Source organism: Nitratireductor luteus (genome assembly GCF_026162365.1).
GTDB lineage: Bacteria > Pseudomonadota > Alphaproteobacteria > Rhizobiales > Rhizobiaceae > Chelativorans > Chelativorans luteus.
The window spans coordinates 56424-113656 of record NZ_JAOANW010000004.1 but is presented as its reverse complement, the minus strand read 5'-3'; the positions used below and the strand labels follow the sequence as shown (position 1 = coordinate 113656).

The 57233-nt window shown below is 64.1% G+C and carries 49 protein-coding genes, 1 tRNA gene and 1 pseudogene; 25 read left to right on the top strand and 26 right to left on the bottom strand.

The window, feature by feature from the left end:
* Nucleotides 1-59 precede the first annotated feature (59 nt).
* Nucleotides 60-1889 carry an AsmA family protein gene (locus N1058_RS05740; protein ID WP_265516547.1) on the top strand — a complete coding sequence of 610 codons (1830 nt, stop codon included), beginning with the start codon at nt 60-62 and terminating at the stop codon, nt 1887-1889.
* Between the two features lie 43 nt (nt 1890-1932).
* Here N1058_RS05740 and N1058_RS05735 read toward each other — a convergent pair whose 3' ends face one another.
* The 5 genes from N1058_RS05735 to N1058_RS05715 form a co-directional block, all read right to left on the bottom strand.
* A complete protein-coding gene (locus tag N1058_RS05735; protein ID WP_265516546.1) occupies nt 1933-2751 on the bottom strand; it encodes an ABC transporter permease in 819 nt (272 codons plus the stop codon).
* A 2-nt stretch (nt 2752-2753) separates the two neighbouring features.
* Nucleotides 2754-3665 carry an ABC transporter permease subunit gene (locus N1058_RS05730; RefSeq protein ID WP_265516545.1) on the bottom strand — a complete coding sequence of 304 codons (912 nt, stop codon included), beginning with the start codon at nt 3663-3665 and terminating at the stop codon, nt 2754-2756.
* A gap of 6 nt (nt 3666-3671) precedes the next feature.
* Nucleotides 3672-4811, bottom strand: a complete 1140-nt coding sequence (locus tag N1058_RS05725) for an ABC transporter ATP-binding protein (protein ID WP_265516544.1) — start codon at nt 4809-4811, stop codon at nt 3672-3674.
* A gap of 90 nt (nt 4812-4901) precedes the next feature.
* Nucleotides 4902-5999, bottom strand: a complete 1098-nt coding sequence (locus tag N1058_RS05720) for a polyamine ABC transporter substrate-binding protein (RefSeq protein WP_265516543.1) — start codon at nt 5997-5999, stop codon at nt 4902-4904.
* Between the two features lie 117 nt (nt 6000-6116).
* Nucleotides 6117-7502, bottom strand: a complete 1386-nt coding sequence (locus N1058_RS05715; protein ID WP_265516542.1) for a glutamine synthetase family protein — start codon at nt 7500-7502, stop codon at nt 6117-6119.
* 195 nt (nt 7503-7697) lie between these two features.
* On the opposite strand from N1058_RS05715, the gene N1058_RS05710 reads away from it, so the two are divergent.
* Entirely contained in the window at nt 7698-8675 is a 978-nt protein-coding gene (locus N1058_RS05710) for an NADPH:quinone reductase (protein WP_265516541.1), read from the top strand.
* A gap of 228 nt (nt 8676-8903) precedes the next feature.
* Nucleotides 8904-9779: a LysR family transcriptional regulator gene (locus N1058_RS05705; RefSeq protein WP_265516540.1), complete on the top strand. Its 876-nt coding sequence runs from the start codon at nt 8904-8906 to the stop codon at nt 9777-9779.
* A 12-nt stretch (nt 9780-9791) separates the two neighbouring features.
* Here the strand turns inward: N1058_RS05705 and N1058_RS05700 are convergent, their stop codons facing one another.
* Nucleotides 9792-11213, bottom strand: a complete 1422-nt coding sequence (locus N1058_RS05700; protein ID WP_265516539.1) for a helix-turn-helix domain-containing protein — start codon at nt 11211-11213, stop codon at nt 9792-9794.
* 276 nt (nt 11214-11489) lie between these two features.
* On the opposite strand from N1058_RS05700, the gene aceA reads away from it, so the two are divergent.
* The 6 genes from aceA (at nt 11490) to bluB (ending at nt 17416) form a co-directional block, all read left to right on the top strand.
* Nucleotides 11490-12779, top strand: coding sequence for an isocitrate lyase (aceA, locus tag N1058_RS05695; RefSeq protein ID WP_265516538.1), 1290 nt, complete (start codon nt 11490-11492; stop codon nt 12777-12779).
* 31 nt (nt 12780-12810) lie between these two features.
* On the top strand, nt 12811-13056 hold the full coding sequence (locus N1058_RS05690; protein ID WP_265516537.1) for an SMc00767 family acetate metabolism repressor: 246 nt from the start codon (nt 12811-12813) through the stop codon (nt 13054-13056).
* Nucleotides 13057-13317: 261 nt separating this feature from the next.
* Nucleotides 13318-13704 carry a hypothetical protein gene (locus N1058_RS05685; RefSeq protein ID WP_265516536.1) on the top strand — a complete coding sequence of 129 codons (387 nt, stop codon included), beginning with the start codon at nt 13318-13320 and terminating at the stop codon, nt 13702-13704.
* 550 nt (nt 13705-14254) lie between these two features.
* A complete protein-coding gene (locus N1058_RS05680; protein WP_420847951.1) occupies nt 14255-15214 on the top strand; it encodes a glutamine synthetase family protein in 960 nt (319 codons plus the stop codon).
* Between the two features lie 99 nt (nt 15215-15313).
* A complete protein-coding gene (locus N1058_RS05675) occupies nt 15314-16600 on the top strand; it encodes an NAD(P)/FAD-dependent oxidoreductase (protein WP_265516769.1) in 1287 nt (428 codons plus the stop codon).
* Between the two features lie 66 nt (nt 16601-16666).
* The gene (bluB, locus tag N1058_RS05670; RefSeq protein ID WP_265516534.1) at nt 16667-17416 is read left to right on the top strand and encodes a 5,6-dimethylbenzimidazole synthase; all 750 of its coding nucleotides are present in this window, start codon (nt 16667-16669) and stop codon (nt 17414-17416) included.
* A gap of 113 nt (nt 17417-17529) precedes the next feature.
* Here bluB and N1058_RS05665 read toward each other — a convergent pair whose 3' ends face one another.
* From N1058_RS05665 to N1058_RS05655, 3 genes are read right to left on the bottom strand one after another with little or no spacing between them, the layout of a single operon-like run.
* Nucleotides 17530-19302, bottom strand: a complete 1773-nt coding sequence (locus N1058_RS05665) for an SLC13 family permease (protein ID WP_265516533.1) — start codon at nt 19300-19302, stop codon at nt 17530-17532.
* Nucleotides 19303-19346: 44 nt separating this feature from the next.
* The gene (locus tag N1058_RS05660; protein ID WP_265516532.1) at nt 19347-20096 is read right to left on the bottom strand and encodes an SDR family oxidoreductase; all 750 of its coding nucleotides are present in this window, start codon (nt 20094-20096) and stop codon (nt 19347-19349) included.
* A gap of 34 nt (nt 20097-20130) precedes the next feature.
* Complete coding sequence (locus N1058_RS05655; protein WP_265516531.1) at nt 20131-21606, bottom strand: aldehyde dehydrogenase family protein; 1476 nt, start codon at nt 21604-21606, stop codon at nt 20131-20133.
* A 193-nt stretch (nt 21607-21799) separates the two neighbouring features.
* Between N1058_RS05655 and zwf the strand changes: the two genes are divergently transcribed.
* From zwf to chrA, 5 genes are all read left to right on the top strand, one after another.
* Nucleotides 21800-23269 carry a glucose-6-phosphate dehydrogenase gene (gene zwf / locus N1058_RS05650; protein ID WP_265516530.1) on the top strand — a complete coding sequence of 490 codons (1470 nt, stop codon included), beginning with the start codon at nt 21800-21802 and terminating at the stop codon, nt 23267-23269.
* The gene (gene pgl, locus N1058_RS05645; protein ID WP_265516529.1) at nt 23269-23982 is read left to right on the top strand and encodes a 6-phosphogluconolactonase; all 714 of its coding nucleotides are present in this window, start codon (nt 23269-23271) and stop codon (nt 23980-23982) included. Before zwf ends, pgl begins: the two co-directional genes overlap by 1 nt.
* 46 nt (nt 23983-24028) lie before the next feature.
* Nucleotides 24029-25843 carry a phosphogluconate dehydratase gene (edd, locus tag N1058_RS05640; RefSeq protein WP_265516528.1) on the top strand — a complete coding sequence of 605 codons (1815 nt, stop codon included), beginning with the start codon at nt 24029-24031 and terminating at the stop codon, nt 25841-25843.
* Between the two features lie 122 nt (nt 25844-25965).
* On the top strand, nt 25966-26790 hold the full coding sequence (locus tag N1058_RS05635; protein WP_265516527.1) for a sulfurtransferase/chromate resistance protein: 825 nt from the start codon (nt 25966-25968) through the stop codon (nt 26788-26790).
* Nucleotides 26787-28190, top strand: a complete 1404-nt coding sequence (gene chrA, locus N1058_RS05630) for a chromate efflux transporter (RefSeq protein WP_265516526.1) — start codon at nt 26787-26789, stop codon at nt 28188-28190. The genes N1058_RS05635 and chrA overlap by 4 nt, the downstream gene beginning before the upstream one ends.
* A 10-nt stretch (nt 28191-28200) precedes the next feature.
* Here chrA and N1058_RS05625 read toward each other — a convergent pair whose 3' ends face one another.
* The 4 genes from N1058_RS05625 to N1058_RS05610 form a co-directional block, all read right to left on the bottom strand.
* A complete protein-coding gene (locus N1058_RS05625) occupies nt 28201-28587 on the bottom strand; it encodes a DUF488 domain-containing protein (protein WP_265516525.1) in 387 nt (128 codons plus the stop codon).
* 59 nt (nt 28588-28646) lie between these two features.
* Nucleotides 28647-29609 (bottom strand): GlxA family transcriptional regulator, encoded by a 963-nt coding sequence (locus N1058_RS05620; protein WP_265516524.1) that lies wholly within the window; start codon nt 29607-29609, stop codon nt 28647-28649.
* 51 nt (nt 29610-29660) lie between these two features.
* Nucleotides 29661-30557: a bifunctional methylenetetrahydrofolate dehydrogenase/methenyltetrahydrofolate cyclohydrolase FolD gene (folD, locus tag N1058_RS05615; RefSeq protein ID WP_265516523.1), complete on the bottom strand. Its 897-nt coding sequence runs from the start codon at nt 30555-30557 to the stop codon at nt 29661-29663.
* Between the two features lie 113 nt (nt 30558-30670).
* Nucleotides 30671-33013: a GumC family protein gene (locus tag N1058_RS05610; protein WP_265516522.1), complete on the bottom strand. Its 2343-nt coding sequence runs from the start codon at nt 33011-33013 to the stop codon at nt 30671-30673.
* A gap of 200 nt (nt 33014-33213) precedes the next feature.
* Between N1058_RS05610 and N1058_RS05605 the strand changes: the two genes are divergently transcribed.
* Nucleotides 33214-34452 (top strand): lipopolysaccharide biosynthesis protein, encoded by a 1239-nt coding sequence (locus N1058_RS05605; protein ID WP_265516768.1) that lies wholly within the window; start codon nt 33214-33216, stop codon nt 34450-34452.
* Here the strand turns inward: N1058_RS05605 and N1058_RS05600 are convergent.
* Genes N1058_RS05600 through N1058_RS05590 form a run of 3 tightly spaced genes read right to left on the bottom strand, consistent with a single transcriptional unit; the run spans nt 34449 to nt 37302 of the window.
* The gene (locus N1058_RS05600) at nt 34449-35351 is read right to left on the bottom strand and encodes a DUF6492 family protein (RefSeq protein WP_265516521.1); all 903 of its coding nucleotides are present in this window, start codon (nt 35349-35351) and stop codon (nt 34449-34451) included. The genes N1058_RS05605 and N1058_RS05600 overlap by 4 nt on opposite strands.
* Before the next feature lie 2 nt (nt 35352-35353).
* Nucleotides 35354-36130, bottom strand: coding sequence for a WecB/TagA/CpsF family glycosyltransferase (locus tag N1058_RS05595; RefSeq protein ID WP_265516520.1), 777 nt, complete (start codon nt 36128-36130; stop codon nt 35354-35356).
* A complete protein-coding gene (locus N1058_RS05590; RefSeq protein WP_265516519.1) occupies nt 36127-37302 on the bottom strand; it encodes a glycosyltransferase in 1176 nt (391 codons plus the stop codon). The genes N1058_RS05595 and N1058_RS05590 overlap by 4 nt, the downstream gene beginning before the upstream one ends.
* Before the next feature lie 173 nt (nt 37303-37475).
* Between N1058_RS05590 and N1058_RS05585 the strand changes: the two genes are divergently transcribed.
* The 3 genes from N1058_RS05585 to proC all read left to right on the top strand — a co-directional run bounded on the left by N1058_RS05585 (nt 37476) and on the right by proC (nt 40639).
* Nucleotides 37476-38468 (top strand): glycosyltransferase family 2 protein, encoded by a 993-nt coding sequence (locus N1058_RS05585; RefSeq protein WP_265516518.1) that lies wholly within the window; start codon nt 37476-37478, stop codon nt 38466-38468.
* Nucleotides 38437-39756, top strand: coding sequence for an O-antigen ligase family protein (locus tag N1058_RS05580; RefSeq protein WP_265516517.1), 1320 nt, complete (start codon nt 38437-38439; stop codon nt 39754-39756). The genes N1058_RS05585 and N1058_RS05580 overlap by 32 nt, the downstream gene beginning before the upstream one ends.
* A gap of 64 nt (nt 39757-39820) precedes the next feature.
* Nucleotides 39821-40639 carry a pyrroline-5-carboxylate reductase gene (proC, locus tag N1058_RS05575; protein ID WP_265516516.1) on the top strand — a complete coding sequence of 273 codons (819 nt, stop codon included), beginning with the start codon at nt 39821-39823 and terminating at the stop codon, nt 40637-40639.
* 200 nt (nt 40640-40839) lie between these two features.
* On the opposite strand, the gene N1058_RS05570 is transcribed toward proC, so the two are convergent.
* The gene (locus N1058_RS05570; protein WP_265516515.1) at nt 40840-41304 is read right to left on the bottom strand and encodes an Lrp/AsnC family transcriptional regulator; all 465 of its coding nucleotides are present in this window, start codon (nt 41302-41304) and stop codon (nt 40840-40842) included.
* A gap of 132 nt (nt 41305-41436) precedes the next feature.
* On the opposite strand from N1058_RS05570, the gene N1058_RS05565 reads away from it, so the two are divergent.
* Complete coding sequence (locus tag N1058_RS05565; RefSeq protein ID WP_265516514.1) at nt 41437-44868, top strand: indolepyruvate ferredoxin oxidoreductase family protein; 3432 nt, start codon at nt 41437-41439, stop codon at nt 44866-44868.
* A gap of 57 nt (nt 44869-44925) precedes the next feature.
* Here the strand turns inward: N1058_RS05565 and N1058_RS05560 are convergent, their stop codons facing one another.
* Complete coding sequence (locus N1058_RS05560; protein ID WP_265516513.1) at nt 44926-45306, bottom strand: tautomerase family protein; 381 nt, start codon at nt 45304-45306, stop codon at nt 44926-44928.
* A gap of 96 nt (nt 45307-45402) precedes the next feature.
* Here N1058_RS05560 and N1058_RS05555 point away from each other — a divergent pair, with 96 nt between their 5' ends.
* The 5 genes from N1058_RS05555 (at nt 45403) to N1058_RS05535 (ending at nt 49293) form a co-directional block, all read left to right on the top strand.
* Nucleotides 45403-46260, top strand: coding sequence for a LysR family transcriptional regulator (locus N1058_RS05555; protein WP_265516512.1), 858 nt, complete (start codon nt 45403-45405; stop codon nt 46258-46260).
* Nucleotides 46261-46394: 134 nt separating this feature from the next.
* Complete coding sequence (locus tag N1058_RS05550; RefSeq protein ID WP_265516511.1) at nt 46395-47411, top strand: ABC transporter substrate-binding protein; 1017 nt, start codon at nt 46395-46397, stop codon at nt 47409-47411.
* A 34-nt stretch (nt 47412-47445) separates the two neighbouring features.
* Nucleotides 47446-48216: an ABC transporter ATP-binding protein gene (locus N1058_RS05545; protein ID WP_265516510.1), complete on the top strand. Its 771-nt coding sequence runs from the start codon at nt 47446-47448 to the stop codon at nt 48214-48216.
* Complete coding sequence (locus tag N1058_RS05540; protein ID WP_265516509.1) at nt 48206-49051, top strand: ABC transporter permease; 846 nt, start codon at nt 48206-48208, stop codon at nt 49049-49051. The genes N1058_RS05545 and N1058_RS05540 overlap by 11 nt, the downstream gene beginning before the upstream one ends.
* A gap of 166 nt (nt 49052-49217) precedes the next feature.
* A tRNA-Phe gene (locus N1058_RS05535) sits at nt 49218-49293 on the top strand.
* Nucleotides 49294-49315: 22 nt separating this feature from the next.
* Here the strand turns inward: N1058_RS05535 and N1058_RS05530 are convergent.
* The 6 genes and pseudogenes from N1058_RS05530 to N1058_RS05505 all read right to left on the bottom strand — a co-directional run bounded on the left by N1058_RS05530 (nt 49316) and on the right by N1058_RS05505 (nt 54998).
* On the bottom strand, nt 49316-49498 hold the full coding sequence (locus N1058_RS05530; protein ID WP_265516508.1) for a hypothetical protein: 183 nt from the start codon (nt 49496-49498) through the stop codon (nt 49316-49318).
* A complete protein-coding gene (locus tag N1058_RS05525) occupies nt 49498-50238 on the bottom strand; it encodes a tyrosine-type recombinase/integrase (protein ID WP_265516507.1) in 741 nt (246 codons plus the stop codon). Before N1058_RS05525 ends, N1058_RS05530 begins: the two co-directional genes overlap by 1 nt.
* A 134-nt stretch (nt 50239-50372) precedes the next feature.
* Nucleotides 50373-50684 (bottom strand): annotated as a pseudogene (locus tag N1058_RS05520) (glycosyltransferase); the annotation flags it as partial.
* 2 nt (nt 50685-50686) lie between these two features.
* Nucleotides 50687-51862, bottom strand: coding sequence for a glycosyltransferase family 4 protein (locus tag N1058_RS05515; RefSeq protein ID WP_265516506.1), 1176 nt, complete (start codon nt 51860-51862; stop codon nt 50687-50689).
* The gene (locus N1058_RS05510) at nt 51859-53892 is read right to left on the bottom strand and encodes an NAD-dependent epimerase/dehydratase family protein (protein WP_265516505.1); all 2034 of its coding nucleotides are present in this window, start codon (nt 53890-53892) and stop codon (nt 51859-51861) included. The genes N1058_RS05515 and N1058_RS05510 overlap by 4 nt, the downstream gene beginning before the upstream one ends.
* Complete coding sequence (locus N1058_RS05505) at nt 53889-54998, bottom strand: NAD-dependent epimerase/dehydratase family protein (protein WP_265516504.1); 1110 nt, start codon at nt 54996-54998, stop codon at nt 53889-53891. The genes N1058_RS05510 and N1058_RS05505 overlap by 4 nt, the downstream gene beginning before the upstream one ends.
* 188 nt (nt 54999-55186) lie before the next feature.
* On the opposite strand from N1058_RS05505, the gene N1058_RS05500 reads away from it, so the two are divergent.
* The gene (locus tag N1058_RS05500; protein WP_265516503.1) at nt 55187-55450 is read left to right on the top strand and encodes a hypothetical protein; all 264 of its coding nucleotides are present in this window, start codon (nt 55187-55189) and stop codon (nt 55448-55450) included.
* Nucleotides 55451-55525: 75 nt separating this feature from the next.
* On the opposite strand, the gene N1058_RS05495 is transcribed toward N1058_RS05500, so the two are convergent.
* Together N1058_RS05495 and N1058_RS05490 are read right to left on the bottom strand one after the other, a co-directional pair.
* Nucleotides 55526-55771 (bottom strand): DUF2188 domain-containing protein, encoded by a 246-nt coding sequence (locus N1058_RS05495; RefSeq protein ID WP_265516502.1) that lies wholly within the window; start codon nt 55769-55771, stop codon nt 55526-55528.
* Nucleotides 55772-55799: 28 nt separating this feature from the next.
* Nucleotides 55800-57185 (bottom strand): UDP-glucose dehydrogenase family protein, encoded by a 1386-nt coding sequence (locus N1058_RS05490; RefSeq protein ID WP_265516501.1) that lies wholly within the window; start codon nt 57183-57185, stop codon nt 55800-55802.
* Nucleotides 57186-57233: the final 48 nt, after the last annotated feature.

The window sequence follows — 57233 nt, the reverse complement described above, 5'->3', positions numbered from 1 at the left end:
TGGTCTTGGCATAAACCGTTGAACAGGCATCGAAACGTCAAAGCGGCAAGGATGAATTCGTGACATTGGCCAGGAAGGGCGTGTGGGCAATCTCTGCCGCTGTGGTGCTGGCCCTGCTCGTCGTCTTCGGCTTGCCCGTGATCGCTTCGACGCAAATCGTTCGGGACAGCGTCGCCTCGCAGATGAGCGTATGGAGCGGGTACCGGGTGAGGCTGGACGATGCGCCCGATATACGGGTCTGGCCCGCTTTTCGCGCTGTCCTGCACGATGTGACGCTGGCGGACTGGGACCCCAACGATCCGAGGCCCGTCATCGAAGCAGAACGAATTGAGATCGATCTGTCGGCGCTGGCGGCACTGCGCGGCGATGTCGTCTTCACCAAGATGCGGCTCATAAGGCCGCTCGTACGGCTGCGCGCAGGCGAGGACGGGTATGAGCTGCCGGCACCGCAAGGCTGGGGCAAGCTCGCGCTCTCGGTGGAGACCGCACGCGCCCTGGTTTCCTCCGCGCCTGCAAGCCCCGATCTGCAAGCATTGCCCAGCGATGTTTTCGGGACCATCGAATTCGTCGAAGGCCGGTTGATAGTGCAGCACAGCGAGGATCACGACGACCTGATAACCAGCATTACCGGCCAATTGGACTGGCCGGCACTCAATCGGCAGGCCTCGCTGTCGGCCAATGGCATCTGGCATGGCGAGAACGTCAAGATCGCGGCCTCCAGCGCACAACCGCTGATATTGCTGGGCGGCGGCAGTGCCCCGGTCGAGGTTTCCCTTCAGTCGGCGCCGGCCAACGCGACATATAAGGGCATAGCCAGCTTTGCCGGTGACGACTTCGTCGATGGACAGATCGAGCTGACGGCACCTTCGCTCAACCGCCTGATCGAGTGGACGCATGCCTTGACGTTTGAGGGAAACCGCGTCGGACCAGTGAAGTTGTCGGGTCAGGTGACAGGCGACCGGCGGCGCTTGAAATTCGAGAACACCGCGATCGGCTTCAATGGCAGCGCCGGAAAGGGGCTGCTGGACGTAGGCCTGGATGGGGGCCAACCAACCGTTGCCGGCACGCTGGCCTTCGACAAGCTGGATCTGCGTGCGCTGCTCAACACGTTCAACCCATTTTCAAGAACCGTGATGGCCAATGGCCACACCGAGCCCCTGAGCATAAACGGTTTTGACTTCGATCTGCGGCTTTCCAGTACGGAAGCCACGCTCGGCTCCGTAAAGCTGTCCAGCGTGGCGGCCGCGGTGAAGGTGAAAGACGGGCTGGCGAGCTTCGACGTTTCGGACGCGGCCGCTTTTGGCGGCAATTTGCAGTTCGGCATGCGCGCCGACCGGACAGGCCCCGACGATGTCGTCGAATTGCGCATGACGGGAGAGCAGATCCAGACAGGCCAGCTCGGCGCGGCTCTCGGACTGGAGCGGCTCGTGCCCCACGCGCAGAGCTCCTTTTCGGCCATCCTCAAGGGCACGGGCAACGATCTCGAAACGGTCCTGCAATCTGCCGACGGCAGCTTTACCGCCACTTTCGGCAAAGGCACCGTTCCGGGGCTCGACATGACGCGCTTTCTGACCTTGAGTCAGGAGGGCGACTTTTTTCCGCTGGCCGCGCTGTCGGAAGGCAGCCTGGCTATCGACAGCGCCGAGCTGCGTGCCACGATCTCCAAAGGCATCGCCCAGATCGACCGGGCGGACGCCCAATCGGGCCCGTATGCAATCTCGCTCGACGGGCTCGTTCCCATCGCCGGGCGGGGCCTTGCGCTATACGGTACGCTGGCCCAACAGGCGGAGAATGAAACGGCCGCGCCATCCGTGCCGCTGATGTTTTTCGTCGGCGGCTCCTGGAGCGCGCCGTTCATCACATCGTTCCACGCGCCGGCGCCGCAATAGAGCGTCTCCCAAGGACGCTCCATCTTCTTGGCTTTTTCCTCGTTCAAATGCGCTCCGCCAGTTGCTCGTCCCGCCGGCGCTGGACATCGCGCGTCTTGGTGATCAGCGATGCGGCGATCACGCCCACGGTAACGACGCCAATCAGTATCGTGCAGATCGCGTTGATTTCCGGCGTCACGCCCAGGCGAACCTGGCTGTAGATCTTCATGGGCAGGGTGGTCGCGCCCGGGCCGGAGGTGAAGCTGGCGATCACCAGATCGTCCAGGGACAGGGTGAAGGCAAGCATCCAGCCCGAGACGACGGCCGGCAGGATGACCGGCAGGGTGACCTGGAAGAACGCTCCCACCGGCGTTGCCCCAAGATCGAGGGCGGCTTCCTCCAGCGCCTCGTCGAACGACATCAGCCGCGACTGCACGACGACCGCCACGAAGCACATGGAGAAGGTGATGTGGGCGATGGTGACGGTCGCGAAACCCCGGTCGAAATTGATCGCGACGAAGAGCAGAAGCAGCGAAAGCCCGGTGATGACTTCGGGCATGACAAGCGGTGCGAACACCATGCCGGAGAAAAGGACGCGCCCGCGAAACCGCGTATAGCGGGTCAATGACACCGCGGCCATGGTGCCGAGAACGGTGGCGACGGTCGCCGACAGGAAGGCAACCCGCGCCGTCACCCAGGCGGCATCCATCAATCCCTGGTTGGAGAGGAGCGCGACATACCATTTGGTCGAAAAGCCGGCCCATACGGTAACGAGGCGCGACTCGTTGAACGAATAGATCACCAGCAGCACGATCGGCAGGTAGAGGAACGCAAACCCCAATACCAGCGCAGCGATGTTGAGCCTGCCCCAGGTTCCGGCCATGGCTAGCGTCCCGCTTCCTGGGCACGTGCCTGCGCACGCTGGAAAAACACGATAGGCACGACCAGGATGATCAGCAGGATCACCGCGACGGCCGAAGCGACCGGCCAGTCCCTGTTATTGAAGAATTCGGTCCACAACGTCTTGCCGATCATCAGCGTGCGCGGGCCGCCAAGCAGGTCGGGAATGACGAACTCGCCCACGGCCGGGATGAAGACCAGCATGCAGCCGGCCAGAACGCCGGGGAGCGACAGCGGAAAGGTGATCTTCCAGAACGCGGTCAGCGGCGGGCAGCCGAGGTCGCCGGCGGCCTCTATCAACGAATAGTCCATCTTCTCGAGCGTCGCATAAAGCGGCAGGACCATGAACGGCAGATAGGAATAGACGATGCCGATATAGATGGCTGTCGTCGTGTTGAGGATGATCAGCGGCTGATCGATCACGCCGAGGAAGAACAGGAACTGGTTGAGCAGACCCTCGGGTTTGAGAATGCCGATCCAGGCGTAGACGCGGATGAGGAAGCTGGTCCAGAAGGGCAGGATCACCAGCATGAGCAGCAGCGGCCTGACGCTGGAGGGAGCGCGGGCCATGCCGTAGGCGATGGGATAGCCGACCGCGAGCGTGAGTGCCGTCGAGACACCGGCGATCCAGACGCTGGACAGGTAGGCGTTCACATAGAGCGGGTCGCCGAACAGCCAGACATAATTCTCGAACGAAAGCTCGCCAAGCCTGCCGAACAACGCGCTCCAGCCCTCCGCGAGCCCGAAGGTCGGCACGTAGGGCGGCATGGCAATCGCAGTCTGCGACAGCGAAATCTTGAAGACGATGAAGAAGGGAACGAGAAAGAAGACCAGTAGCCACGCATAGGGAACGACGATGACGAGGCGTCGGAAGATGGCTGAGAGCGCCCGGTTCATGGTCGCCTACCGCGCCAGGACGACGGCGGCGTCGGGCGCGAAGGAAACCCACGCCCGGTCGTGCCAGGTAAGCTCGTCGCCGATCTTGCGCAGGCTGTTGACCGTGCTCGCCTTGACGATCGTGCCGTCGTCCAGCTTCACGTAGTAGATGGTCATATCGCCCAGGTAAGCGATATCCCAGACCTCGCCTTCCATTGAGTTGACGGCATTGTCAGGGCGGGCGCCCGATACCTTCATCTTCTCGGGGCGCACCGCCATCCAGACCATATCGCCTACCACCGCATCGGCCGGGGCATCGGCGCTCAGCGCCAAGCCATCCGGGCGCACGATGCGGGAACCGCGTGAGCCCTTCTCCCGCAGCTTGCCCTCGAACATGTTGATCGAGCCCACGAAATCGGCCACGAAACGCGAATTCGGGGCCTCGTAGATCTCCGGCGGCGTCGCTACCTGCAGCACATTGCCCTTTTCCATGATGGCGATGCGGTCGGCCATCGTCATGGCTTCTTCCTGGTCGTGGGTCACGACAACGAAGGTGAGACCGAGCTCGTGCTGGAGGTCCATGAGCTCGAACTGCGTTTCCTCGCGCAGCTTCTTGTCGAGCGCGCCGAGCGGCTCGTCCAGAAGCAGGACCTTGGGGCGTTTGGCCAGCGAACGGGCGAGCGCCACCCGCTGACGCTGGCCGCCGGAAAGCTGGTGCGGCTTGCGCGCGGCGAACTGCTCCAGCTTCACCAGCTTGAGCATCTGGACCACGCGCTCGGCGATCTGTCCCCGGGGCATGCCCTCCTGCTTGAGGCCGAAGGCGATGTTGGCCTCCACGCTCATATGCGGGAACAGGGCGTAGGACTGGAACATCATGTTGACGGGGCGCTTGTAGGGCGGAATGCCCCGCAGATCCTGCCCGTCAAGGAGGATGCGGCCCGCACTTGGCGTCTCGAAGCCGCCCAGCATCCGCAGAAGTGTGGACTTGCCGCAGCCGGACGCACCCAAGAGCGCGAAGAATTCGCGCTCATATATGGTCAGCGTCAGATCGTCGACCGCAGTGAAATCGCCGAAGCGCTTGGTGACGTTTTCGATCTGGATATAGGGCTTTGCCTTCGGATCGGCCCATGGAGCAAAGCTTCGTCTCGTGCTGCCCAGCGATTCCATCAAAAGCGCCCTAAGCCCAAGCCTTAATCTCAACAGACCTTGATTGGCCCTGCGGGACCGGCCCGGAAAACCGGGCCGGCGCGGCCGCCATTACTGGCCGGTGACGACCCTTGTCCAGGTCCGGGTAATCAGGCGCTGCTCGCGGGGATCGGGCGGCGTGGTGGTGAAGAGATTGTCCAGCGTTTCCTGATCGGGATAGACCGCCGGATCGCCGATGACCTCTTCGTCCAGAAGCTCCTGGGAGGCCTTGTTGCCGTTTGCGTAGAACACGTAGTTGGAGGCCTTGGCGATGACTTCGGGGCGCATGATGTAGTTGAGGATTTCATGCGCCTCCTCGACGTGGGGCGCGTCGGCGGGGATGGCCATCTGGTCGAACCACATCTGCGCGCCTTCCTTGGGGATGGAATAGCTCACCGTCACGCCCTGATCAGCCTCGGCGGCGCGGTCGCGGGCCTGGAAGATGTCGCCGGACCAACCGACCGCCAGGCATATGTCGCCATTGGCGAGCGCGTTGATGTATTCGGACGAATGGAACTTGCGGATGTTGGGGCGGATGGAAAGCAGCAGTTCCTCCGCCATCGCGATCTGTTCCGCAGATCTTCCATCCGGGTCTTCGCCCAGATAGTTCAATGCGGCCGGGATCATCTCGGCCGGCGCGTCGAGCATGTGCACGCCGCAATCCTTGAGCTTCGACAGCTTCTCGGGGTCGAAGACGACATCCCAGGAATCGATCTTGTCGATGCCGAGGGCTTCCTTCACCTTGTCGACGTTGTAGCCGATGCCGGTGGTGCCCCACATGTAGTTGATCGAGTATTCGTTGCCGGGGTCGTATTTCTCGGTACGGTTCTCGATGACGTCCCACATGTTTTCGAGGTTCGGCAGTTTCGACTTGTCGAGCTTCTGGAACACGCCGGCCTGGATCTGGCGGGCGAGGAAAGTGCCGGTGGGAACCACGACATCATAGCCGGTGCCACCCGCCAACAGCTTGGTCTCCAGGATCTCGTTGGAATCGAATACATCGTAGACGACCTTTATGCCGGTCTCCGCGGTGAAGTCCTCCAGGATGGACTCGTCGATATAGTCCGACCAGTTGTAGACGTTGACGACGCGCTCCTGAGCATGGGCGCTCAGCGCCAGAACGGTCGCGGCGAGGGAAACTGCTGAAAGCAGGGCGGTCTTGCGTATCATGGAGTGGCTCCCATTTGCGGCATGCTTATCGTCCACCATTATCGGCAGACGGCTTCGTGTTTTGTTAAAACCTATTGCCGTTTCGTGAATGCGACAAGCGCGAATTTTCGTGTTCCGTCAAAGATATGTCGTGCGTTCGAGCGGCGTTATCTCTCCCCAGAAGGCGACGATTTCGGCACGCTTCAGATCGCGATAGACCTTGGCGAGCAAAGGGCCCAGCGCGCGGTCGACAAAATGGCTGCGCATGGTGAGCTGCAGCGCGTCGTCCATGTCGTCGGGCAAGGCCGGACCGTCCCCATCATAGGCGTTGCCCTCGACCGGCGGGGGCGGCCTGGCCCCGCTCTCGATGCCTTCCACCATGCCCTGGAGAATGGCGGTCATGACCAGATAGGGATTGGCGTCGGCGCCGGAGATGCGATGTTCCACACGCCTGTTTTCATCGTTCGAGACCGGAATGCGCAGGGCAACCGAGCGATTGTTCTCGGCCCAGACGGCGCGGGTGGGCGCGTAGGAGCCGGGCGTGATGCGGCGGAAACCGTTCCAGGTATTGATGAAGAGCAGCAGGGACTCCGGCATGGTGGTCAACAGGCCGGCCACCGCGGACTCCAGCCTTACCCTGCCCTCCTCGCCAGCGAAGATGTTGTTGCCTTCGCCATCGCAGATGGAGGCGTGCACATGCATGCCGTTGCCGGCATATTCCAGGAAGGGCTTGGCCATGAAGGTTGCCGTCAGCCCGTGGGCGCGGGCGCAGCCCATGACGATGCGGCGCAGGAGGATCACGTCGTCGGCGGCGCGCAGCGGATCGGCGCGATGCTTGAGATTGACCTCGAACTGGCCAGGCGCGGCTTCCTTGATGATCGTGTCGATGGGCAGGCTCTGGGCATCGGCCGCGTCGCGGATCATGTCGAACAGGTCCTGATGCTCGGCCAGGTCGTCGAGACCGTACATGCGCAGCCTGTCGGGCCCGGCCATGGCGCCGACCGGCGCGGGCATGCCGTCGTCCCAATCGGTTTCCGGATCGAGCAGGTAGAACTCCAGCTCGAAGGCGACGGTGGGGAAGAAGCCCTTGGCGTTGATCTCCTGCACCTTGCGCTTGAGCACCTGGCGGGAGCAGGCCATGTACGGTTCGCCTTCGGGCGTGAAGGTCTGCAACAGCACCTGGGCGGTCTTGCGCTTTGCCCATGGCACGATGGAAAGGGCGCCACGCGTGGCCCGGCAATAGCCATCCTTGTCGCCCGTCTCGATGTGGAGGCCCGTTTCTTCCACCTCGCGGCCCCAGACGTCCAGCCCATGCAGGGACATGGGGAAGTTCACGCCGTCCTGATACGCCTTCTTCAAACTATCGCCCGGCGCCCATTTGCCGCGAATGACGCCGTTGGGGTCGACCAGCAGAAACTCGACGGCCTCCAGATCGGGATGCTCTGCGACAAAGGCGTTGTACTCGGCCTCGTGCTCGGCGGACGTGAAACCGGTGGGCGTTCTTTCCGGCCTGGAAGGGGCCACGGCGAGATCTATCGACTTGCTGTCAGGTAGGGAATTCTTGGTGCCGCCTGTTCTGGCAGGACCGCCGGCTGTATGTCGCAATTTACGCCTGTCTTGCTGTTGACCGTCCGGAAAGGGTGCGCCGCTTCGCTCGGGCTTGTCAATGGCGGCTTCGTACTACAGCTTGTCGGTCAGGAATACCTGAGGAGGACATCGGTGAAAGCAGCCTGGTATGAACGCAATGGCACCGCGCGGAACGTGCTGGAAGTGGGCGAGATGCCAACGCCGCAGCCTGCCGCCGGCGAGGTGCGGGTTCGCGTCTACGCATCGGGCGTCAATCCCTCGGATGTAAAGGGGCGCGCGGGACGTCCGCTGATCGGGCCACGCATTATTCCCCATAGCGACGGGGCGGGTGACATCGATGCCGTCGGACCGGGTGTCAGTCGTTCGCGAATCGGCGAGCGTGTCTGGCTGTGGAACGGGCAGTGGCGCCGGACATCCGGCACCGCCGCCGAGTTCATCTGCGTGCCGGAGGCGCAGGCGGTCCGGTTGCCCGAACATGTCGACTACGCCACGGGCGCCTGTTTCGGAATACCGGCGCTGACGGCGCTGCACGCGGTCAACAGGCACGAAAAGCTGCCCGGCAAGACGCTTCTGATCATCGGCGCCGGCTCTTCGGTGGCGCATTACGCGCTGCAGGTGGCGAAGGCGCGCGGCGCGCGCGTGCTGGGAACCGCTTCCCCCGCCCGCGCGGCAAGGGCCCGCGAGGCGGGCGCAGATTTCGTGATCGACTACAAATCCAAGGACGTCGCCAAGGTGGTGAAGGACCTGACCGCCGGAAAGGGCGTCGACGGCATCATCGACATGGACTTTGCCAGCACCGCCGATCTCCTGTCCCAAGGGGTGCTGGCGGCGCATGGAAAGTGCGTTTCCTACGGCTCGAACTATGCCGGCGACATCGCGCTCTCCTTCCCTGCCATGCTGTGGAGCAGCCTCACCCTCGAGGTGTTCCTGGTCTACGAATTGCAGGAGGAAGCGCGCGCAAGGGCCATTGACCAGCTGACGGCGCTGCTTGCCTCCAACGCGCTCAGGCACGACGTGGCGGCCCGGTTCCGGCTCGACGAGATCGCCAAGGCGCATGAGGCGGTGGAAGGCGGGCAGGTGCCAGGCAACGTCATCGTCGATATCGTCTGAAGATGCCTGTCACGCTCGGCCAAAGGCGGCGCGGCTGGTGGCTGCTCCTTCCGGCAGCGCGCCGTCCGTTATCGCCATCGCCATAGTAGGCTTTGTACGATATGTGGTTGAGCAGGACCAATCCGTGCAGGAAATCCATCATCGTTTCTCCATCGCATTTCGTTCCTGGAGGATAGATCCGGCAAACACCGCTTGATAATGATCGATTCCGCATTACTCTTTTCATTTATGAAAAACCTCGACTGGAACGATCTGCATTCCTTCCTGGCCGTCGCGCGAGGCGGAGGCCTTACGAAAGCGGGCGCGGAGACCGGCCTGAGCCCGGCCACGCTGGGACGGCGGATGCTGTCGCTGGAGGAAGCGGTCGGCCGGCCGCTGTTTCACCGCAGCCAGACCGGTTACGCGTTGACCGCCGACGGCCAGAGCCTGCTGCGGCGCGTGCTGGCGATGGAGGCGAGCGCCCGCCCCATCGCCGAATGGTCCGGCGGCAAGGGGCAAAGGCCGGTCGTGAGGATTTCCGCCGGCACGTGGACGGCCAATTTCTTTGCCGAGAACATCTTCAAGCTGTGGTCGCCCGACGACCCCTTCCGGCTGGCGTTCAAGACGACGGAGGCCAAGCTCGACATCGCCCACCGCGAAATCGAGGTCGGCATCCGGAACCGCGCGCCGGACAGCCCCAACCTGGCTGCCCGGAAGACGGCGGTTGTGGCGAAAGCGCCCTTTCGCGCACGCGCCCATCCGCGTCCGGGCGAGGAAGAATGGCTGGCGATCAGCCCCGAGGATGCCGTCACGCGCTCGGCGCGCTGGCTCAACGAGCAGGAAGACATCCAGGTGGCGGCATGGGCGAATACGCCGCGCATGCTGAGCGACCTGATACGGGCGGGCGTCGGCAAGGGTGTCCTGCCCTGCTTTGCCGGCGACCGCGACCCACTGATGGAGCGGGCGGGAGAGCCGATCGAGGAGCTTGAAGATGGCCAGTGGGTGGTGGCACACAATGACGACCGGCATCGCAAGGAGGTGCGCACGGTCATCGACCGCATCACCGATCTTCTGACGGCGCACAGGGCGCTGTTCGCCGGCAAGCGCCCGTTGGGGATGGAGTAGCGGCGGCCCGCGCTACTGGAAATCGAAGGCGGAAAGACCCGTCACCATCTCGTCCAGGCCCAGCGGCCTGGTGACCGGCGGCTCGGCCCGGGACAGGCAGCCCGTCCGCTCGCACAGCCGGCACGCGGGGCCGACCGGCATCACGCCGTCGCCGGCAGCCGGCAACGCGCCGCCATAGATCAGCTTTTCCCGCTGAGCCAGGTCGCATGCCAGCAGCAGCGCCGTGCGGCGGGGGCGCTCGTCGAAGGCACCCTGCGGCCCCTCGAGCGTTCGCGCGAGCGTCAGGAACCTGCCGCCGTCGGGCATCTCGACGGCCTCGACCAAAATCCGCCCAGGCTGGGCGAAGGCGGCATGCACCGCCAGCTTGGGACAGCCGCCGCCGAACCGGCTGTGCGGATAGCCTTCGGCCCCGCAACGCCGCAGGCGGTTGCCGGCGCCGTCGACCTCCATGAGAAAGAAGGAAATGCCGCTCATGGCCGGCCGGCTCAGGGTCGTCATGCGGCTCGCCGCCTGCTCGAACGAAACGGCAAAGCGCGAGCGCAGCACATCGACGTCGTAGCGCGCACGCTCGGCGGCGGCCAGAAAAGGCTGGTAAGGCATCATCAGCGCGTGAGCGGCATAGCGCGCCAGCTCGAACCGGGCCAACCGCCGCGCCTCGTCGCTCGACAGCTTCAGCGCATCGACCTCGATGGCGATGGCCGCGCGCATCCGGATCAGCGACGCCTCGATGGCGATCTCGCGCAACTGGTCCGGCGGAGACAGGCGCTCGGACAGGAACAGCCGGTGGGAATGCCGGTCGTAGCGCCTGCGCCAATTGGGCATGGTGGCGACGGGCAGCACGCGCACGGCGATGCCATGCTCGCTTCGCAGCCACGATCTGAGCGCGCCCGAAAGATCCTCTCCATCGCCCAGGACCCGGCGAAACGCCTCGGCCTCCTCTTCCAATCCCTCGAAATGATGGGGGCGGCGCTCCAGCACCTCACGTACCTCGTCGATGGGCAGGCGAGCGGCGGAGATCGCGGTGGCGCGGCCTTCGCGCGCGAGCATTTCCGAAAGGTCGGTCAGCCGGCCCGCCTGCTCGCGGTAGGCGCGGTAAAGCTTTACCAGCGCCGAAGCAGCGTTGGGCGCGGCCTCGGCGACGTCTATCAGTTCCTGCTCGCCCGGCAGTTCACCGGCAAGAAGCGGATCGGAAAAGACCTCGCGCAGCGCCGCCAGCGACAGACCCGCCTCGCCCTGCAATTCATCGGGATCGACGCGGTAGGCGGAGGCCAGCTTGAGGATCAGCGGCACGGTCAGCGGGCGCTGGTTGCGCTCGATCAGGTTGAGATAGGAGGGCGAAATGCCCAGCCCTTCCGCCATCGCCGTCTGGGTCAGCCCCTTGGCGGTGCGGATGCGCCTGATGCGAGGGCCGGCGAATATCTTCTGGTTGGCCACCTGTCTTTCCTCATGCCGGGCGCGGCGGAAGCCGATCCTTGACAACTATTTACAATACCGAGGTCAAAAGCGCCAGCCATCGTCTTTTACAAACTTAACAGATTTACAAAACCGTTCAGTCAAATGCTGGACAAACTAACGCGAATTTCCGGCATAGCACCGCCATTCTCTTCGCCTTCTTCTGCACTGCAGCGTAAATCTTGTCACGAACCCGATGCAGTGTTTCAGCCGAGACATGCGCGAGGCTCTCGAAGACACCCATGCAAAGAGGCGTTCATGACCGACTTTTACAAACTTGTTTCCAGTGCACCCGAAGGCCGTTACGAAGGGCTCGATCGGCCCTATAGCGTGCAGGATGTCGAGCGGCTGCGCGGATCGGTGGCCATACGCCACACACTGGCCGAGGAAGGCGCGAACCGCCTGTGGAAACTCATCAACGAGGAAGACTTCGTCAACGCGCTAGGCGCGCTGTCGGGCAACCAGGCCATGCAGATGGTGCGCGCCGGGCTCAAGGCGATCTACCTGTCGGGCTGGCAGGTGGCGGCCGACGCCAATACGGCATCGGCCATGTATCCCGACCAGTCGCTCTATCCCGCCAATGCCGGACCGGAGCTTGCCAAGCGCATCAACAAGACCCTGCAGCGCGCCGACCAGATCGAGACCGCCGAAGGCAAGGGCCTTTCGGTCGACACATGGTTCGCGCCGATCGTGGCCGACGCGGAGGCCGGCTTCGGCGGTCCGCTCAACGCCTTCGAACTGATGAAGGCCTATATCGAGGCGGGCGCCGCCGGCGTTCATTTCGAGGACCAGCTGGCGTCGGAAAAGAAATGCGGCCATCTGGGCGGCAAGGTGCTGATCCCGATTGCGGCCCATATCCGCAACCTCACCGCCGCGCGGCTGGCCGCCGACGTGATGGGCGTGCCCTCGCTGGTCATCTGCCGCACCGACGCGGAAGCCGCCAAGCTTCTGACCTCGGACATAGACGAGCGCGACCGGCCCTTCGTCGACTACGATGCCGGACGGACGGTGGAGGGCTTTTACCGGGTGCGGAACGGGCTGGAGCCCTGCATCGCCCGAGCTGTCGCATACGCGCCCTATTCCGATCTCATCTGGTGCGAGACCTCGAAGCCGGACCTGGAACAGGCGAGGAAGTTCGCCGAGGGCGTGCACAAGCATCACCCCGGCAAGAAGCTCGCCTACAATTGCTCGCCCTCGTTCAACTGGAAGAAGAACCTGGACGACGCGACCATCGCCAGCTTCCAGCGCGAGCTCGGCGCCATGGGCTACAAGTTCCAGTTCATCACGCTGGCCGGCTTCCATCAGCTCAACTACGGCATGTTCGAGCTGGCGCGCGGCTATAAGGAAAGGCAGATGGCTGCCTATTCGGAGCTTCAAGAGGCCGAGTTCGCCGCCGAGGCCAATGGCTACACCGCCACCAAGCACCAGCGCGAGGTTGGGACGGGCTATTTCGACGCCGTGTCGATGGCCATCACCGGCGGCCAGTCCTCGACCACCGCGATGGGCGAATCGACCGAGCATGACCAGTTCCGCCCGGCAGCCGAATAGGACCTGCACGGGCCCCATAAGGAGAACCGAAATGACACCGAATACACGCGTCAAGGAACGGGCCGAAGAACAGGCAACAACCATGAACGACGACCAGCAGGCGGCCATCCGCATGCTCGCAAACGATCTGCACCGGCTCAACCAGTCCGTCATGAAGGCGGTGGATGCCGGCGTGTCGGTCGAGCTCGTGCGTTCCGCCCGTCATCACGCCGGCGGCGGCAACTGGGGCGACCTGCTGGTGCCGGTGATCGTCACAAACGGCCTGGCGCAGCGCTAAGCGTTCACACCGTTCCCCTGCCCGAGAAAAGCCCCGCGCATCCGCGTCGGGGCTTTTTTCGCCGCGACAGAGAAAGGTTGCGACACGAACCGTTATGCGGGTTGACAAATTCAGGGATATGGGGAGTATGCGCCGACCTTACTCAACCTTACATTGTGAGATACGACAGTCTGACGTCACGTCATGGACGCTTCGCATGCATTGCCTTCCATGGCGCCGCATTACGATTGACTGCGCGTGCCTCCGAAAAAGAACGGGAACATGAAGACTGCACTTGTGGTTGCATCCTCACCCTCCAGCAGGATCGTAATTTCCCGCACGATAGAGCGCTGCTATCTCAAGGCGATTGCCGTGGCCCCCGATGCAGCGCAGCGCGAATTCGCGCGTCATGGGCCGGGAGTGGTGATCATCGATGCCGCGGGCGCTCCCGATCTCCTGCGCCCCCTTCTCGACGATGTCGCGCAGAAGAGACGGACGACCAACCCATCCATGCCGCGCATGGTGTTGATTTGCGGGTCGGGCGAGGCCGATCTGTTGGGTGCCTATTGCGATCTGATCGACACGCGGGTCAGAAAACCAATCACGCCGGATATCCTGCAACCCATCATCGACCGGATCGTCAACGAGTACAGCCAGCCCAAGGTGTGAAGCGAAGCGGGACGCCCCTTTCCTTTACCGGATGCCCGCGTCTATACTCGGCCATCTGAAGCACTCCTGGTGATTAATGCTGGACAAGAAAAAGGAAAGCCGGACCGTCGGCAGAAGCGGGCGCGTTCGCACGCCGACTTTCGTGAAGAATCTCAGGGGCGTGAAGGGGTGGAAGGAAGCCGCGGCCTGGCTCGATTGGCGCAGCATCGAGGATATCGAATGCATCACGCCCGATCAGGCGGGCGTTGCCCGGGGCAAGATGATGCCCTCCAAGAAATTCACCTCCAACACTTCGCTGGCGCTTCCTTCGGCGGTGTTCATGACCACCATCTCGGGCGGTTATCCGGAGGACAGCAGCGGCTTCACCTACCCTCAGGACGACGGCGACCTGAAGCTGGTGCCCGATCTTTCCACGCTCTCGGTCGTGCCATGGGAATCGGACCCGACGGCGCAGGTGATCTGCGATCTGGTGCACCAGGACGGACGGGCGGTGGAGTTCACCCCCCGCAACGTGCTGAAAAAAGTGGTCGAGCAATATGCCAGGCACGGGCTGAAGCCCATCGTCGCGCCGGAGATCGAGTTCTATCTCGTCCACAAGAACCCGGATCCCGACTATCCGCTCACGCCGCCGGTCGGGCGGTCGGGCCGGCCGATTGGCGGGGGCCAGGGCTACTCCATCGCCGGCGTCAACGAGTTCGACGAGCTGATCGACGACATCTATCATTTTTCCGAGACGCAGGGCCTCGAGATCGACACGCTGATCCATGAGGAAGGCGCCGGACAGCTCGAGATCAACCTGCGCCACGGCGACCCGGTGGAACTGGCGGACCAGGTGTTCCTGTTCAAGCGCACGATTCGAGAGGCGGCGCTGAAGCATGACATCTACGCCACCTTCATGGCCAAGCCGATCCAGAACCAGCCGGGATCGGCGATGCATATCCATCAGTCGGTCGTCAACCTGAAAACCGGCGGCAATGTCTTTGCGGAGGAAAGCGGCGAAGAGACCGAAACCTTCCTCCACTTCATCGGCGGACTGCAGCGGCACATTCCCAACGCACTCATCATGCTGGCGCCCTACGTCAACTCGTACCGGCGGCTGACGCAGGGCACTTCCGTGCCGGTGAACACGCGCTGGGGCTACGACAACCGCACCACCGCCTTCCGCGTGCCGCGCTCGGACCCCGCGGCGCGGCGTGTCGAGAACCGCATTCCCTCGTCGGACGCCAACCCCTATCTGGCGCTGGCGGCATCGCTGGCCTGCGGACTGATCGGCATATTGGAGAAGGTAAAGCCCGATGCGCCGGCCGGCACAGCCGTCAACAAGGACGAGATCGAGCTGCCGCGCGGTCTACTCGAAGCGGTTTCGCTGTTCGAGGACGACGCCTCGCTCGTCTCAATCCTCGGCGAACCCTTCGCCACGACCTATGCCGCGATCAAGCGGGCGGAGTTCGAGACGTTCATGCAGGTTATCAGCCCGTGGGAGCGAGAGTATCTGCTTTTGAATGTGTGAAGGGCAAACGGTGAATGGTTGAAATGACGGATTTCAACGAGTGCGGCAATGGCACGGCCAGGCCTGTTCACCATCCACTATTCACCATTCACCTGTAGCATGCCCTACCAGTCCCCCATCTCCCCCGGTTATTCCTGGTACGAGGCCACGGTCGGCGAGCGGCCGGAGTATCCGGCGCTCGACGGCGACGTGAAGGTGGATGTCGTGATCGTCGGCGGCGGATTTACCGGGCTTTCGGCGGCCGCACATCTGGCCAAGGCGGGGGTCGATGTCGCGCTGATCGAGGCGCATCGCTTCGGCGACGGCGCCTCGGGCCGCAATGGCGGGCAGCTCGGCACCGGCCAGCGTGCCTGGGCGGAGGACCTTGAGGAAGAGCTCGGCTTCACCCGCGCAAAGGCGCTGTTCGATCTGGGGGAGGAAGCCAAGCAGCACCTTCTCGATTTCGCCGCAACCAACAAGATCGATCTCGATTACATGCCGGGGCAGATTTCGGTCGCTCACAAGAAGCGCTACCTGAAACATTACCGGGCCCATGCCGAGATCATGGCCGAGCGCTTCGGCTATCCACATCTGACCTTCCTGGATGCGGGCGAGGCGGCGCGCCGGCTTGGCTCGCGGCTTTATCATGGCGGCCTGGCCGATTCGGGCACCGGGCATATTCATCCGCTCAAGCTGCTGGTCGGCACGGCGCGCGTGGCGGCGGCAGCGGGCGCCAAGCTTTACGAGAAGACGCCGGCCTCCGGCATCAAGTCCGCCGGCGGCAAGGTGCATGTGACAACGCCGAGGGGGACGATCACCGCCGACAAGTGCCTGATGGCCACCAACGCCCATTGCGGCGGGCTGGAGCCGGTGACGGCGGCGCATGTGATGCCGATCGGCTCCTTCATCGGCGCAACGGCACCGCTGGGGCCCGACAGTCCCGTCATTCCCGGGGGCGAGAGCGTGGACGATTCGCGCTTCGTCGTGCGCTATTTCCGCAAGTCCCGGGACGGGCGGCTGCTGTTCGGCGGCCGCGAAATCTATTCCAAGGGCGATCCGCAGAACATCAAGGACCAGATCAGGAGGCAGATCGCCGAGGTCTACCCAGACCTCAAGGATGTCGAGATCACGCATGCCTGGGGCGGCTATGTGGGCATCACCCTGCCGCGCAAGCCGTTCGTGCGCGAGGTCATGCCCAACGTCGTTTCCGCAGGCGGCTATTCCGGCCACGGCGTCATGCTGTCGAATTTCACGGGCAAGCTCTACGCGGAGGCGGTGACGGGCAATCGCGACCGCCTGAAACTGTTCGAGGAGCTCAAGATACCCCCCTTCCCCGGCGGGCCGCGGCTGCGGCCGGCCCTGTTGTTCCTCGCGCTCAACTGGTATGCGCTGCGGGACAGGATCTAGCTTCGACGTCGCGGGTTGAGGGCGAGGCGGTCAGGAGCCGGCAATGACCAATTTTACGAGCAAGAAATGCACGATAATGACGGCAACCGAATGAATTCGGGCGAGGCTTTCGGCATGCTTGGACGCGAGGCGGTCTACCGCGCGATCTTCACCCGGAGGGACATACGCAGCCAATTCCTGCCGGAGCCGCTTGACGACGAGGTGCTTGCGCGGCTTCTCATGGCCGCGCATCACGCCCCTTCCGTCGGCTACATGCAGCCGTGGAACTTCATCATCATCCGGGACATGGCGCGCCGGAGGCAGGTGCGGAACCTTTTCCTAGCGGCAAGGCAACAGGAACTGCCGCGCATCGCGGAGGAGCGCCAAGCCCTCTACCGCACGCTGAAGCTGGAAGGCATATGCGAAAGCGCGCTCAACCTGGTGGTCACCTGCGACCGGCAGCGCTCGCAGAATTCGCCGCTGGGCCGTTCGCACAATCCCCAGATGGATCTCTACAGCACCGTTTGCGCGGTTCAGAATTTCTGGCTTGCGGCCCGCGCCGAAGGCATTGGCGTCGGGTGGGTCAGCATTCTGGACCGGGAAGCGCTGAAGCGGCTGCTTGATATTCCCGAACATGTCGAACCGGTCGCATATCTGTGCGTGGGACCGGTCTCCGCCTTTGCCGCACAACCGGAGCTGGAAGCAAAGGGGTGGGGCAAGCGACTCCCGCTTTCTGACCTCATCATGAGCGAAACCTACGCCGGAGCCGGCGAACATTCGCTCAAGGACATCGCGGACGAGATGGCGGAAAAGCGCCTTTTCACCGGCAGCTCGTGATAGGCGACCCAGCGGTCGTTCCATCGTATTTTGCAGGATGACCGCATGCCGTAACGGTGAAGATACATCAGCCAGCGTCGTGTACGGTGGCGTCCGAATGGATTCGCGGCGTTCTACAACGGCCAGAAGAAGAGTATCGACGGCACGGACACCAGAATAATGATGATCTCGAGCGGCAGGCCCATGCGCCAATAGTCGCCGAAGCGGTAGCCGCCGGGGCCCATGATGATGGTGTTGTTCTTGTGGCCGATAGGCGTGAGGAAGGCGCAGGAGGCGGCGACCGCGACGCCCATGAGGAACGGATCCGCCGATACGTCCAGCGCGCCGGCGACCGACATACCGATGGGGGCGGCGATCAACGCCGTGGCCACGTTGTTGAGGAAGTCCGAAAGGGTCATCGTCACGATCATGAGGATCGCCAGAATGGCCCACACCGGCAGGGCGGTCGTCTGGGCGACAATGGCTTCGGCGATCAATGCCGTTCCTCCCGATTCCTCCAGCGCCAGGCCAAGTGGAATAAGGCACGCCAAAAGCACGATCACAGGCCATTCGACCGACTCGTAGACCTCGCGCGCGCCGACGATATTGAAAAGCGCATAGATGGCGACAGCCCCGGCCAGCGCAACGGCCAGCGGGATGAAGCCCATGACCGAAAGAGAGACGGCGACGGCAAACACGGCGATGGTGAAGAAGGCCTTGCCGCGCTGGATCACCGTATGGCTTCTTTCGGCCAGCGGGAGGACGCCCAGCCACTCGGCGGCATCGTTGACGCGGCTTTCGGGACCCAGAAGCAGAACGACGTCGCCGGGCTTGATCGGCAGCTTGCGGACCCGTTCGCGAAAGCGCTTGCCCTGGCGCGATACCCCCAGAAGCGTAACACCGCGGCGATAGAGCAGGCGAAGGTCAATCGCTGTGCGGCCGACCATGCGCGCATTGTCGGGCACGATGGCTTCAATCAGCGTCAGCGAACGGCCGCGCAGGCCCTCGTGCTTTTCCGAGCCCGGCGCGTCAAGTTCGGCGGCACCGATGAAAGCTTCGATGGATTTGGGATCGCCCTCCAGAATCAAATGATCGCCCTTGCGGATTTCCTCGCTGGCGCCGAAGCCCGGCAGCCGCTTGCCCCGGCGGACCACGCCCAGGATGGTGATGTCGTGCTCATCGCCCAACGGGTAGAGGTCGCCGACGGCCTTGCCGATCGATTTCGATTTTTCCTTCACCGCCGCCTCGGCGACGAACAGGCCGATGTCGGCGCCCTCGCCCACGGAGGCCCGGTGATCGATCTGCGGTATAAGCCGCCAGCCCACTGTCGTTACGAAGGCGATGCCGATCAGCGCGCAGATGAGACCCACGGGCGAGAAGTCGAACATGGAGAATGGCTCGCCCAGCGCCCGCTCGCGGAACTGAGCGATAACGATGTTGGGCGGCGTGCCGATCAGCGTTATCATGCCGCCCAGGATGGTGGCGAAGGACAGCGGCATCAGCGACTGGGAGATCGGACGCTTGGCCTTTTCCGCGGCTTCGATGTCGAGCGTCATCAACATGACCAGCGCAGCGACATTGTTGATGATGGCCGAGAGGCCGGCACCGACGATGGACATGATGCCGATATGCGCGGAAAGCCTGCGCCCGGCCGAAAGGACAAAGCGCGCGACGAGTTCCACCGCGCCGGCATTCATCATGGCGCGGGAGACGATCAACACCAGCGCAATGATGATGACCGCTTCGTGGCCGAAGCCTTCAAAGGCGCGCTCCGGTGCGATGACCCCGCCGGCAACGGCGATGACCAGCGCTGCAAAAGCCACCAGATCGTATCGAACCCGCCCCCAGATCAAAAATGCGAATACGAATCCGAGCAGGGTGAAGAGGTAGATCTGTTCGTAGGTCATCGATACCGGCGCAAGCTTGGGGAGGCTGGATGCGGCGAGACCTATCAGATACAGCGGCCGCCATCCACCTCCAGGGCGACGCCGGTGATAAACTCGGCCTCGTCGGACGCCAGCCACAGCGCGGCATTGGCGATGTCGAGCGGCGTCGACAGGCGACCAAGCGGGATGGATGCACGGAACTGGGCGCGCTTTTCCGGCGTGTCCTCGCCCATGAACTGGCTGAGCATGCCGGTTTCGCCGGCGACCGGGCACAGACAGTTGACGCGGATGTTCTTCGGGGCCAGTTCGACGGCCATGGATTTGGTGGCGGCGATGGCCCACCCCTTGGAAGCGTTGTACCAGGTCAAGCCCGGACGCGGCCTGAGTCCAGCCGTCGAAGCCGTGGTGATGATGGACCCGCCGCCCTGCTTTTCCATGACCGGCACCACGCAAAGCGCGGAATGATAGATCGCCTTCATGTTGACGGCGGTGATGAGGTCGAACGTTTCTTCGTCCACCTGCAGCATGTCGCCGTTGCGATGGGTGTAGCCGGCATTGTTGATCATGACGTCGATGCGGCCATGGGCGTCGAGTGCGGCCTGCACCATCGCCTCGACATCGGTCTTCAAGGAGACGTCCGCAGAAACCGGAATGGCGGCCGCGCCTATGCCTTCGGCCACCGTCTCGGCGCCCCTGATGTTGAGATCGGCCACGATCACCTTGGCCCCTTCCTGGGCGAAGCGCTCGGCGATGCCCTTGCCGAAGCCCGATGCGGCCCCGGTGACGATCGCTACCTTGTTTTCAAGCCGTGCCATGCAGTGTCCTTTGTCTGATTTATCGGGTGCGCGTTCAGCCGTGGTTGAACACGATCGTCTTGGTTGCCGACATATCGTATAGCGCCTCAAATCCCTTTTCGCGCCCATGGCCGGATTTCTTGAACCCGCCGAAGGGCAGCTCGATGCCGCCGCCCGCGCCATAGCCGTTGACGAAGACCTGGCCGGCGCGCACGCGCCTGGCGACGCGGTGCTGACGCGCCCCGTCCCGCGTCCACACACCGGCGACAAGGCCGAATTCGGTGCCGTTGGCCAGACGTACGGCATCCCCCTCATCGACAAAGGGGAAAAGCGCGAGCACCGGACCGAACACTTCCTCCTGTGCGATTGCCGCGGCGGGATCGACATCGCCGAACAGCACAGGGGGATGATAATAGCCGCCCTCGGGCGCGTCCTTGTGCACAGAGCCGCGGGCCAGAACCTTGAGCCCCGCCTGCTCGGCGGCATTCACCATACCGGCGACCTTTTCCTTCTGCGCAGGATTGATGAGCGGGCCGAGATCGAGGTCGGCGTCGTGCGGGCCGGCGACGAGCGCCGAGAACCGCTCCGCGAGCGCCGAGGCCACGCGTTCATAGACCGGCTTCTCAATGAGAATGCGGCTGCCGGCCGAGCATGTCTGGCCGCCATTCTGGATGATCGCGTTGACGAGGATGGGCAGCGCGGCATCGAGATCGGCATCGGCGAACACGATCTGCGGCGACTTTCCGCCGAGTTCCATGGTCACACCGCGGTTGTTGACGGCGGCGGCCTGCTGGATGGCAGTGCCGGTCGTCGTAGAGCCGGTAAAGGTGACGTAGTCGACCAGCGGATGCGCGGAAAGGGCGGCGCCGGCTTCCCGGCCATAGCCGGTGACGACGTTGAACACGCCCTCGGGGACGCCCGCCTCCAGCGCCAGTTCGGCGATGCGGAGGGTCGTCAGCGAGGCGTCCTCGGCGGGCTTGACCACCAGCGTATTGCCCATGGCGAGCGCGGCGCCGGCAACGCGGGCGAGAATTTGCAGCGGGTAGTTCCATGGGATGATGCCGGCCACGACGCCATGCGGCTCGCGCATGGTGAGGGCGGTATAGCCATCGAGGAAGGGGATCGTGTCGCCGTGAATCTTGTCGGCGGCACCACCGTAGAATTCATAATAGCGCATGGTGGCGGTGACGTCCGCCCTACCCTGGCGGATGGGTTTGCCGGTGTCGCGCGATTCGAGGGCCGCCAGTTCCTCGGCGTTCTTCTCGACCAGCTGGCCGAGGCGGGTCAGACAGCGGCCGCGCTCGACCGCCGGCATGCGGCTCCATGGACCTTCGTCGAAAGCTCTTCGCGCGGCCTTGACGGCAAGGTCGACATCGGCTTTGCCTGCGGCGGGGATCGAAGCGAAAACCTTGCCGTCGGACGGGCCGGTGACATCCAGCCGCGCGCCCGATAAGGCGTCCGCCGGCTTGCCATCGATGAATTGCATGAAGGCGCGGTCCTGTGCGACCGTGGTTGAAGAATGGCTACCCATGGGACCGGCTCCAGCTTGTATTGTCATGCGGCGGGCCTATCCTGGCCTTCCCTTTGAGAAGCGCTGCCAGGCCCTTCCTGTCAAGCGCTGGCTCAAAAGGCGGCTATGGGTGGCATTGTAAAGCTGGCATTGTTAAATCGATTAGATTATAGGCTTTTTCTGAAATGCGGGAACGCTGCGGATTGGAGCAACGATGACAAGCCAGACGATACCGGTTGAGCCCTTCGATCTCGTGGTGTTCGGCGCCACCGGCGATCTTTCGGAACGCAAGCTTCTTCCTGCGCTTTATCAGCGCCAGCGCGCCGGCCAGTTTTCCGAACCGACACGGATCATCGGTTCGTCGCGTTCGGAGCTCAGCGACGCCGCTTTTCGCGAGTATGCAAAAACCGCGATCAGCGAACATGTGGCGAAAGCAGACATAGATGAGACCGAGCTGGAGCATTTTCTGGCGCGGCTCAGCTACGTGCCGGCGGATGCCAGGTCCGGCACGGGTTTCGAGCAGTTGAAGGCGGCGATCGGCGACAGCACCACCGTGCGCGCCTTCTATCTCGCCGTGGCGCCGGGAATCTTCGGCGACATCGTCGACAAGATCGAAAAGCACGGACTGGCGAATGCCACCTCGCGTATCATCGTCGAGAAGCCCATTGGCCGCAGCCTGGAAACGGCCAGGGAAGTGAACGACGTGATCGGGCGCGTATTCGATGAAACGCGTGTCTTCCGCATCGACCATTATCTGGGCAAGGAGACGGTGCAGAACCTGATGGCGCTGCGGTTCGGCAATGCGCTCTACGAGCCGCTGTGGAACTCGGCCCATGTCGATCATGTGCAGATCACAGTGGCGGAAGCCGTGGGGCTCGAAGGCCGCGCAGGCTATTACGACAAGGCCGGCGCATTGCGCGACATGGTGCAGAACCACATTCTGCAGCTTCTCTGCCTCGTCGCGATGGAAGCGCCGGCTTCCATGGATGCCGATGCGGTGCGTGACGAAAAGCTGAAAGTGCTGCGCGCGCTGAGGCCGGTAGAGCCGGGCAACAGCGAAAAGGTGACGGTGCGCGGCCAGTACCGGTCAGGCGCATCCTCGGGCGGCGCGGTCAAGGGCTATCGCGAGGAGCTTGGTGCGGAGAGCGACACGGAAACCTTCGTTGCCATCAAGGCCGAGATCGGCAACTGGCGCTGGGCGGGCGTTCCGTTCTACCTGCGCACCGGCAAGCGGCTGGCGGGACGGGCCTCGGAGATCGTGATCCAGTTCAAGCCGATCCCGCATTCCATATTCGGCGAGGGCGCGGGACGCGTCTTCGCCAACCAGCTCGTCATCCGCCTGCAGCCGGACGAAGGCGTGAAGCAGTGGATCATGATCAAGGACCCGGGACCAGGCGGCATGCGGCTGCGTCATGTGCCGCTCGACATGAGCTTCGCCGATGCCTTCAATGTGCGCAATCCCGACGCCTATGAGCGCCTGATCATGGATGTGATACGTGGCAACCAGACGCTTTTCATGCGCCGCGACGAAGTGGAGGCCGCATGGCGCTGGATCGACCCCATCGTGGACGGTTGGGAAGAAGGCGGGCAGCTTGTACGGCCTTATACCGCCGGAACCTGGGGCCCTTCGGCCTCGATAGCACTCATAGAACGTGATGGACGAACCTGGCACGAGAGCATTTAATGGCTGCAAAGACCAAATGGCACGAATTCGCCGCCGGGAATGAGCTTGCCGACGCCTTGGCCAGGGCTGTGGCGCGGCAGATATCCAACGCCGTCGGGGCGCGTGGCCGAGCTTCGCTGGCAGTATCCGGCGGCAGCACGCCTCCGCCCTTCTTCCGCGCCCTGTCGCGCCAGAAGCTTCCCTGGGAGAAGGTGACGGTCACACTGGTGGACGAGCGCTTCGTGCCGCCGTCGTCGGAACGCTCCAATGCGAGGCTGGTCGCCCAGCATCTGTTGCAGAATGAGGCAGCGAAGGCGGACTTCATCGGATTGCGCGGCGACGCGGATGATGTGTCGGCCGCGGCCGAACGTGCATGCACCGCGCTTTCGGGCTTGCAGCGGCCGATCGACATGGTTGTCCTCGGCATGGGAACGGACAAGCATACCGCTTCGTTCTTTCCGGACGCGGCGAATATCGCGGACCTACTGGACAGCGACGATGGACCGGCCGTACAGCCCGTTAGCGCGCCGAGTGCGGGAGAACCCCGCCTGACGCTTTCCATGCCGACCATAGCCGGAGCGGCGCAAATCGCGCTGCATATCGAAGGCATAGAAAAGAAGGAGGCGCTCAACGGAGCGCTTCGTTCGCAAGGCCGGCAGGCGCCGATCCGCGCCGTCATCGAACGGGCCGCCCAGCCGGTCCATGTTTACTGGGCGCCTAAGAGCGCCTCGTAAGCCAGTACAGCCCGCCCGCCCAGCGGCGCCAGCAAAGGACAGGATCATGACCGCAAGAAGAGAGATCGAAGCCGTCACGGAACGCATTCGCGAACGCTCCAGGCCGGCGCGCGAGGCCTATCTTGCGCGGGTGGACGAGGCCGTATCCAAGGGGCCGCACCGGACCGTCCTTTCCTGCGGCAACCTTGCCCATGGCTTTGCCGCCTGCGGCGTGCATGACAAACAGGCGCTGTCGGGGGACGTCGTTCCCAATCTGGGTATCATCACCTCCTACAACGACATGCTGTCGGCGCATCAGCCGTTCGAACCCTTCCCCGCGCTCATCAAGGAGGCGGCACGCGAGGCCGGCGGCGTGGCGCAGGTGGCCGGCGGCGTGCCGGCTATGTGCGACGGCGTCACCCAGGGCCAGCCGGGGATGGAGCTTTCGCTGTTCTCGCGCGACGTGATCGCGATGGCGGCCGCCGTCGGCCTGTCGCACAACATGTTCGACGCGGCTGTCTTCCTCGGCGTCTGCGACAAGATCGTGCCGGGGCTGGCGATTGCCGCCTTCACCTTCGGCCATCTGCCGGCCGTGTTCATTCCCGCCGGGCCGATGACCACCGGCCTGCCCAATGACGAGAAGTCTAGAATCCGGCAGCTCTTCGCCGAGGGAAAGGTGGGGCGCGAGGCGCTGCTGGAGGCCGAGTCCAAATCCTATCACGGTCCGGGCACCTGCACCTTCTACGGCACCGCCAATTCGAACCAAATGCTGATGGAGATCATGGGGCTGCACACACCCGGCTCGTCCTTCGTCAACCCGAACACACCGCTGCGCGACGCGTTGACCAAGGAAGCGGCGAGGCGCGCGCTCGCGATCACGTCACTCGGCAACGAGTTCACGCCGGTCGGCCGCATGATCGACGAGCGCTCTGTCGTCAACGGCGTCGTCGGGCTCAACGCGACGGGCGGCTCGACCAACCACACGATCCACCTGATCGCCATGGCGGCGGCTGCGGGCATAAGGCTGACGTGGCAGGATATCGCCGACATTTCCGAGAACGTGCCGCTGCTTGCCCGCGTCTATCCCAACGGCCTGGCGGACGTGAACCATTTCCACGCCGCCGGCGGTCTGGGCTTCATGATCCGGGAGCTACTGGAGGCAGGGCTTCTGCACGAGGACGTGCAGACGATCTGGGGGCCTGGCCTGAAGCAATACGCCATTGAAGCCAAACTCGGCCCGGACGGTAATGTGGTGCGCGAGCAGGCGCCCGCGGCGAGCGGCGACGAAAAGGTGCTGGCGCCTTATGCAAAGGCTTTCCAGCCGACCGGCGGCATCCGCGTCCTCAAGGGCAATATAGGCCAGGCCATCATCAAGACGTCAGCGGTGAAGGGCGAGCATCGCGTCGTCGAGGCGCCCGCCATCGTGTTCGAAACGCAGGAAGCGCTGCAAGAGGCCTTCAAGGCCGGCGAGATCGACCGCGACTTCATCGCCGTCATCCGCTATCAGGGGCCGAAGGCGAACGGCATGCCCGAACTGCACAAGCTCACACCTCTTCTCGGCGTGCTTCAGGACCGCGGCTACAAGGTGGCGCTGGTCACCGACGGCCGCATGTCCGGCGCGTCCGGCAAGGTGCCGGCGGCAATCCACGTCACGCCGGAAGCGCTCGACGGCGGGCTCATCGGCAAGCTGCGCGACGGCGACATGATGAGGCTCGACGCGAATGCCGGAACCCTGGAAGTGCTGGTGAGCGTGGAGGAACTGCAGGGCCGCGAGGAGGCGCAAGCCGATCTTTCCGGCAATCAGTTCGGCCTCGGCCGCGAACTTTTCGCCGGGTTCCGTCAACTGGCGAGCCGGGCCGACCAGGGGGCGGCGGTTTTTTGACGCCGCTCGCTTGACAGAAGGGGCGAACGGCGTGAATGAATCGTCATGGGGATCGCGATCTCCCCACGAGGCGCCAGCCCAAGTATCGCGTCCATGAAACCCGTAAAACGGAAGGACGCGTCATGCCCTCTCCCACCACCATATCCATCGACAAGCTCGCCCGCCTGATCGGCACGCCGCAATGCCCGACGCTGATCGATGTTCGCACAGAGGAGGATTTTTCAGCCGATCCGCGCCTCGTTCCCGGCTCCAACCGCAGGTCTCATCAGGATGTGCGGGACTGGAGCGGCACGATCGCCGGGAAAACCGCCATCGTCATCTGCCAACAAGGCAAGAAGCTGAGCGAGGGAGCCGCGGCGTGGCTCCGCAACAAGGGCGTCGCCGCCGAGGGCCTCGAAGGAGGGTTCGAAGCCTGGACGGCGGCGGGATTGCCGGCGGTTCCGGTCGACCGACTGCCTCAGGCAGCCGCCCTCGGCGGAAGTGTCTGGGTCACGCGCGCGCGGCCCAAGATCGACCGGATCGCATGCCCGTGGCTGATCCGCCGCTTCATCGACCCGCAGGCCGTCTTTCTCTTCGTAGCGCCGCAGGAGGTGGCGGCGGTCGGCGAGCGGTTCGATGCCGTTCCGTTCGACATCGAAGACGTGTTCTGGAGCCACCGGGGAGAGCTGTGCACGTTCGATGTGATGGTGGAGGAGTTCGGTCTGACGACGGAGCCGCTTCTGCATCTTGCCGCTATCGTCCGCGGGGCCGACACCGCGCAACCCGATCTCGCTCCGGAGGTGCCGGGCCTGCTTGCCGCCTCACTGGGGCTTTCCCGCATGTTCACCGATGACCTGGCACAGCTAGAGGCGGGCATGATCCTTTACGATGCCTTCTACCGCTGGTGCCGCGACGCCACCGACGAGAGGCACAACTGGCCATCGGCCAAGGCCGGAGGAGCAAGATGAGCGAGCAGATTTCCGAGAGCTCCGAAGAGCGGGTTGCACCGTCGGCGGGGCACGGCATCCCCTTTTCGGAAGGGGTGAAGGTATGGCTGCGGGTGGCGGCGCTCAGCTTCGGGGGTCCGGCGGGCCAGATGGCCGTGATGCACCGCATCGTCGTCGAGGAGAAGCGCTGGATCGGCGAGAACCGCTTCCTGCACGCCCTCAACTACTGCATGCTCCTGCCGGGACCGGAGGCACAGCAGCTTGCCGTCTATATCGGCTGGCTCATGCACAGGACGGCAGGCGGCATCGTTGCCGGGACGCTGTTCGTCCTGCCGGGGTTCCTGTCTATCCTCGCGCTCAGCTACATCTACGCCGCCTTCGGCAATGTCGCAGTGGTCGAGGGCCTGTTCTTCGGGCTGAAGGCGGCCGTGCTGGCGGTGGTGCTCAACGCGGTGATGCGCATCGGCAGCAGGGCGCTGAAGAACAAGGCGATGATCGCCATCGCGGTCGCGGCGTTCATCGCGATCTTCTTCTTCGACGTCGCCTTTCCGCTCATCATCCTCGCCGCTGCCATGATCGGCTTCATCGGCGGGCGAGCTGGCTCGCCGCTCTTCCAGATTGGCGGCGGCCACGGAAAGACCTCCGGCCCGGCGCTCGCCGACAGCGAATCCGCGCTTGGCGAAGAGACGCCGGCGCATGCCCGGCCGAATGTCGCCTGGTCGCTGAAAGTGTCGGCGATCTTTCTCGCCCTGTGGCTGGTGCCGGTGGCGCTGATTGTCGGCATTCTGGGCGGGGAGAACGTCTTTTCGCAGATTGCGCTGTTCTTCAGCAAGATGGCGGTGGTGACCTTCGGCGGCGCCTATGCGGTGCTTGCCTATGTGGCGCAGGAGGCGGTGCAGAATTATGGCTGGCTGCAGCCGGGCGAGATGCTGGATGGCCTCGGCATGGCGGAGACGACGCCGGGGCCGCTGATCCAGGTCGTGCAGTTCGTGAGCTTCATGGGCGCCTATCGCGATCCCGGTTCGCTTTCTCCGATGCTTGCCGCCACGCTTGCCGCCATCCTTACGACCTGGGTGACTTTCGTGCCCTGCTTCCTCTGGATATTCCTTGGCGCGCCCTTCGTGGAGACCTTGCGCAGCAACAAGGCCATGACCGGCGCCATGTCAGCGATCACGGCGGCAGTGGTGGGGGTCATCATGAACCTTGGCATCTGGTTCGCGCTGCATGTGCTGTTCGCCGAAGTCTCGCCCTGGCGCGGGTTCGGGATGTCCGTGGAGGTGCCGGTCTGGTCGAGCCTCGATGCGGCGGCGCTCGTACTGACATTGGCCGCCATTGTCGCCATCTTCCGGCTGAAGGCGCCGCTGATGGCCGTGCTTCTCGGCTCTGCGCTGGCCGGGCTGCTGTGGGTCGCGATCCGATGAACGTGGCGGCTCAGGCGATCGCGGCGCCGCGCTCGGCCAGGAGCGCGCGCAGCACCGAGCGGTGGCAGCGCGCCTCGTCCTCGCAATAGCAGCCGATCGAAAAATGGGCGCCGTGGGAAAGCGCCGCCAGCAGGTCCAGCGTGCGCCGCGCGGCCGGCGCATTCATCTCCGCCTTGAAGGCGCGGACGAAGGCGGCCCACTCGGCGGGCGTCTCCGCCTTCTGGGCGCTGGCCACCAGTTCGGCACTGGGCGACAGCTCCGGATACCAGACGTCGTACCAATCGTCCGCCGCGAACCGCTCCTTTGCGATGCCGCGCGGCGGCCGACGGACGGTGCCGATGCGCGTTCCCTCCTGCGGATGGCGGGGCGTGCCCAGGCGGACGATCCTTAGGGACATGGCAAAGCTCCGGAGACGATACCTGCTCCTTGCCGGTATCGTTCCGCGCCGCGGCGGCGTCAATAGGTGGTGCGCCGCTCATCCGAAGGCGGACGGCCAAATTGCAGGCGGTAGCTCTGCGCGAAATAGGAATGGGAGGTGAAGCCGGTGGCGATCGCAACGTCCAGGATGGGCATGTTCGTCTGGCGCAGAAGCTCGCGCGCGCGCTCCAGGCGCAGCCGCATGTAATAGCGTCCGGGCGTCATGCCCAGATGCCGCAGGAACAGCCGCTCCACCTGACGCACCGAAAGACCCGCCGACTTGGCGAGCTGCACGGCCGAATAAGGCTCGTCGAGATTGTCGGCCATCAGCTCGACGATCTTCTTGAGCTTTTCGGATTTGCCGATCAGCGCGCGCTCGGGGCCGACGCGCTGGCGGTCGCCCGGCGAGCGGATCCTTTCGTGCTGGAACTGGTTCGCCACCTCGTTCGCCAGGTTTTCCCCATGGTCGCCGCGAACGATCTCCAGCATGAGATCGATGGAGGTGGTGACGCCGGCGCAGGTGTAGCGCTTGCGGTCGATCTCGTAGACATTGCCGGTGCACTCGATATCGGGAAAATTCTCGCGGAAGCTGGCGCGGTTCTCCCAATGGATGGTGCAGCGGTGGCCGTCGAGCTGGCCCGCCTCGGCCAGGAGGTAGGAGCCGGCCGCCAGCGCACCCAGCGCGCGGCCCTGCCGGCCCATGATGCGCAGCGCACTGAGCACCTTTCCCTTGCCGGCAAAGTCGAGCGTGATGCCGACGCAGGCAAACAGGATGTCCACGGGCGGCAGGTCATCGATAGCATAGTCGATCTTGATGGGGATGCCGTTGGAGGCCATCACCGCCTCGCCATTGGCCGAAACGGTCGTCCACGAATAGAAGTCGTAACCCAGGAGCCGGTTGGCCGAACGGAACGTGTCGATGGCCGCGGCCAGCGAGAACATGGAGAACTTGTCGACCAGCAGGAATGCGAATTGCCGCCCTGTGCCCTCGCCTTCGATCATGGCGGGTATTTCTACAGGATCGGCCGGTGGGTGCAATGGCGGGTGCCGGCGCTACAGCGCAGGCGGCTGCCTGCCGGCGGCCCGGCAGGCAGAGACTAGCGTGTTGGCCATCAGCATGGCGATGGTCATCGGCCCCACGCCGCCGGGTACGGGCGTTATGGCGCCGGCAATGGCCGCCCCCTCGTCGAAAGCAACGTCTCCCACCAATCGGCTCTTGCCCTCGCCGCGCTCCGGCGCGGGAACACGATTGATGCCGACGTCGATGACGGTGGCGCCGGGCTTGACCCAATCGCCCTTGATCATCTCGGGCCGGCCCACCGCGGCCACCAGGATATCGGCGGTGCGGGCAAGGGCGGGAAGGTCGGCGGTGCGGCTATGGGCGATGGTGACGGTGGCATTGGCGGCCAGAAGAAGATTGGCCATCGGCTTGCCGACGATGTTGGAACGGCCCACGACGACCGCGTTGAGGCCGGAAAGATCCCGGCCGCGCACCCGCTCCAGCATCAGCATCGCGCCGGCCGGCGTGCAGGGGACGAATGCGGTGTCGAGCTCGCCGGTGCCGAGCTTTCCGACATTGATGAAGTGGAAGCCGTCGACATCCTTTTCGGGGGCGATCGTCTGGATGATGGTCCCTGAATCGATATGGCCGGGCAAGGGAAGCTGCACGAGAATGCCGTGAATGGCCGGATCGGCGTTGAGCGCCTCGACCAGGGCGACCAGCTCATCTTCGGAGGTCTCTTCGGCAAGCGTGTGCTGCACCGAGTGGAAGCCGCACTCCTTCGCCCTTTTCGACTTGGAAGCGACATAGACCTGGCTGGCCGGATCCTCGCCGACGATGACCACGGCAAGGCCGGGCGTTATGCCCGAGGCGATGAGATCAGCGGCGTGTTGCGATACCTTGCCAGTCACTTCGGCGGCCAGCGCCTTTCCGTCGATCAAGTCGGCCATGCGTGCACTCCCTGCGGAATCTTCGAGCATGCCCGCAATATGCGTCATTTCACGGCTGTGCAATGCCATGCCGCGCCGTCTACTGCCGCAGGGTGGACAATACGGGTGTGCAGCTATGCGGAACGGCGATTACGGGCAATCGCATCCACCTCGTCACGGAACTCGCGCAGGCTGCGGCGGATCTTGTCGATGTCGGACGCCGGTTCCGGTTCGGAAGCCGGACGGGCGTCGTTGGCGGGGGCTGGAGCCGGTTGCTGCGACCAGACGGGATGCATGGGCGGCATGAACTGCGGATAGAAATGCTGCGGGGCATGCCAGGCCATCGCCATGGGCTGGTACGGCACAGGATAGGGCATCATGGGCGGCATCGGCGCGGGCCACACCTGCACCGGCATCGTGATGGCCGGCGGCGGAGCCTGGTCGCGCTGCGGCTGGGCCAAGGGCTGCGGCGGCACCGCCGGTTCTGGCTGCTGGGGCAAAGATTCGCCCAACGCGCTCGGCGCGGAGCTGGTGGCCGCCCGCATGGCCGGGGATGGCGAGGCCGACGGTTCGGCCGACGGGGCGAAAGGCCTGCCGTCCCGACGGGGACCAGGCGGCATGGGATCATCGTCCTGCGGCCAGCCGGCGGATTGCCCGCCGCCATTGCCGTCGTAGCGGCGGCGCTCCCGCATGTTTTCGCGCAAGCTGCCGATCGCGCCCATGCCGGCGCCCAGGGCGACACCGGCCAGGAAACCAAGAATGGTGCCGGCAATGGCGATCGAGGCGCGCGAGGCGCCGGTCGGCAGGAGCGGCGGATAGGCCTCGGAAATGATGCTTACATTGGCGGAATTGAGATTGCGCTGCTGGCCCGTTTCGCGCGCGCGCAGGAGGAAGGATTCATAGACCGCGCGGCGTGCCGCGGCTTCGCGCTCCAACTCGCGCAGGCGAACCTGCCCATTGGCCAGATCGCCCTGCTCGGCCTTAAGGCGCGCCAGCCGCGCGGCGAGATCCTGTTCGAGCCGTACGGCGCGCTGCAACTCGACCTGGATGGACGAGGCGACACGGTTCAGCTCGCGGGCGATGGCCTCGCGCACCCCCGCCAGTTCCGCTTGAATGGTCTGGTTGTCAGGGTGCCGTGGCCCGAGCCTTGCGGCGGCACGATCTGCCTGCTGCTGAAGGCCGGCGTACTGAGTGAGCAGTTCGGTCATGACGGGCGAGGCAACCTGCTCGGGCAGCGATCCGCCCAGAATGTCGCCAAGTTCAAGTTCGCGCGTGGAGGCCGCGCGGGCGTTCAGCTCGGCGGTGCGTGCGCGGGCGGTGGAGAGCTGTTCGTTGAGCCGGACGATCTCATCGTCGGTGATCAGGCGGCCCTGCGCATCGATGATGCCGTTCTCCGTCTTGAAGTCCGCCACCGCCTGCTCGGCCTGTTCGACCTCGCTGCGCAACTCATCGAGGCGCCCGGTGATCTCGTCGTTGGCGCGCTGCGCCGTATCCGACTGCATGTTCGCCGACGTCTCGAGGAACGCCTCGGCTGTCGTCGTGGCGATCCGTGCGGACTTTTCCGGATTCTGGGTGGTGGCGCCGATATAGATGATGAAGGTCTTGGCGTCGCGTCCTACCTCCAGGCTTTCGGCGAGGTTCTGGACAGCCAGCGACCAGCGCGTCGACGCCCCCGCCTCGCCCCCGTCGCCGCGCCCGCCCAGAAGAGCGCGCAGGCTGGGCAGCGCGAAGCCGCCCCCGCCCTGACCGTTGAACTCCGGATCGTCGGCCAGGTTGAGCCTTTCGACCACCTTGTTGAGGACCGAGCCGGAGCGGATGATGCTGACCTGGTTCTCGATCAGCGCCAACGTGGCGTCGGAGGGCAGTCCGTCCCGGGTGAGGTCGCGGTCGACGAGCTGCAGGTCCCGTGGATCGAACAGAAGCTCGGTTTGCGCGTAATATTGCTTCGGCGTCGAAAGGGCTACGATGACGCCGAGGAGCGCGCCGAGGATCGTCGTCAGGACGATGAGCCACTTGGCGCGGACGATGCCGGCGACGACGCTCATCGGGTCGATGAGCGGCCTCCAGTAGTCGCCCTGATCGGGCCGGGCATGGTCAGCATTCCAATCCCGGCGGTGCGGCTCCGGACGGCGGGGTTCTTCGTGCCGTTCCTCCCGGCGAGGAGCCTCATAGGGAGATTCGCGGACGGGAGGGGAAGCCGGCGCCAGACGTGCGGCGGCCTCGCGGATGCGGGCCACCAGCCCTGGACGTTGGTCTGCGGTGCGGGTCTTTTCGAGGCGGCCGGCCGGCGCCGGTGCATCTGGCTTTCGCGGTTGCGCGGGGCGAGGCGGTGCCTGCGGCGCCGGGTCGGGCTGGCGGACGGGCCTTGCCGAAAGCAGCGAGCCCGCGCGCTGCCGCACGGGGGCCGGCCCGCCGCCCGCGCCAGACAGGAGCGACCGGTTGCGCCGATCTTTCCGCTGATCCTCGGAATTGAACATGAAAGACTGCCGCCCTTTACAGAGAATGCGAGCGCCAAGCCCGCGATTATCTTAACCCAAGCTAAACAGGCACGGGTAACAAATGGTTAATGCGGTGCCCTCCGCACGGGTCTGCCAACGGCGCATTAAACTTTAGCTGCTACCACCCTCCACCAGGACCAAACCAGCATCGGGGCTTCGTCATTTCGGTCGTCGGGATCATCAGGAGCAAGCAAAGCGTCTTGCGCGACTATTTCTCGGCGATCAGCGGATCGGCGGGGCGGCTCGTCTTTTCGCTCGCATATTTCGTCGTCCTGGCCAATGCGCTGACGATTTCGGAGTTCGGCGTCTTCGCCACTGCTTCGGCCACCGGCGTCATGCTGTCGCGCATTCTGGGTTTTGGTTTCATCGCCCCGCTCTATCGCATCGCCACGGTCAAGCCTCGCCTGCTGGGCGCCTACACCGTCGGTTTCCTGGCGATGTCCGCCTTGTCTCTGCCGGTGGTCGCGGTAGCGGGCGGCGTTATGTATCTCGTCTTTTTCCAGGCCGATATGGCACCCGCCGCCTTTGCACTGGTCATCGCGGCCGAAGCGCTTCTGTGGCGACCGGCAGAGGCCGTCATCATCGTCAATAACGGGCTGAACCGTTTCGGGCGCGGCGCATTTCTGGTCATTCTCGGAACGGCGATACGCGCTGCCGCGGCGCTGGTCTTTGCCTTCCTCGCCACCCGCGACCTGTGGATCTGGACGCAGCTCTATCTGGCGGCCAACGCGCTCTCGCTGCTCATCGCCGCCACGTTCTTCTATCCCTGGCAGCGGCTGCGCTTCACGCCCCGCCTCTACATGCGCCGGCTGGGCGACGCCGCCTATGTCGCGGGCGCGGAGATCTTGTTCTATCTGCAGATGGAGCTGGACAAGCTCCTCGTGCTGGCGCTGGGGGGCCCGCATCTGGCCGGCATCTACGCCATCATCATGCGGCTGGTGGACCTGACCGCCATTCCCGTGCGCACCTTCTCAATGCTGCTCGTGCAGAAGATGATGCGCGCGCCGGACATGCTGCGGCGAATCGTAACAAGGATCGGCATCGAAGGCGGCATCTTCGCCGTGTCTACGCTGGCGCTGCTGTCGCTTGCGGTGCTGCTTTACTTCGCGCCCGGCATTCTGGGCTCAAACGTCGCCGAAGCCGCGCCCCTCGTGATCCTGGCCCTGGCGGTGCCGGGACTACGCAATCTGGTGGAGTATCAGGCCGAGCTCCTGTTCGCCCGCGGCCAGACCGCCATCCGCGCCATCAATCTGGTGCTTCTGGCCGGTATCAAGGCCGTCGCGCTGGCCTATATTTTGGAGCAGCACGACATGGCGCGCGACCTCGTGCCGGCGCTGAACTGGGCATTTCTGGTGATCTACCTGGCATCGGCGGCACTGACCTATTCGGCGCTGAGACTGCCGGCCAAACGGGTCTAGACGCCGGCGAAACGGCGCACCGTGTCGAGGTCAGTGCCCGTGAAGGACTGGATGCCTATGGCCACCTGCTCGGGCGTCATCGATGCGGCCAGCTTCTCCAGACCCTCGGCGCCCAGCTCCGGGCCCGACCAGTAGACCCGGCACAAGGGCGTGTCGTCGTTAAAGTGGCCGGCGCCTTGCACCACTTCATCGACGTAGCGGCCGTAGATGAGGCATTCGGAGAACCGGCGGCGGCGGGCGATGGCGGTCACCCAGTCACCGCCCCGCCCGGCTTCGATATGGCGCAGCATGGCAAGCACGGTGTCGCGGCTCCAGGCGATGACGGTTGAGATATAGTCGTTGGGGGCGGGTAGAATTTCCGGCAGGCCGAGCACCTTTCCGGCATTGGCGAACCACTCCAGATGCTCGCCGCCTTCCCGCTGCAGCGCTCCGTCGCGGCGGTAAAGACGCAGATTCCCGTCGCGCCGGAAGGATGTCAGATCGAACGGCTTGAGAAACACCACGTCCGAGTCGCAATAGACCAGCACTTGCTCGGAAACATGCTGCGCAATGGCGATGCGCCGCAGTTGCTGGACATGCCAGCCGCGCAGGGGCGGAATGCGCGCACTGAACCAGACGCGGCGGCGGAAAAGGCTGAGCGGGTCGGGCAGGTCGTGGAGCCACGGGGGCAGGATGTCGCGCTCGTCTACGATGCTGCGGCGGGGACCTTCGAGATCGCGAAACCGCGCGACATCAGCACCCGACACGAGGATATAGTGATGGTCAGCCCCGGATATATGACGGTCAACGGTCCGGCAGAGCAGCCGGCAGCGCTCAAAGTCGCCGGCATAGCTGGGCGTCACCAGCGCCGCGCGCTGCTCTGACCGAGTTTCCCGATTCGGTTCAAGCGGCGTAGTCACGGCTATTTCCGGTCGCGCGACAGGCGCTGGCGCATTACGCGAGCGAGGAACACGGGATTGCCGACCACGTAGCGCCGCCAAAGCCGGCGCGGCTCCAGCATCAGCCGGAAAACCCACTCCAGGCGCAGGCGGCGCATCCATTCGGGCGCACGCGGCACTGCGCCGCTCAGGAAATCGAGCAGTGCGCCGACGGCGATGGGCAGGGTGCAATGCCGTTCGTCCAGCCTGCGGGCGATCCATAACTCCTGCCGGGGGACGCCCATGGCGACCAGCAGGATGTCGGGCCGGATCGCCTCCAGCTCGGCAAGGATCGCCGGTTCCTCGTCCTCCCGGAAAAAACCGTCGCGGATGACGAGATATTCATGGGCGGGCGCCAAGGCCTTTAGCCTTGCGGCGGCGGCATCAGCGTTTTCGCGCCTCGTGCCGATGAGCCCGACCTTGAGCGGACGCTCCTCGGCGGCCAGGAGCGCCGGCACGAAGTCGGTGCCGTTCAGATTGGCGGGAAACCTCCGCCCGTAAAGAAGCCTGGCCGCGATGTCGACGCCGATGCCGTCCGGCAGGATCAGGAAATCCTGCAGGGCGCGGGCGAATTCGGGATCGCGCGAGGCGATGTTGGCGTTGTTCGCGTTGAGGAAGGTGACGCGGGTGAAGCGCTGCTGGCCGATGAGCCCGCGTATGAGCCCAAGGCACTCGTCCCAGCCGATGGACACGACGGACGAGCCGAGTATCCGGCGACGCGGCAAGTCGGCGAGGCTGGCGGTCCCGGGATGGGCGGTCATGCCGCCACTCCCGCCCTGCCGTCGCTGAGCACGGCCAGACCCAGCTTCAGATTGGCGTCGAGCGCGGCCTGCTGGGCGGCATGGAACGCGGTTCCGTCGAGCCGCGGCCAGGAAGCGTCCCGCGCTTCGACCAGCGTCTTTGCAAAGCTCTCGGCATCGTCGGCCACCGCGCAATTCGGCGGCCGTTCGGCAACGCCCCTCAGCGCGTGCGAGGTGGCCACACAGGGAAGGCCAAGCTCGAAAGCCTCGATGGTCTTCAACTGCACGCCGGTTCCCGCGCGGCTGACGAGCGGCACGACCTTGCCGTCGCACATGAAGGCGGCGGCGTCCTCGACGCGCCCGACGAAGCGCACCCGTCGATGGGCGTCGACCAGACCGTCTGGCGCGCGGCCGGCAATCGCTATGGAAAAATCCTCCGGTAGCAGCGGAACCACCTCATTCAAAAACCAGTCCAGGCCGATCCTGTTGGGCGCCCAGGTCCAGGTGCCGATCAGGACGGCGTCGTATTGCGGAGTATGCGGGGCCGTGGCGTCCGGTATTGCCGCTCGCGTGACGAGAGGCAGGACGGCGGTCCGTCCCGTGCGGGCAAGGCCCAGCGCCGCTGCGTCTTCCTCGGCGAAGGTGTAGACAAAGCGGGCCTTGCGGCACAGCCTTGCTTCCAGCGCCGCGAGCAGTTCGGCCTCGCGTTCGAACATGTGTCGGGCCAGGCGCCCCGAGGCGGCCGCGGCATTTTCCCGTGCCGAGCGGTGCTCGACATTGTGCGCGACGTAGGCGAAGGGCCGCGACGTGAGGAGCTCTTCGAAAGCGCCGGCGATCTGCACCGAATTGAGGACAATGCCATCGAACGGGCCGATCGATTGGAGTGCTTTCGCCACTTCCCGCTCGCCTGTCACCCGCAGCTTGGCGGAGGCGAAGGTGAGGCCGCTTGCCAAGGCCGTTGCCGCCCAACCGACCTTGCGCAGCGCCGGCGCGCCCTCGGTCGTCACGTCGACATGGCCCAGCAGAACGGTCTCGTGCGGCCCCGCCGGCTGCTTTCCCGGCCAGGCGAAGCCCATCACGGTCACGCGAACGCCGGCGCGCGCCAAAGCGCCGAGAACCGCCGCATTGGCGATCTCGTAACCGGTTTCAGGTGCCCCGCAGGGCACGATGGACGTTGCAAAAACCAGATGCATTGGGTCTTCCTGCTGGCAAAGGTATAGGTTTCAGGCCGTGAAGCGTTGATTAAGACACATCGAAATTTGCCGCGGCATTCGCGGATGGCGGTACTGGCGTGGAAGGTGTTTAACGCAAGCTTAATAGCGACCGCATCATATAGGCACGACAACGCCAGCATTCGGGGCATCTCTTGAAACCGGAACCAGCCAACGTTTCCGTCCATGCGCGCACGCCCGGCCTGAAGGCGGGCGATATCGGATGCGTCGTCACGGTTCCCACCTTCAAGCGTCCCGAACAGTTGCTGGCGACGCTCGCCTCTCTTCGCGCGCAGGCAACCGGCAGGCGCTTCGCGGTGGTCGTCATCGAAAACGAAGCGGAAGGGCGCGAAGGTGCGAAGGCGGCGGCGCCCTTGTTCGAAGCCGGTGAAATCGAGGGTCTCGTCATCATCGCCCATGAGCGGGGCAATTGCTGTGCCTATAATGCCGGCTGGGAGATGGCGCTCGCGACCTTCGGCGCTTTCCGGCATCTGCTCGTGATCGACGATGACGAGCTTGCGCCGCCAGACTGGCTGGAAACCATGTGCGCCACCGCCGAGGGTCTTGAAGCCGATATAGTCGGCGGTCCGCAAAGGCCGATTTTCGCCTCCGCCTCCCACGAGAAATGGGGCCGGCATCCCGTGTTCAGCCCGCCCTATCACGAAACGGGGCTGGTGCCGGCGCTCTATTCTTCCGGGAACCTTGCCATCGGGCGCCATGTGCTGGAGGCAATGGAGCAGCCGTTCCTCGACCTGCGCTTCAACTTCATGGGCGGCGGCGATTCCGACTTTCTCAGTCGCGCAAGAGCCAAGGGTTTCCGCCTGGCCTGGTGTGCCGAGGCGCCGGTGGACGAGGCCGTGCCGGCGCGCCGCATCGAGCCGGACTGGATCCGCGCGCGGGCGCTGCGCAACGGTGTGATCTCCACGCTGGTCGAGAGAAAGAAGCGGGCCGGCGAAAGGCTGGGGCCGCAGCTTGTGGTGGCCAAGAGCCTCGCCCTGCTTGCCGCCTCGCCGCTGCGCGGGTTCCGCCGCCTCGTCGAGACGGGCTCACCTTCCATTGCAATGTATCCGGTCTATGTGGGCCTTGGCCGGGTGCTTGCCGAATTCGGCTATGCCAATGAGCAATACCGCCAGCCAGACAAGAACTGACGGGCCGGTGCTTTCGGCCCGGCCGAGCCGGCGCACGATGGCGCGGACCGCCACCGGGCTTGCCGCGTTGCTGCTTGCGACGGTGATCATCTCGTTCCGTCCCTTTCAGCCGGCCGGCGCGGAGGGCGAAGGCGGGGATATCCTCAACCAGATCGGTTTCGGCTCGCTGGGTGCCCTGGCGCTGGCCGGGCTCTTCATGTTCGTCGACCGGCGCGTGCTTGCCGCCCTCCTCAGCCCGTGGTGGCTGCTGCTCCTGGCCTTTCTGGGCCTCGGCGTCATGAACGCGCTGTCGCCGGCCGATTCCATACGAGCAGCGCTCTTCGCCGTTATCGGCATCGTGACCATGGCCGCCGTCCTGACGCTGCCGCGCGATGCGGATTCGTTCTCGACCGTGCTCGCCCTGGCCGGGTTCACCGTTCTCGGGTTCAGCTATTACGGCATTCTCGCCATGCCGGAGGTGGCCATTCACGGGGGTGACGGAATGGAGCCGCAGCATGCGGGATTGTGGCGCGGTTCCTTCGCGCATAAGAACATCGCCGCACCGGTGATGGCCTGCCTTTCCTTTGCCGGCTTCTATCTCTGGCGGCGCGGATGGCGGTGGTCGGGCGGCGCGATGTTCGTGCTGGCCGTCATCTTCATGTCGCAGACGGGATCGAAGACCACGCTCGGCACGGTGCCGCTGGCCATCATCCTGGCCGCCCTGCCCGGCGCCATGGGCCTGCGCTTCCTCACCCCGGCGCTTCTCGTGGCGGCGATTGCCGGCCTGGCGCTTGCCACGCTGGGCATCGTGTTCATCGAACCGCTGACGGCACTGCGGGACCAGATCGCGCCCGACCTTACCTATACCGGCCGCACCGCGCTGTGGGCTTTCATGGGGGAGAGTTTGGCCGAGAGGCCGCTGACGGGCTACGGCTTCGAGAGTTTCTGGGGCACCGGAATCGTGCTCCAGGCCGACCAGCCCTTCGACCGCGACTGGGATATTCGCGGCATCGTGCACGGCCACAACAGCTATATGGATCTGGCCATCTCGCTCGGGCTTCCGGCGCTGGGCGTGGCGCTGGTGGCGTTCATCATAGCGCCGATGCGCGATTTCCTGCGGGTGCCCTTCTTCCGCGAGAACATCCTGCTTTCAGAGCTGTTCATGATGATGCTGACCTTTACCCTGCTCAACGCCTTCCTCGAAAGCTTCTTCTTCCGGCGCGCCGATCCGGTCTGGCTGTTCTTCGTCTTCGCCGCCCTGGGCATGCGCCTCGTGGCGCGGTTCCAGGTGCATTCCAGCGTGAACTGATCACAGGCTCTTGCAAGGCGCGCGCGGAAGCGCCAAACCTGCCGGCAAAACACAGGAGGATAGGATGGACGGCAAGGTCATTCTCGTCGGCTGCGGCAATATGGGGTACGCCATGCTCAAGGGCTGGCTTTCGTCCGGCAAGCTGGCCACCGGCGACACGATCGTGGTCGAGCCGAATGCCGAGTTGCGGGCCCGTGCCGCCAGCCTGGGCGTGACGGTGGCGGCGAGCGCAGACGAAATCGATGGCGAAATCAATGGCGATGCCGGCGTGGTGTTTTTCGCGGTGAAGCCGCAGGTCATCCGCGATGTCGCTGCGCAGTATAAGCAACTGGCAGAAAAGGCGACCTTCGTCAGCGTTGCCGCCGGCACAAGCGTGGCCACGTTCGAGGAGGTGCTCGGCGGCCAGGCTGCCATCATGCGGTGCATGCCAAACACGCCGGCGGCCATCGGCAAAGGCATGATGGTGATTTTCTCAAACCGGAACGTCGCCGCTGACGCCGAAAAATTCGTCGGCGAACTGCTGGCCACCAGCGGCGCCGTCACGACCATCAAGGATGAGCAGCTCATGGATGCGGTGACGGCGGTCTCGGGCTCGGGGCCTGCCTATATTTTCCACTTCATCGAATGTCTGGCAACGGCCGGCGAGAAGGCGGGGCTGCCCACTGAGACGGCGAAGCTGCTGGCGATGCAGACCGTTTATGGCGCGGCGAGCCTTGCCAAGGAGAGCGCGGAAGAGCCCGGTGTGCTGCGCGAACAGGTGACCAGCCCCAATGGCACCACGGCGGCCGCGCTCTCGGTTCTGATGGATGGCGACCGCCTGCTCGATCTGGTGAGCGAGGCTGTCGAGGCGGCCAGGAAACGCTCGATCGAATTGGGGAAATAGGCGGCTCTCCGGCCGGACTTGATTCGACAGTTGAGCGCGGCCCTTCGCACCCCCTCTGCCCTGCCGTGCATCGCCCCTCAAGGGGGAGATTGGCTGTCGTGGCCGGTTTCGCCAATCTTTTGAAGAATGAGCGTAAAGTCGATGGAAAGATAATCTTCCCCCTTGTGGACAAAGGGGTGACGGTCGCCGCAGCCGTGGAATCAAACCGGCACGGCGCTGTGCGTCTTGATGTCCTTCAGCACCAGATTGGTGCGGACATTGGCGATGCCGGGCAGGCGGAACAGGAAATCCTCCAGGAACAGATTATAGGCGGCAAGGTCCCGGCAGACGACGCGCAGATGGTAGTCCGCGTCGCCGGTGGTCGAATAACAGTCGAGCACTTCGCGCCTTTGGCGCACCTCGGCGATGAAGGTGTCGACGTGGCGGTGGTCGTGCCGGGTCAGCGACACATGCACGATGGCCTGAAAGCCGAGGCCGGCGCGCTCGGTGTCGATCAGCGCGGCGTACTGGCGGATGAGGCCCGCCTCTTCCAACGCCCGCACGCGCCGCCAGCAGGCGGAGGTGGACATGCCGGCGCGCTCGGCAAGCTCCTGGTTTGACAGGCGGCAATTTTCCTGGAGCGCCTCGAGCAGCCGCTTGTCCTGCTCCGTCAGAGATTCCGCCATGGCCACTGCTTCATTTCAAAATTTCGCCCTTTACCGGTAGATCCTACCATCTTTGCCGGACCTGTCGCCACATCTGGCAGAAATTTTCAGCCCTCCGGGTGTAAAATCATCCCAGCAAGGATGGAGGAGCCGATGACCGTGCATCACAGGATGGGCGGGCTGAAAAGCTACCAGCTCGAGGATCGCTATACTCAGGAATCCGGCCGCGTCTTCATGACCGGCACGCAGGCGCTGGTGCGGGTGGTCCTCGATCAGGCACGGCGCGACAGGACGCACGGCCTCGACACGGCGGGTTTCGTCTCGGGCTATCGCGGCTCGCCGCTGGGCGCGTTCGATCTCGAGCTATGGAAGGCGCAGAAGCGGCTGACGGAAGCCCGCATCGAGTTCCTGCCCGCCGTCAACGAAGACCTGGCGGCAACGGCGATCCTGGGCAGCCAGCAGGTGGAAACCAGCCCGGACCGCGAGGTGGAGGGCGTATTCGGCCTCTGGTACGGCAAGGGGCCGGGCGTCGACCGCTCGGGCGATGCGCTGAAGCATGGCAACGCCTATGGCTCCTCGCCCCATGGCGGCGTGCTGGTGGTGGCGGGCGACGATCATGGCTGCGTTTCCTCGTCGATGCCGCACCAATCGGACGTTGCCTTCATGAGCTGGTTCATGCCGGTGCTGAACCCGGCGACGGTCGCCGAGTATCTCTCCTTCGGCGAATATGGCTATGCGCTTTCGCGCTTTTCCGGCATGTGGGTCGGCTTCAAGGCGATCTCCGAAACGGTGGAATCGGCGGCTTCCATCGAGCTCCCACGGGACCGGGCGTTCAATGCACCGGATTACACGCCGCCGCCCGGCGGCCTGCACTATCGCTGGCCCGATCTGCCCGGACCCCAGATCGAAGAGCGCATGGAGGCGAAAAAGCACGCGGTCTTCGCCTTCGCCGAAGCCAACCCCATCGACCGGCACAGCTACGACGTGAAGCATGCCCGTTTCGGGATCGTCACCACCGGGAAGGCGCATCTGGACCTGATGGAGGCGCTGCGCCTGCTGGGGATCGGGGAGGCCGAATGCCGGGTGCTCGGCATCGACATCTACAAGATCGCCATGGTGTGGCCGCTGGCGCGGCGCGATGCGCTGGATTTCGTCAAGGACAAGGAAGAAGTCCTCGTCATCGAGGAAAAGCGCGGCATCATCGAGAGCCAGTTCAAGGAATATTTCTACGACTGGCCGGGTCATAAGCCGCGCGCCATGGTGGGCAAGCGGGACGAGCGCGGCGAAAGATTGGTGCCGTGGACGGGCGAACTCTCCCCGCGCCTGCTTCTGCCCATCGTCGCCAGACGGCTCGATGGCATCTTCCCTGGCAACGGCTTTATGGAAAAAGCCCGGAAGATAGCCGACGAGCCGGCTATCGCGCTCAAGGTCGAGGGCGCGACGCGCACGCCCTATTTCTGCTCCGGCTGCCCGCACAATACATCGACCAAAGTGCCCGAAGGCTCAAAGGCGTTGGCCGGCATCGGCTGCCACTTCATGGCAAGCTGGATGGACCGGGAGACGAGCTCGCTCATCCAGATGGGCGGCGAAGGCGTGAACTGGGCGGCTTCCTCGCTGTTCACCGGCAAGGGCCACATTTTCCAGAACCTCGGCGAAGGCACCTGGTACCATTCGGGCTCCATGGCCGTGCGCCAGGCAATCGCGGCGCGTGCCAACATCACCTTCAAGATCCTTTATAACGACGCGGTCGCCATGACCGGCGGCCAGCCCGTGGACGGGCCGGTGAGCGTGCAGGCCATCGCGCATTCGAGCCGCGCCGAAGGGGTGGAGCGCATCGCCCTCGTCTCCGATGATCCCGGGAAATTCTCCTACAGGGATTTTCCGACCGGGACGACCATCCATCACCGCAGGGAGCTGGACCGCGTGCAGCGCGAATTGCGCGATGTGGCGGGCGTCTCCGTCCTCATCTACGAGCAGGCCTGTGCGACTGAAAAGCGCCGGCGGCGCAAGCGCGGGCAGATGGAAGATCCCAAGCGCTTCGTCGTCATCAACGAGCTTGTCTGCGAGGGCTGCGGCGACTGCTCGGTGGAATCCAACTGCCTTTCCGTCGAGCCGGTGGAAACGGAGTTCGGGCGCAAGAGGCGGATCAACCAGTCCTCCTGCAACAAGGATTTTTCCTGCCTCAACGGCTTTTGTCCGAGCTTCGTGACGGTCGAGGGCGCGAGCCGCAAGAAGCGGCCGGGCCTGGAAATGGACCTCACCGCCCTCGGCGTGGACTTGGCCGAGCCGGATGCTTCGCCGCTTGAAAAGCCGTTCGATCTGCTGATCACCGGGGTAGGCGGCACGGGCGTCGTGACCGTCGGCGCGCTCGTCACCATGGCAGCGCATCTGGAAGGCAAGGGTTCGAGCGTGCTCGACTTTACCGGCTTCGCCCAGAAATTCGGGCCGGTGCTTTCCTATGTGCGCGTCGGCGCTTCGCCGGAAGCCATCAACCAGGTGCGCATCGACCGCACGGCAGCGGATGCGCTGATCGGCTGCGACATCGTCGTCTCATCCTCGCCCAAGGCATCCGTCGCCTATCGCAGGGGCATGCGGGCGGCGGTCAATCTGGCGGAAATGCCGACGGGCGACATCGTCCTGCGGCGGGATGCGTCGCTGGCGGTGGACGAGAGGCTGGCCGCCATCGAAGGTGTGACGGGTGCCGACGGATTGTCGGCCATCGACGCGAACCGGCTTTCAGAAAAGCTGATGGGAGACACCGTCTTTGCCAATGTCATGATGCTCGGCTTTGCCTGGCAGATGGGGCTGGTGCCGGTCTCTCTCAACGCGCTGAGCCAGGCCATAGAGCTGAACGGCGTGGCGGTGGAGGCCAATCACCGCGCGTTCCTTCTCGGGCGCATCGCGCTGGCGCGGCCGGAGGCGCTGCGCCAGATCATCGAGCCGAAGCCCGCACAGAAGCAGACACTCGACCAGATCATTGCGCGGCGCGAAGCTTTTCTCACGGACTATCAGGATGCCGCCTACGGGCAGCGCTATCGCCAGCTGGTGGATCGCGTCCTCGCGACTGACACGGGCGGCGAAGCGGTTGGCGAGGCCGTCGCGCGCGCCCTGTTCAAGCTGATGGCCTACAAGGACGAATACGAGGTCGCGCGCCTGCACGTCGAAACAGGCTTTCAGGACCGGCTGGCGGAGGCGTTCGACGGCGATTTCCGCGTCGTCCATCACCTCGCCCCGCCCTTCCTGCCCTCGGGCAGGGACGCGCGGGGACGGCCGCTCAAGCGGGCCTTCGGCCCCTGGGTGCGCCTGCCCTTCCGCCTGCTCGCCCGCATGAGGTGGCTGCGCGGCACGGCCCTCGATCCCTTCGGCTACACGGCGGAAAGGCGCATGGAGCGGGCGCTTGTCGGCTGGTATGAGGAGGAGGTGGTCGAAAAGGCGCTTGCCAGGCTGCGCGCCGACAATGGCGCCGAGGTGGCAGAACTGCTCGCCCTGCCGATGGAAATACGCGGCTATGGACCGGTGAAGGACGCGGCGGTGAAGCGTGTGAAGGCGGAGGTCGAGCGGCGGCTGGAGGCGTTATCGCGATAGACCGCGGGTATTATCCCAGTTCGAATTTCGAATGGTGCGCCTGAACGAGGGGCTGCCTCAAGCGTATTGCGCGAGGCCATGGCCGAAGGACCAATTTTCTTTCGCGACCTCGACAAGGTTCACGAACACGTCCTGAGGCCGAATGCCGGGACTTTCGCCGAGCAACTCCGCGATCCGCCGGAACAGCGCTTTCTTCTGCTCCAGGGTGCGGGTGTTGCTCACGGTGACCTGGATCAGCACGAGATCGTCGCTGCGGGCGATTTCGAAATAGGACGCGCCGTAGCGGAAGTTCGCAACGCCATGCTCCGTGATGGTCATGAACTGATCGTCTTCGGGTACGTCGAATGTTTCGCGCAACGCCCGGTACAGGCTGTCGAAAATCGCCTGCTGGTAGGCTTCCGGCTTTCCGGCGCGCAGTGAGATGTGAGCGAGCGGCATCGCGAGTCCTTTTCCACTTTGTTCTGGCTTTACATTAGATGTCGTCGAACTATTTTGGTATGCCATGTTTGTTGATATCAATGATGATGATTTGAAATGATAGAGCGCCCTCTCGACCTAGATGCCGTCCGGGCGTTCGTGCGCATCGCAGAGCTTGGCAGCTTCACGCGCGCGGCTGAAGCCACGCGGACGACGCAGTCCGCGGTCAGCCTGAAGCTGAAGCGGCTCGAAGAGAGGCTCGGGTGCCGGCTCGTGGAACGGACTCCTCGATACGTGGTGCTTTCGGCGCAAGGCGCAGCCTTTCTCGAACACGCCCGCGAACTCCTGGATGTACACGATCGCGCGTTCGCCGCTTTTGCCGGAACCCGGCAGCGCCTCACCATTGGCATCAGCGATCATGTCGCAGGGCCGGAGCTCCCCGCGCTGATCGCACGCATGAACGGGCAAGACCCGCAGTTGTTGATCGAAATCCGGATCGGATCGTCGGGCGACCTGCTTCAAAGTTTCGACCGGCGGGAACTCGACACGGTAGTGGTCCGCCAGCATGTCGGACGGAGCGACGGGGAAATTGTGACCGAAGAAAAATTTGGCTGGTACGCAGCGCCAAACTGGCAGCATCGCGCGGGCGAGCCCCTGCCGGTTGCCACGATGCCCGAGCCCTGCGGCGTGCGTATCATGGCCGGGCAGCTCCTCGACGAGGCCGGCGTGCCGTGGACAGAAACCTTCGTCGGTGGCGGCGTTGCGGCGGTCTCTGCGGCCGTTATGGCCGGGCTTGGCATTGCTGCATTGGCTCGGCGCATGCTGCCATTAGGCGCGGTTGACGTAGGCCCCAAGCTTGGGCTTCCCGATTTACCGCGCTTGCCAGTTCTACTTCATTCAAGGGTCAAGGACGGCCGACCGCGCGATGCGCTAGCCGCGCTTTCGGCCGCCTACAGGAGCGCGGTGCAGGACTAGTGCACGCCACCCGCAGGATTCAGCGATAGCGCAAGGCATCGTTGTCCCCGACGCCGTTTCCTCCTTTACCCTTGCCCCTGCGGCAGCCCTGTGCAAAGTGCCAGCCAAAACACGCACTACAAAGGGAGGATTACATGTTCACCATTTCACGCAGGCTTCTAGGCGTTCTGGCGCTTTCGGGCGCTGCGGCGCTCGCCACGCCGGCCTCGGCCGCCGACAAGATCAATATCGGCATCCTGTCGCTCGTCTCGCACTCGCCCAGCATCATCGCCCAGGCCAGGGGCTATTTCGCCGACCAGGACCTGGACGTCGAGTTCGTCTCCTTCCAGGCCGCCCAGCCCATGGCCGTCGCCATTGCCTCCGGCGATGTCGATTTCGGCATGACGGCGATCTCGGGCGGGCTGATCAGCCTGGCCGACAAGGGGGTGGTGAAGATCATCGGTGGCGCGCTGCAGGAAACGCCGGAGATCGACGGGCAGAAAATCCTCGCCTCGAAGGCCGCCTTCGACGACGGCGTGAAAACACCGGCCGACCTCAAGGGCCGCAGCTTCGGCATCACGACCACCGGGTCGTCCTTCCACTACATGGCGCACAAGATCGCCGACAAGGAAGGCTTCGACCGCTCCGAGATCAAGGTCAAGCCGCTGCAGAAGGTGCCGGCCGTCATCGCCTCGCTGAAGAGCGGGCAGATCGATGCGTGGTCGATCGTCCCCAATATCGCGGGAGCGCTCACCAGCGGGCCGGAAGTGGTCGAGATCGGCCGGATCTCCGACTATATAGACAATTACCAGGTCACCACCGTCTTCACCTCGACGGCCAATGTCACCGACAAGCCGGACCTTGTGAAGCGCTTCCTGGCAGGGGTCTCCAACGGCATTGCCGACTACAACGCCGCGCTCGTCGACAAGACGATGAGCGAGGAGGAGACGGCGGAGATCGTCGCGATGATCCACAAATACGTCTATTCCGACCAACCTATCGAAAAGGCCGATCCGCGCATCCGCGCCGGCGCCATGCGCATCAACGAGAATGCGGCGCTGAGCGTGGCGAGCGTCGAAGACCAGCTCGAATGGTTCAAGTCGGAGAACCTCGTCCCCGAGGGCGTGACCATGGAGAAGCTGGTCGACACGAGCTTCGTGGAGACGCGCTGACCGGGACTTTGCCCCACACATTCAGGCAATCGCAATGCAGCTGATCGCCCGCAACATCACCCACCACTATGGTGGCACGGCGGTGCTGGAGGACATCTCCTTCGCCATCGGCGCCGGCGAGATCGTCTGCGTTGTCGGCCCTTCGGGCTGCGGAAAATCGACCTTCCTGCGCATTGCCGGCGGGCTGGAGCGGCCGGACAGCGGCGAGGTTATGGTGGCGGGCGCGGCGCCTGAAGGCTCGCTCAACCCGCTGACCTACATCTTCCAGGACTTCGCTCTGCTGCCCTGGCGGTCGGTGGCCGGCAATGTCAGTCTGGTGCTGGAAGACCACGGGATCAGGGGGGCGGAAGCGCGCGCCATCGTCGCCGATGTCCTGGCGCGCACCAATCTTTCGGACTTCGCAAGGGCGCTGCCCCGGCAGCTTTCCGGCGGCATGAAGCAGCGCGTGGCAATCGCCCGCGCGCTGGCCGTCAAGCCGGCCATCATGCTGATGGACGAGCCGCTGTCGGCGCTCGACAGCCAGACGCGCGAACTGCTGATGGACGATCTGGTGGCGCTGTGGCAGCGCGAGCGCTTTTCCGCCTGCTACGTCACCCATAATCTGAACGAGGCGGTACGGCTGGGGAGCCGGATCATCGTGCTTTCGCGCCGGCCGGGCCGTATACGCGAAGTGGTCGAGATCGACATGCCGATCGACCAGCGCGCCGAGCGGCTGACTGAGTTGGAAAGGCTTCAGCGACGCGTGTGGGAGATCATGCGCGAGGAAGCACGCGAAGCGGACCGGGAGATTGCCGATGTCCCATGAAGCGACCACGCGGCCGGGCGAGACCGCGGCGGCCGCCGGCAGCGGCGAGGAACTGCGTCCGGTGCCGTTTCGCGGCGGCGGCTTCAAGCACCGGCCGCTGGGGCCAGTCGCCCCCATCGTCTTCCTCGCCATCCTGGCACTGTGGGAGCTGGGCGCGCGCTCCGGCTTCATCAGCCCCATCGCCCTGCCCGCCCCCTCCGAGGCGCTGGCGGCGCTGGGCGACCTGATCGCCACCGGCATGCTGTGGAAGCATCTGGGGGCGAGCCTTTACCGCCTCATCGTCGGCTGGACGCTGGGCAGCCTGCTGGGCATCGCTTTCGGGCTTCTGATCGGCCTGTTCTCGCTCGCCCGCGCCGGCCTTCTGCCGCTCGTCTCGGCGCTCTTTCCGATCCCGAAGATCGCGCTTCTGCCGCTTTTCATCATCTGGTTCGGCATCGGCGAAGGCTCGAAAGTGGCGACCATCCTGTTCGGCACCTTCTTTCCCACCGTCATCGCCACCTATGGCGGCGTCGACAATGTGGACCGCAACCTGATCCGTATGGGCCAGTCCTTCGGGCTTTCCTGGCTTTCCATCGTGCGGAAGATCATCGTGCCGGGGGCGATGCCGGCCATCCTGTCCGGCTTCCGCATTTCGGCCTCCATCGCCATTGTGCTCCTGGTGGCGGCCGAAATGATCGGCGCGGAATTCGGCATCGGCGCCTATATCCTCATGGCCGGCGCGCTGTTTGCGCTCGACCAGCTGATTGCCGGCGTCGCCATCCTGTCGGTGCTCGGCCTCATCATAGCCTGGCTCATCGGGAAAGCGGAAAAGCGGCTGCTCGCGTGGCGCAGCTAAGTCCCTGCGCGGGCCGGAACGGCATTTTGGAAACTGACGCGAAATCATGCGTCGGGACGCTGGACAGCGCGAAATCACATGCTATAACCCACGCGCTTCCGGCGGACAGCCAACACCGCCTGGCAAGCTCGCACGCCGGCAGTCAATCGCCGGCGGCGCATGGCAAGCCCAGATAGCTCAGTTGGTAGAGCAGCGGACTGAAAATCCGCGTGTCGGTGGTTCGAATCCGCCTCTGGGCACCAGCCATTTCTTAAATATCTGAAATCATTGATTTTTTCGCCCGAATTTTCCCACCGGGCTGGTATCCTCCGAAAAAGTGGGAAAGTCTGTTGCCGTTTCGTCCACAGGCACCAGCAAGTGCATAGCCTCAGCGGCAAGCCGCTTCCGATTGGCGCGGCGCGTGTAGCGTTCCGCTTCCTTCAGCGTTTCCCAACCGTAGATCGCCATCAGCCGATGCGATGTCGCGCCGTTGTCGGCCGCAATTGTTGCGCCGGCCTTGCGCAGAGCAGTCCGGCTTGGTTGCACCAGTCTCGGAACTTGTTTCCGAAGCCCGCCGGTGTGAACGGTTTGCCGAACTCGGTCACCAGAAAGGTCATGTGTCCTGATGGCGTCGCGTCGATCGCAGCCTGCAGGGTGGGAAGTATTGGGAGTTCACGCTGTTTCGGATTGCTCTTTGCCCCTTTCACCTCTGTGAAGCGTAGCCATCCGCTGCTCACCATTTGTCGGCCGAGTCTCACAACGTCCGAGCGGCGTACACCAGTGAAGAGGAGCAGAGTTAGCGCCAGCCGCGCCTTGGTCCCGACCGGATGCCGGTCTTCGAATCTGCGGACCTCCTCAATGGTCCAGGTATGGAAGCCATCGGGGTTCCCCTTAAGGTACTTCACGTCGCGCGCAGGATTGGCGAGGACCGCCGTCGTTTCGTTCTCCAGTCCCCATGCAAAGACTTGGCGCGCGGCCTTTACGCGGCCGTTCGCCGCTTCCGGAAGAGAGCTCTTGCGATCGCGAATTACCCGGATGGCTTGTGCCGTCATCTTGGAAAGTGGCACGTCACCGAAAAGGACATTTGAGTTGGGCACGATCGGTTCATCCCACGTCGACTCCAGGATGCCGCGACGCGCCCGTTTGGTCGATCTCTCAAGCGCCTGGAACTCGTCGAGCCTATATAGCGCGTGCACAGCCAGCACCACGTATTCGGTATCGGAGGTGGTCGCCTCTCTGGCTTGTCAGACGATGGTGGCGCAGTGTCCCTTCGCGTATCCGAAGATGATCCGTGTTGATCAGGGCTCGGAGTTCATCTCCCGCGACCTGGACCTGGGCTTACCAGCGCGGCGACAAGAGCCGGATCGGTCCATTCGTGCACGACTACGACATCTGCGTCGAAAAGAATTTCTTCGTGTCGGAATTCTCGCCCATAGGTCATCGATTGCAGCATCGGGAAGTCGTGCGCAAAACGCTGGAGCGCTCCCATCCCCTGGTCGGCTTCCATGTTCGTGCGACTCCAGCCATCTTCGGGTTCGAGCGCGAGTGCTGTGTGCCCCAGCGCCAGGAGTTCACGCATGACGCCACGCAGGAAGTGAGCGTTACCGTGATTCCAATCGGACACCAGCGAGTGAGTGTAGAAGACGAAGCGCATCGTCATGCCTCCGGCGCCGAACGGACGTCTTCGACACCTGCGATGGCGCCGTAGAGCGTCATCATCAAGACACCTTGCGTCTGCGGCGAGAGTAGCTTCGCCCGCGTAGCCGCACACCGGGCCATCTCCATCCGCAATGCGGTGTCGCAGGCTAATCGGTCGATCGCTTCGGCCAGACTTACCGCATTTTGCGGATCGAAGAAGAGGGCTGCCTCCGACCAGAGCTCCCGATAGGTCGGGATATCGGAGAGGATCAGCGCGCAGCCTGCATGGGCGGCCTCGAGCGCCACAAGCCCGAATGGTTCGTACAGTGATGGCGATGCGACGATGCCCGCGCGCTGCATGTAGGAAAGGACCGTCTCGTTCGAGATCTGACCCAGCGCCCGCGCGTGCTCGATCGCCATCTTCTGGCCGCCGGGACCGGAGACGGATCCGGCCATGTAAATCGGCCAGACGGATCGGCGCGACGTGAGATCAAGGATGCGGCCGTTCTTGCCATCGTCCCACCAGCGGCCGGCCGCGAAGACGAACTCTTCCTTGTTCTTGCCTGGGGGTGGCGCCTCAACGGCGTTGTGCACCACGTTGAGGTTCGGCAGCGCGCCATAGCAGCGCTCGATGAGATCGGCGTGGCTTCTGCTTGGCGAGACAACGACATCGGCACGTTGGAAACCCGCCTTGTTGCGCTCCCTCTGCCATTGCCATTCGTCGGGAAGAGCGCCTCCGCGCATCGCCTCCCACCAGGTCACGACGCAGGAATGTGAAACCACCAGCAGGGGTATGTCGATCTCCAGTCCGCAAGCCTGCGAAGGCGCGTTAAGATGCAGCAGATCCACATCATAGGTTTCCGCCGCGCGCGTGAGACAGTCGCGCACGACGCCCAGCTCGTGCTCGTCGGCGACCATCCAATCCAGGGGGGCGTCGAGCCATGCGACTTCCCCGATGGCCTCGGCCTCCGCGCCCTGCGCGGGTGCAGGGCGGGGACCGAGACCTGCGAACACCGTATCCACTCCCAGAGGCTTCATGGCCCGGGCGAGTTCCATGGCGTAGCGCCAGACGCCGCCGACAGCGTCGACGGTCATCAGGACGCGCATCGTTCCGTGGTCACCCGCGGCATCGGACCCGGCAGTTGGATCGAGGACGCCGACCAGATCCGACCTATGAGTGATGCACCCCGTCATGCCTCAACCCTCCGACGGGCAGCGGGTTTGAGCGGCCGGCGCTCCCGCGACTCTGTGAGCCAGGCCGCAAGATCTTCGATGCCGTGATGCCAGGGAATCTTCGGTTCCCAGCCCAAGTGTTTCTTCAACCGTCTCGTGTCGGCGACAAAGTAGAGTTGATCTCCGGCGCGCCAATCTTCGCGTTCAATGGCAAGCTTGCGACCGGTGAGCGCTGCCATTTTCTGCAGTACGACCTTGAGGCTGACCGCGTTGGCCGGTCCGCCACCGAGGTTGAAGACTTGGCCGTTCACTGCCGCTATGTTACTCAGAACCGCCTTGTAGGCCGCGACCGCGTCAGCGACGTGCAGCACATCGCGGACCTGCTTTCCGTCGCCGAACACAGTGATCGGCCGATCTTCAAGCGCGCGGATCAGGAAGTGCGCCACCCATCCCTGATCCTCTGTGCCGAACTGACGCGGACCGTAGATACAGCTCATGCGCAGAACCGCCGTCGGTACACCGTAGGACTTTGCGTAGTCGATGACATACTGATCGGCGACACCCTTCGAACATCCGTACGGCGTGCAGAACTCCAGGTGTCGATTCTCGTCGATGCCAAACTGGCGCACCTGCCGCTCCGCCGGGATGTAGCGGTCCTCAAGCTCGATCATCTCGAGATATTCCAGGGCGCCATAGACCTTGTTCGTGCTGGCAAAGACGAGCGGCGTCTTCTTGCCGGACTGGTGGATTGCCTCGAGCACGTTCAATGTGCCGCGGCCATTGACCTCGAAATCATCGAAGGGCCGTGCCAGGCTCGTGGTAACGGCGGTCTGAGCAGCTAGGTGAAAAACCGCTTTGGCCTCGGCGACGGCCGGATAGATTGCGAGATAGTCGCGGATATCGGCAAGGAACGAGTGCGCGCGCTCGCCGTGCCTTTCTTTCAGCCAGGCCAGATTGCAGTCGACACCCGGCCGGCTCAGATTGTCGAGAATGATCACTTCCTCGCCGTCGGCCAACAGGCTGTCAGCGAGATTGGCCCCGATGAAGCCGCTGCCGCCGGTGATCAGCACCGGTTCTGTCCCGTAGCTAATCGAGGGTGCCGCAAGTTCTGCAACGTCCCGCACCTTAGCGACACCTCCCTCCGTCAGGAGGCGCGCGAGAAGCTTCGGCTGCCCCACGTTGTCCACTGCGCCGAGGTGGTAGTGGCGGGCGTCGAACCACAGTCCTTCCTGGACCGCGATGTCGTGCGGCACGTCGCGCCAGCTGTACCAGTAGACACGCTCGGCCGGAACGTTGAGTGCGCTCATAAAACGGCGCGCCTGCTCGACCTCGTCGTTGCGCCAAGTCGAATAGCCGGTTTCGGTCACCCAGATTTCCGCGTCGGGATTGTGGCGGTCAAGGATCTCACGCATCTCGCCGGCGTGCAGATCCCAGCCGCCCCAGGAACCTTCCTCGCTGTCCCATGTGCCTGGGAATCCATGCAAACCGACGGCGTGTACGCAGCCGAGAATGCCACGCTCGCCCATCAGGTCGAGCCAGTATGGATCGAACGGCGAGGGTCCGCCGAGGACGGGACGCCAGCCGCGATGCTTGGCCCAGTGGGCCGCGGCGCCGATCATCTCGCAGAAGAGTCGGAAATCGGTGTCTTCGCGCCAATCCCAATCGAGAAGGTTATTCGGCTCGTTCCACAGTTCTATGTGGCGAAAGTATCGCCCGTAGCGGACCAGCACATGGTCCACGAAATCCGCGTAGTCCCGCAAGCGATGCGGAGCACCGGAGGTCTTGCCTGTCCTCGACAGGGACGGTGGCGTGTAGTGGATACACGGGAGCACGTCCAAATCCGACGCGAGCTTGGGGAGCAGCCAGTCGAACCATTCCGGTCCGCCCGGCGCAAGGAACTCCGCCCACGACAGGTGGGTGCGCAGGTAACTCGCTCCTGATGCGACGATTTCCGGAAGAACCACTTCCGTTCGCTCGTACTCTCCGGGCCGGAACCATTCGACGAAGCCGAATTTAGCTTCGGCATTGAAGTTCGGTGGGATCGGGCTCATGCTACCAGACCCCTTTCTTCAAGCTGGCGCCGCATCTCTGAATTGCGGTCCCGAGCTCCGGACTTCCGCACCCATTCGGCCATTTCGCCGAGCGACGTCTCCAGAAGGAACCGCGGCTCGAAGTCCAGCAACGAGCGGGCCACCGAGATGTCGGCGAAGCAGTGCCGGATATCTCCCGCACGCGATTTGTTCAGGATGTCCGGCTTGATGTCCGGCATATCCATCGCCTCCGCCATCAGCCGCGCCACCTCCGTGATAGTATAGGCGCGTCCGCTGCCTATATTGATCACCCGGCCGCGCGCCTTCTGCTCCTGCAATGCGAGGCGGAAGGCGCGTGCGACATCCTTCACATGAACAAAGTCGCGCTGCTGGCGACCGTCCTCAAATATCGTCGGACTTTGGCCGTTGATCAGACGCGAAGCGAAATTCGCCAGGACCCCCGTATAGGGATTCGAAAGTGCCTGACCGGCACCGAAGACATTGAACAGGCGAAGCGCGACGCCTTCGATGCCGTAAGCATCGGCGAAGATCAGTACGGCCCGCTCCTGCGTGAATTTGGTGAGTGCGTAAATGGAGGCGAGGTCGACTGGCTTGTCCTCGTCTGTCGGTACGGGCGTCAGCGGCTCGTCGTCAGCTCCTACAGGGTCCCACAGTGCAGCCTGGGTGCGCGCGCGGGCTCGCCTGACATTGCCGCACCGCTCGCCCGATGTCGAAAGGTACAGGCCTTCGCCGTACACACTCATCGACGAGGCCACGACGATGCGTTTGACCGAACTGCCGACCATTTCCTGTAGCAGAACTGCCGTGCCGAGATCGTTTGCACCTGTGTAACGTGCGATTTCGTACATCGACTGGCCTACGCCGACTTCGGCGGCGAGATGGATCACGAGGTCGACGCCCTTCAATGCCTGTCGCACCGCCTCAGGGTCCCGGATGTCCGCACGCATGAATTCTACACCGGCTGGGGGCTCCGCCGGCACGTCCCCGTGAACCTGATCCACGAGATTGTCGAGGATGCGAACCTCGTAGTTCTCGTGCAGTAACTCCCGGGCGACGTGGCGGCCGATGAAGCCGCAGCCACCGGTTATAAGAACTGTGTTTGTCACGGTTGCTCCTGTTGCAGTTGAAGACCCCCTGAACGCGCCGAACAACCGCCCCTGAGTTTTGTTCCGTCGCGCCTACAGCTGCAGCCCCATCGACCTTCGGCAAGCAAGAGCCCCGAGCACGGAAATTCGGGAACAGCGGCGGCAACCGTGGAGTTTGAGGGGGCAGTTGCAAGTCAAGGAGAAAGACCATGAGCGAAGCTCAGACCACGACGAGCCACGAGGAGATCAGAGCTTGGGCGGAGGAGCGTGGCGGCCGTCCTGCAAGGGTTGAGTCGACGAGTCCCGGCGGCATCCTGCGCATCGACTTCGGCGAGCCAGAAGAGAACCTGGTAGGTATCGCGTGGGACGAGTTCTTCCGCATATTCGAAGAGAATGATCTTCGCTTCCTCTACCAGGAACGCACGGACGACGGCAGTGTGAGCCGTTTCAACAAGTTCGTCGAGCGGAAGTAATCATCAGGCGCGGTGAGCCGGGCGTTCGCCGCGCCCCGGTGGAAGCCAATACCGGGGAGCTGCCGGCTTGAGCGCCTATTCCGGATCTTCTACATCGGTTTGAGGGCGGTCGTCGCCTTCGGCATGTTCCTGCCGCCACGTACCCTTTGAATCCTGGTATTCAATGTCTTCGTCGCTGCCGGGCTGTTCCTGCTCGGCCGCCGCGTGTTCGGCCGCCCGACGCGCCTCCTCTCGTGTCTTGTAAGTTTCGGAGTAGACGTCGCCAACCTTGTAGGCCCAGCCTTCGTCATGTTCGACTACTTCGTACGTCACCTTTGCCATGACTGTCTCCAGTATTGCGGATGGCCGATCAGTCGGAGTGCGGGGCCGCGACCCGTTGATCGATGCCGGAAAGCGCGGGAATACCCATGCTCGCCTTCCGCGACGGCGACTTCGGGGAGGACCGTCCGAGGCTGATGTATTTGAAGCCCTGAGACACGACATCGGTGGGCGACAGCAGGTTTCGGTAATCGAAGACCAGCCTTCCGCTCATTTCCGCCCTGAGGCGTCGCAGGTCGAGGTGCCGATAGTCTTCCCACTCCGTCAGGACAACGACAGCGTCCGCCCCGCGTGCTGCCTCATACGGGCTGTCGGCCCATTCTACGTTCTTGATCCGTTGTTTGCCGTTCGCCATCGCTTCGGGGTCATGTACACGAACCCGCAATCCCGCGCGCTGAAGCTGGGAGATGATCGTTAGCGCTGCAGCTTCTCGGATGTCGTCGGTTTTCGCCTTGAATGCTAGCCCGAGGATGCAGACGGTTGCATGTTTCGGCAGCGCCGGCTCCGTCAGAACCCGTCTGGCCAGCCAGACCTTTCGCGCCTCATTCCTGTCGATCAGCGTTTCGACGAGATGTTGGCGCGCGCCATATTTGCGGCCCGTCGCTGCGAAGGCGCGCGTATCCTTCGGGAAGCACGAACCGCCGAACCCTGGACCTGGCTTCAGGAACGCCGGACCGATGCGGCGGTCAAGGCCGATGCCGTTGGCCACCGAGGTTACATTCCCGCCGACCTGCTCGCAGAGATCCGCAACCTCGTTGATGAAGCCGATCTTCAAGGCGAGGAAGGCATTGGCGGCGTATTTAATCAATTCCGCGTTGACGGTTGTCGTGGACACCAGCGGCGTTCCACGTTCCGTCAGCGGCCGATAGAGCTCGGCGAGCAAGGCGCTCGCACGACGATCGTCGCAGCCGATCACTATCCGGTCGGGGTGCATGAAGTCGTCCAGCGCCGATCCCTCGCGCAGGAACTCCGGATTCGCCGCGACGCTGAAGTCTAGCGACTTGTGCTCCTCGGCAATGATTTCGCGGATCCTGCGGCATGTTCCCGCGACCACGGTGGACTTGACCGTGACCACCGCTCCCGGCTTCAGGTGTCCCGCCACCAGTCGTGCCGCGGCCTCGATCTGGGAGAGGTCAATTCGTCCGTCGGGCGCACTTGGGGTGCCGACGGCAATGAAAATGACGTCCGCCGAGCCGACGCAGTCTTCCACATGCTCGAGAAAGCGAAGTCGCCCGTGCGCCCGCGCGTTTTCCATCACCGCATGGAGACCAGGCTCGTAGATGGGCGTCTCACCTCTCGCGAGCAGCCCGATTCGATCCTGATCGATGTCGTGGCAACGGACGTCGTGGCCCAGTTCGGCGAAGCAGGCGCCCGTGGCAAGGCCGACATATCCCGCTCCAATCATCGCAATCCGCATGGCTGGTCTCCTGGTATGCGTGGACTGGAGCTCCTAAACTGCGTCAGA

Bases quoted from the DNA above. Each gene is read 5' to 3' on its own strand.
- N1058_RS05735 (WP_265516546.1), bottom strand. From the start codon at position 2,751: ATGGCCGGAACCTGGGGCAGGCTCAACATCGCTGCGCTGGTATTGGGG.
- N1058_RS05730 (WP_265516545.1), bottom strand. From the start codon at position 3,665: ATGAACCGGGCGCTCTCAGCCATCTTCCGACGCCTCGTCATCGTCGTT.
- N1058_RS05725 (WP_265516544.1), bottom strand. From the start codon at position 4,811: ATGGAATCGCTGGGCAGCACGAGACGAAGCTTTGCTCCATGGGCCGAT.
- N1058_RS05720 (WP_265516543.1), bottom strand. From the start codon at position 5,999: ATGATACGCAAGACCGCCCTGCTTTCAGCAGTTTCCCTCGCCGCGACC.
- N1058_RS05705 (WP_265516540.1), top strand. From the start codon at position 8,904: ATGAAAAACCTCGACTGGAACGATCTGCATTCCTTCCTGGCCGTCGCG.
- aceA (WP_265516538.1), top strand. From the start codon at position 11,490: ATGACCGACTTTTACAAACTTGTTTCCAGTGCACCCGAAGGCCGTTAC.
- N1058_RS05690 (WP_265516537.1), top strand. From the start codon at position 12,811: ATGACACCGAATACACGCGTCAAGGAACGGGCCGAAGAACAGGCAACA.
- N1058_RS05685 (WP_265516536.1), top strand. From the start codon at position 13,318: ATGAAGACTGCACTTGTGGTTGCATCCTCACCCTCCAGCAGGATCGTA.
- N1058_RS05675 (WP_265516769.1), top strand. From the start codon at position 15,314: ATGCCCTACCAGTCCCCCATCTCCCCCGGTTATTCCTGGTACGAGGCC.
- bluB (WP_265516534.1), top strand. From the start codon at position 16,667: ATGCACGATAATGACGGCAACCGAATGAATTCGGGCGAGGCTTTCGGC.
- N1058_RS05665 (WP_265516533.1), bottom strand. From the start codon at position 19,302: ATGACCTACGAACAGATCTACCTCTTCACCCTGCTCGGATTCGTATTC.
- N1058_RS05660 (WP_265516532.1), bottom strand. From the start codon at position 20,096: ATGGCACGGCTTGAAAACAAGGTAGCGATCGTCACCGGGGCCGCATCG.
- N1058_RS05655 (WP_265516531.1), bottom strand. From the start codon at position 21,606: ATGGGTAGCCATTCTTCAACCACGGTCGCACAGGACCGCGCCTTCATG.
- zwf (WP_265516530.1), top strand. From the start codon at position 21,800: ATGACAAGCCAGACGATACCGGTTGAGCCCTTCGATCTCGTGGTGTTC.
- pgl (WP_265516529.1), top strand. From the start codon at position 23,269: ATGGCTGCAAAGACCAAATGGCACGAATTCGCCGCCGGGAATGAGCTT.
- edd (WP_265516528.1), top strand. From the start codon at position 24,029: ATGACCGCAAGAAGAGAGATCGAAGCCGTCACGGAACGCATTCGCGAA.
- N1058_RS05635 (WP_265516527.1), top strand. From the start codon at position 25,966: ATGCCCTCTCCCACCACCATATCCATCGACAAGCTCGCCCGCCTGATC.
- chrA (WP_265516526.1), top strand. From the start codon at position 26,787: ATGAGCGAGCAGATTTCCGAGAGCTCCGAAGAGCGGGTTGCACCGTCG.
- N1058_RS05625 (WP_265516525.1), bottom strand. From the start codon at position 28,587: ATGTCCCTAAGGATCGTCCGCCTGGGCACGCCCCGCCATCCGCAGGAG.
- N1058_RS05620 (WP_265516524.1), bottom strand. From the start codon at position 29,609: ATGATCGAAGGCGAGGGCACAGGGCGGCAATTCGCATTCCTGCTGGTC.
- folD (WP_265516523.1), bottom strand. From the start codon at position 30,557: ATGGCCGACTTGATCGACGGAAAGGCGCTGGCCGCCGAAGTGACTGGC.
- N1058_RS05610 (WP_265516522.1), bottom strand. From the start codon at position 33,013: ATGTTCAATTCCGAGGATCAGCGGAAAGATCGGCGCAACCGGTCGCTC.
- N1058_RS05595 (WP_265516520.1), bottom strand. From the start codon at position 36,130: ATGACCGCCCATCCCGGGACCGCCAGCCTCGCCGACTTGCCGCGTCGC.
- N1058_RS05590 (WP_265516519.1), bottom strand. From the start codon at position 37,302: ATGCATCTGGTTTTTGCAACGTCCATCGTGCCCTGCGGGGCACCTGAA.
- N1058_RS05580 (WP_265516517.1), top strand. From the start codon at position 38,437: ATGAGCAATACCGCCAGCCAGACAAGAACTGACGGGCCGGTGCTTTCG.
- proC (WP_265516516.1), top strand. From the start codon at position 39,821: ATGGACGGCAAGGTCATTCTCGTCGGCTGCGGCAATATGGGGTACGCC.
- N1058_RS05570 (WP_265516515.1), bottom strand. From the start codon at position 41,304: ATGGCGGAATCTCTGACGGAGCAGGACAAGCGGCTGCTCGAGGCGCTC.
- N1058_RS05565 (WP_265516514.1), top strand. From the start codon at position 41,437: ATGACCGTGCATCACAGGATGGGCGGGCTGAAAAGCTACCAGCTCGAG.
- N1058_RS05560 (WP_265516513.1), bottom strand. From the start codon at position 45,306: ATGCCGCTCGCTCACATCTCACTGCGCGCCGGAAAGCCGGAAGCCTAC.
- N1058_RS05555 (WP_265516512.1), top strand. From the start codon at position 45,403: ATGATAGAGCGCCCTCTCGACCTAGATGCCGTCCGGGCGTTCGTGCGC.
- N1058_RS05550 (WP_265516511.1), top strand. From the start codon at position 46,395: ATGTTCACCATTTCACGCAGGCTTCTAGGCGTTCTGGCGCTTTCGGGC.
- N1058_RS05545 (WP_265516510.1), top strand. From the start codon at position 47,446: ATGCAGCTGATCGCCCGCAACATCACCCACCACTATGGTGGCACGGCG.
- N1058_RS05540 (WP_265516509.1), top strand. From the start codon at position 48,206: ATGTCCCATGAAGCGACCACGCGGCCGGGCGAGACCGCGGCGGCCGCC.
- N1058_RS05530 (WP_265516508.1), bottom strand. From the start codon at position 49,498: ATGGCGATCTACGGTTGGGAAACGCTGAAGGAAGCGGAACGCTACACG.
- N1058_RS05515 (WP_265516506.1), bottom strand. From the start codon at position 51,862: ATGACGGGGTGCATCACTCATAGGTCGGATCTGGTCGGCGTCCTCGAT.
- N1058_RS05510 (WP_265516505.1), bottom strand. From the start codon at position 53,892: ATGAGCCCGATCCCACCGAACTTCAATGCCGAAGCTAAATTCGGCTTC.
- N1058_RS05500 (WP_265516503.1), top strand. From the start codon at position 55,187: ATGAGCGAAGCTCAGACCACGACGAGCCACGAGGAGATCAGAGCTTGG.
- N1058_RS05495 (WP_265516502.1), bottom strand. From the start codon at position 55,771: ATGGCAAAGGTGACGTACGAAGTAGTCGAACATGACGAAGGCTGGGCC.
- N1058_RS05490 (WP_265516501.1), bottom strand. From the start codon at position 57,185: ATGCGGATTGCGATGATTGGAGCGGGATATGTCGGCCTTGCCACGGGC.